Source organism: Curtobacterium sp. ISL-83 (genome assembly GCF_018613895.1).
GTDB lineage: Bacteria > Actinomycetota > Actinomycetes > Actinomycetales > Microbacteriaceae > Curtobacterium.
Map to the genome: position 1 here is coordinate 1 of NZ_JAGGPH010000004.1, position 57,671 is coordinate 57,671.

At 70.5% G+C, this 57,671-nt stretch carries 52 protein-coding genes (1 of these 52 running past the window's edge); 27 read left to right on the plus strand and 25 right to left on the minus strand.

Annotated features, from left to right (window positions below):
• Nucleotides 1-792, plus strand: a 792-nt coding sequence (locus J7E22_RS03115; RefSeq protein WP_214978809.1) for a hypothetical protein, incomplete at its 5' end; no start/stop codon positions are given.
• On the opposite strand, the gene J7E22_RS18380 is transcribed toward J7E22_RS03115, so the two are convergent.
• A complete protein-coding gene (locus tag J7E22_RS18380; RefSeq protein ID WP_374193250.1) occupies nt 723-1,301 on the minus strand; it encodes a helicase associated domain-containing protein in 579 nt (192 codons plus the stop codon). The genes J7E22_RS03115 and J7E22_RS18380 overlap by 70 nt on opposite strands.
• A 501-nt stretch (nt 1,302-1,802) precedes the next feature.
• Here J7E22_RS18380 and J7E22_RS03120 point away from each other — a divergent pair.
• The 7 genes from J7E22_RS03120 (at nt 1,803) to J7E22_RS03150 (ending at nt 10,367) form a co-directional block, all read left to right on the plus strand.
• On the plus strand, nt 1,803-2,609 hold the full coding sequence (locus J7E22_RS03120) for a TnsA-like heteromeric transposase endonuclease subunit (RefSeq protein WP_214978812.1): 807 nt from the start codon (nt 1,803-1,805) through the stop codon (nt 2,607-2,609).
• Nucleotides 2,609-4,507: a DDE-type integrase/transposase/recombinase gene (locus J7E22_RS03125; protein ID WP_214978814.1), complete on the plus strand. Its 1,899-nt coding sequence runs from the start codon at nt 2,609-2,611 to the stop codon at nt 4,505-4,507. The genes J7E22_RS03120 and J7E22_RS03125 overlap by 1 nt, the downstream gene beginning before the upstream one ends.
• 13 nt (nt 4,508-4,520) lie before the next feature.
• Nucleotides 4,521-5,618: a TniB family NTP-binding protein gene (locus tag J7E22_RS03130; RefSeq protein WP_214978816.1), complete on the plus strand. Its 1,098-nt coding sequence runs from the start codon at nt 4,521-4,523 to the stop codon at nt 5,616-5,618.
• Nucleotides 5,615-7,594: a zinc-ribbon domain-containing protein gene (locus J7E22_RS18090; RefSeq protein WP_214978818.1), complete on the plus strand. Its 1,980-nt coding sequence runs from the start codon at nt 5,615-5,617 to the stop codon at nt 7,592-7,594. The genes J7E22_RS03130 and J7E22_RS18090 overlap by 4 nt, the downstream gene beginning before the upstream one ends.
• A gap of 27 nt (nt 7,595-7,621) precedes the next feature.
• Entirely contained in the window at nt 7,622-8,716 is a 1,095-nt protein-coding gene (locus J7E22_RS03140; RefSeq protein ID WP_214978820.1) for a hypothetical protein, read from the plus strand.
• Nucleotides 8,717-8,757: 41 nt separating this feature from the next.
• The gene (locus J7E22_RS03145) at nt 8,758-9,819 is read left to right on the plus strand and encodes a PIN domain-containing protein (protein WP_214978822.1); all 1,062 of its coding nucleotides are present in this window, start codon (nt 8,758-8,760) and stop codon (nt 9,817-9,819) included.
• Nucleotides 9,820-10,001: 182 nt separating this feature from the next.
• A complete protein-coding gene (locus J7E22_RS03150; RefSeq protein WP_214978824.1) occupies nt 10,002-10,367 on the plus strand; it encodes an ATP-dependent DNA ligase in 366 nt (121 codons plus the stop codon).
• 360 nt (nt 10,368-10,727) lie between these two features.
• On the opposite strand, the gene J7E22_RS03155 is transcribed toward J7E22_RS03150, so the two are convergent.
• From J7E22_RS03155 to J7E22_RS03165, 3 genes are all read right to left on the minus strand, one after another.
• Nucleotides 10,728-11,246 carry a hypothetical protein gene (locus J7E22_RS03155; RefSeq protein WP_214978826.1) on the minus strand — a complete coding sequence of 173 codons (519 nt, stop codon included), beginning with the start codon at nt 11,244-11,246 and terminating at the stop codon, nt 10,728-10,730.
• Nucleotides 11,247-11,359: 113 nt separating this feature from the next.
• Complete coding sequence (locus J7E22_RS03160; RefSeq protein ID WP_308159129.1) at nt 11,360-12,172, minus strand: fructosamine kinase family protein; 813 nt, start codon at nt 12,170-12,172, stop codon at nt 11,360-11,362.
• A gap of 34 nt (nt 12,173-12,206) precedes the next feature.
• Nucleotides 12,207-13,055 (minus strand): LysR family transcriptional regulator, encoded by an 849-nt coding sequence (locus J7E22_RS03165; protein WP_214978828.1) that lies wholly within the window; start codon nt 13,053-13,055, stop codon nt 12,207-12,209.
• A 71-nt stretch (nt 13,056-13,126) separates the two neighbouring features.
• Here J7E22_RS03165 and J7E22_RS03170 point away from each other — a divergent pair, with 71 nt between their 5' ends.
• Complete coding sequence (locus tag J7E22_RS03170) at nt 13,127-14,095, plus strand: DMT family transporter (protein ID WP_214978830.1); 969 nt, start codon at nt 13,127-13,129, stop codon at nt 14,093-14,095.
• On the opposite strand, the gene J7E22_RS03175 is transcribed toward J7E22_RS03170, so the two are convergent.
• Both J7E22_RS03175 and J7E22_RS03180 read right to left on the minus strand, forming a co-directional pair.
• A complete protein-coding gene (locus J7E22_RS03175) occupies nt 13,997-15,355 on the minus strand; it encodes an MFS transporter (protein ID WP_214978832.1) in 1,359 nt (452 codons plus the stop codon). The two genes, J7E22_RS03170 and J7E22_RS03175, sit on opposite strands and share 99 nt — an antisense overlap.
• A gap of 228 nt (nt 15,356-15,583) precedes the next feature.
• Nucleotides 15,584-16,156 (minus strand): TetR/AcrR family transcriptional regulator, encoded by a 573-nt coding sequence (locus J7E22_RS03180; protein ID WP_214978833.1) that lies wholly within the window; start codon nt 16,154-16,156, stop codon nt 15,584-15,586.
• A gap of 95 nt (nt 16,157-16,251) precedes the next feature.
• On the opposite strand from J7E22_RS03180, the gene J7E22_RS03185 reads away from it, so the two are divergent.
• Nucleotides 16,252-17,160 (plus strand): SDR family oxidoreductase, encoded by a 909-nt coding sequence (locus J7E22_RS03185; RefSeq protein WP_214978835.1) that lies wholly within the window; start codon nt 16,252-16,254, stop codon nt 17,158-17,160.
• Nucleotides 17,161-17,227: 67 nt separating this feature from the next.
• On the opposite strand, the gene J7E22_RS03190 is transcribed toward J7E22_RS03185, so the two are convergent.
• The 3 genes from J7E22_RS03190 to J7E22_RS03200 form a co-directional block, all read right to left on the minus strand.
• The gene (locus tag J7E22_RS03190) at nt 17,228-18,559 is read right to left on the minus strand and encodes an NAD(P)/FAD-dependent oxidoreductase (protein ID WP_308159130.1); all 1,332 of its coding nucleotides are present in this window, start codon (nt 18,557-18,559) and stop codon (nt 17,228-17,230) included.
• 64 nt (nt 18,560-18,623) lie between these two features.
• Nucleotides 18,624-19,172, minus strand: coding sequence for a dihydrofolate reductase family protein (locus J7E22_RS03195; protein ID WP_214978837.1), 549 nt, complete (start codon nt 19,170-19,172; stop codon nt 18,624-18,626).
• 39 nt (nt 19,173-19,211) lie between these two features.
• A complete protein-coding gene (locus J7E22_RS03200; RefSeq protein WP_214978839.1) occupies nt 19,212-19,769 on the minus strand; it encodes a hypothetical protein in 558 nt (185 codons plus the stop codon).
• A gap of 190 nt (nt 19,770-19,959) precedes the next feature.
• On the opposite strand from J7E22_RS03200, the gene J7E22_RS03205 reads away from it, so the two are divergent.
• Both J7E22_RS03205 and J7E22_RS03210 read left to right on the plus strand, forming a co-directional pair.
• Nucleotides 19,960-20,733, plus strand: a complete 774-nt coding sequence (locus J7E22_RS03205) for an alpha/beta fold hydrolase (RefSeq protein WP_214978841.1) — start codon at nt 19,960-19,962, stop codon at nt 20,731-20,733.
• Complete coding sequence (locus J7E22_RS03210) at nt 20,730-21,458, plus strand: alpha/beta hydrolase (protein ID WP_308159131.1); 729 nt, start codon at nt 20,730-20,732, stop codon at nt 21,456-21,458. Before J7E22_RS03205 ends, J7E22_RS03210 begins: the two co-directional genes overlap by 4 nt.
• An 83-nt stretch (nt 21,459-21,541) precedes the next feature.
• Here J7E22_RS03210 and J7E22_RS03215 read toward each other — a convergent pair whose 3' ends face one another.
• The 5 genes from J7E22_RS03215 to J7E22_RS03235 form a co-directional block, all read right to left on the minus strand.
• Nucleotides 21,542-22,549, minus strand: a complete 1,008-nt coding sequence (locus J7E22_RS03215; protein WP_214978843.1) for a LacI family DNA-binding transcriptional regulator — start codon at nt 22,547-22,549, stop codon at nt 21,542-21,544.
• A gap of 43 nt (nt 22,550-22,592) precedes the next feature.
• The gene (locus J7E22_RS03220; RefSeq protein WP_214978845.1) at nt 22,593-24,665 is read right to left on the minus strand and encodes an acyltransferase family protein; all 2,073 of its coding nucleotides are present in this window, start codon (nt 24,663-24,665) and stop codon (nt 22,593-22,595) included.
• 252 nt (nt 24,666-24,917) lie between these two features.
• Complete coding sequence (locus tag J7E22_RS03225) at nt 24,918-25,922, minus strand: Gfo/Idh/MocA family protein (protein WP_251008679.1); 1,005 nt, start codon at nt 25,920-25,922, stop codon at nt 24,918-24,920.
• Between the two features lie 11 nt (nt 25,923-25,933).
• Nucleotides 25,934-26,956 (minus strand): Gfo/Idh/MocA family protein, encoded by a 1,023-nt coding sequence (locus J7E22_RS03230; RefSeq protein WP_214978849.1) that lies wholly within the window; start codon nt 26,954-26,956, stop codon nt 25,934-25,936.
• 126 nt (nt 26,957-27,082) lie between these two features.
• Complete coding sequence (locus tag J7E22_RS03235; protein WP_214978850.1) at nt 27,083-27,604, minus strand: GNAT family N-acetyltransferase; 522 nt, start codon at nt 27,602-27,604, stop codon at nt 27,083-27,085.
• A 41-nt stretch (nt 27,605-27,645) separates the two neighbouring features.
• Between J7E22_RS03235 and J7E22_RS03240 the strand changes: the two genes are divergently transcribed.
• Nucleotides 27,646-28,185 carry a YbaK/EbsC family protein gene (locus J7E22_RS03240; protein WP_214978852.1) on the plus strand — a complete coding sequence of 180 codons (540 nt, stop codon included), beginning with the start codon at nt 27,646-27,648 and terminating at the stop codon, nt 28,183-28,185.
• Between the two features lie 7 nt (nt 28,186-28,192).
• On the opposite strand, the gene J7E22_RS03245 is transcribed toward J7E22_RS03240, so the two are convergent.
• The 7 genes from J7E22_RS03245 to J7E22_RS03275 form a co-directional block, all read right to left on the minus strand.
• The gene (locus J7E22_RS03245) at nt 28,193-28,561 is read right to left on the minus strand and encodes a VOC family protein (RefSeq protein ID WP_214978854.1); all 369 of its coding nucleotides are present in this window, start codon (nt 28,559-28,561) and stop codon (nt 28,193-28,195) included.
• An 18-nt stretch (nt 28,562-28,579) separates the two neighbouring features.
• The gene (hrpA, locus tag J7E22_RS03250) at nt 28,580-32,443 is read right to left on the minus strand and encodes an ATP-dependent RNA helicase HrpA (RefSeq protein WP_214978856.1); all 3,864 of its coding nucleotides are present in this window, start codon (nt 32,441-32,443) and stop codon (nt 28,580-28,582) included.
• A gap of 72 nt (nt 32,444-32,515) precedes the next feature.
• Nucleotides 32,516-34,468, minus strand: a complete 1,953-nt coding sequence (locus J7E22_RS03255) for a thioredoxin domain-containing protein (RefSeq protein ID WP_214978858.1) — start codon at nt 34,466-34,468, stop codon at nt 32,516-32,518.
• Nucleotides 34,465-35,016, minus strand: coding sequence for an ATPase (locus J7E22_RS03260; protein WP_214978860.1), 552 nt, complete (start codon nt 35,014-35,016; stop codon nt 34,465-34,467). Before J7E22_RS03260 ends, J7E22_RS03255 begins: the two co-directional genes overlap by 4 nt.
• A 1-nt stretch (nt 35,017) precedes the next feature.
• Nucleotides 35,018-36,085 (minus strand): NAD(P)-dependent oxidoreductase, encoded by a 1,068-nt coding sequence (locus tag J7E22_RS03265; RefSeq protein ID WP_214978862.1) that lies wholly within the window; start codon nt 36,083-36,085, stop codon nt 35,018-35,020.
• 143 nt (nt 36,086-36,228) lie between these two features.
• Nucleotides 36,229-37,092: a sulfurtransferase gene (locus J7E22_RS03270; protein ID WP_214978863.1), complete on the minus strand. Its 864-nt coding sequence runs from the start codon at nt 37,090-37,092 to the stop codon at nt 36,229-36,231.
• Nucleotides 37,093-37,756: 664 nt separating this feature from the next.
• Complete coding sequence (locus tag J7E22_RS03275) at nt 37,757-39,295, minus strand: MFS transporter (protein WP_214978865.1); 1,539 nt, start codon at nt 39,293-39,295, stop codon at nt 37,757-37,759.
• Nucleotides 39,296-39,460: 165 nt separating this feature from the next.
• On the opposite strand from J7E22_RS03275, the gene J7E22_RS03280 reads away from it, so the two are divergent.
• Nucleotides 39,461-40,120, plus strand: coding sequence for a TetR/AcrR family transcriptional regulator (locus J7E22_RS03280; protein ID WP_214978867.1), 660 nt, complete (start codon nt 39,461-39,463; stop codon nt 40,118-40,120).
• A 168-nt stretch (nt 40,121-40,288) separates the two neighbouring features.
• Here J7E22_RS03280 and J7E22_RS03285 read toward each other — a convergent pair whose 3' ends face one another.
• On the minus strand, nt 40,289-41,920 hold the full coding sequence (locus J7E22_RS03285; protein WP_214978869.1) for a dolichyl-phosphate-mannose--protein mannosyltransferase: 1,632 nt from the start codon (nt 41,918-41,920) through the stop codon (nt 40,289-40,291).
• Nucleotides 41,921-41,973: 53 nt separating this feature from the next.
• Here J7E22_RS03285 and rsmI point away from each other — a divergent pair, with 53 nt between their 5' ends.
• From rsmI to rsmA, 4 genes are all read left to right on the plus strand, one after another.
• Nucleotides 41,974-42,795 carry a 16S rRNA (cytidine(1402)-2'-O)-methyltransferase gene (gene rsmI / locus J7E22_RS03290; RefSeq protein WP_214978871.1) on the plus strand — a complete coding sequence of 274 codons (822 nt, stop codon included), beginning with the start codon at nt 41,974-41,976 and terminating at the stop codon, nt 42,793-42,795.
• A 111-nt stretch (nt 42,796-42,906) separates the two neighbouring features.
• Entirely contained in the window at nt 42,907-44,484 is a 1,578-nt protein-coding gene (metG, locus tag J7E22_RS03295) for a methionine--tRNA ligase (protein WP_214978873.1), read from the plus strand.
• Entirely contained in the window at nt 44,481-45,413 is a 933-nt protein-coding gene (locus J7E22_RS03300) for a TatD family hydrolase (protein ID WP_214978875.1), read from the plus strand. Before metG ends, J7E22_RS03300 begins: the two co-directional genes overlap by 4 nt.
• A 2-nt stretch (nt 45,414-45,415) precedes the next feature.
• Nucleotides 45,416-46,264 (plus strand): 16S rRNA (adenine(1518)-N(6)/adenine(1519)-N(6))-dimethyltransferase RsmA, encoded by an 849-nt coding sequence (rsmA, locus tag J7E22_RS03305; RefSeq protein ID WP_214978877.1) that lies wholly within the window; start codon nt 45,416-45,418, stop codon nt 46,262-46,264.
• Here rsmA and J7E22_RS03310 read toward each other — a convergent pair.
• Nucleotides 46,212-47,171 carry a pentapeptide repeat-containing protein gene (locus J7E22_RS03310; RefSeq protein WP_214978879.1) on the minus strand — a complete coding sequence of 320 codons (960 nt, stop codon included), beginning with the start codon at nt 47,169-47,171 and terminating at the stop codon, nt 46,212-46,214. The two genes, rsmA and J7E22_RS03310, sit on opposite strands and share 53 nt — an antisense overlap.
• Before the next feature lie 431 nt (nt 47,172-47,602).
• On the opposite strand from J7E22_RS03310, the gene J7E22_RS03315 reads away from it, so the two are divergent.
• Nucleotides 47,603-48,196, plus strand: a complete 594-nt coding sequence (locus tag J7E22_RS03315) for a hypothetical protein (protein WP_214978881.1) — start codon at nt 47,603-47,605, stop codon at nt 48,194-48,196.
• A 57-nt stretch (nt 48,197-48,253) separates the two neighbouring features.
• A complete protein-coding gene (locus J7E22_RS03320; protein ID WP_214978883.1) occupies nt 48,254-48,715 on the plus strand; it encodes a hypothetical protein in 462 nt (153 codons plus the stop codon).
• A 65-nt stretch (nt 48,716-48,780) separates the two neighbouring features.
• Here J7E22_RS03320 and J7E22_RS03325 read toward each other — a convergent pair whose 3' ends face one another.
• Entirely contained in the window at nt 48,781-49,524 is a 744-nt protein-coding gene (locus J7E22_RS03325) for an SDR family oxidoreductase (protein ID WP_214978885.1), read from the minus strand.
• Nucleotides 49,525-49,626: 102 nt separating this feature from the next.
• Between J7E22_RS03325 and J7E22_RS03330 the strand changes: the two genes are divergently transcribed.
• The 4 genes from J7E22_RS03330 (at nt 49,627) to J7E22_RS03345 (ending at nt 53,707) form a co-directional block, all read left to right on the plus strand.
• Complete coding sequence (locus J7E22_RS03330) at nt 49,627-50,475, plus strand: helix-turn-helix transcriptional regulator (protein WP_214978887.1); 849 nt, start codon at nt 49,627-49,629, stop codon at nt 50,473-50,475.
• 52 nt (nt 50,476-50,527) lie between these two features.
• The gene (locus tag J7E22_RS03335) at nt 50,528-51,586 is read left to right on the plus strand and encodes an alpha-L-glutamate ligase (protein ID WP_308159132.1); all 1,059 of its coding nucleotides are present in this window, start codon (nt 50,528-50,530) and stop codon (nt 51,584-51,586) included.
• Between the two features lie 89 nt (nt 51,587-51,675).
• Nucleotides 51,676-52,710, plus strand: coding sequence for an LLM class flavin-dependent oxidoreductase (locus tag J7E22_RS03340; RefSeq protein ID WP_214978889.1), 1,035 nt, complete (start codon nt 51,676-51,678; stop codon nt 52,708-52,710).
• A 64-nt stretch (nt 52,711-52,774) separates the two neighbouring features.
• Nucleotides 52,775-53,707: a 4-(cytidine 5'-diphospho)-2-C-methyl-D-erythritol kinase gene (locus J7E22_RS03345; RefSeq protein ID WP_214978891.1), complete on the plus strand. Its 933-nt coding sequence runs from the start codon at nt 52,775-52,777 to the stop codon at nt 53,705-53,707.
• A gap of 69 nt (nt 53,708-53,776) precedes the next feature.
• Here J7E22_RS03345 and J7E22_RS03350 read toward each other — a convergent pair whose 3' ends face one another.
• A complete protein-coding gene (locus J7E22_RS03350) occupies nt 53,777-55,507 on the minus strand; it encodes a glycosyltransferase family 39 protein (protein ID WP_214978893.1) in 1,731 nt (576 codons plus the stop codon).
• Nucleotides 55,508-55,627: 120 nt separating this feature from the next.
• Between J7E22_RS03350 and J7E22_RS03355 the strand changes: the two genes are divergently transcribed.
• The 3 genes in view from J7E22_RS03355 to modA are tightly spaced (each overlapping or abutting the next) and all read left to right on the plus strand, a layout consistent with a single transcriptional unit that may run on beyond the window.
• Entirely contained in the window at nt 55,628-56,038 is a 411-nt protein-coding gene (locus J7E22_RS03355) for a molybdopterin-binding protein (RefSeq protein ID WP_214978895.1), read from the plus strand.
• Nucleotides 56,035-57,090 carry a HesA/MoeB/ThiF family protein gene (locus J7E22_RS03360; protein WP_214978897.1) on the plus strand — a complete coding sequence of 352 codons (1,056 nt, stop codon included), beginning with the start codon at nt 56,035-56,037 and terminating at the stop codon, nt 57,088-57,090. Before J7E22_RS03355 ends, J7E22_RS03360 begins: the two co-directional genes overlap by 4 nt.
• A protein-coding gene (gene modA, locus J7E22_RS03365) for a molybdate ABC transporter substrate-binding protein (RefSeq protein WP_214978899.1) crosses the window boundary here: on the plus strand, nt 57,090-57,671 show its 5' portion. 249 nt of this gene lie beyond the right edge of the window; the window shows 582 of its 831 coding nt (coding positions 1-582); it begins with the start codon at nt 57,090-57,092; its stop codon lies beyond the right edge, outside the window. Before J7E22_RS03360 ends, modA begins: the two co-directional genes overlap by 1 nt.

Below are 57,671 nucleotides of genomic sequence, written 5' to 3' on the forward strand. Positions count from 1 at the left end.
CCAATTAGGAGACACGCCCTAGGTGACTGGATGTGGCACGACGCGCCGGCGCTGCTGTCGCCGGGTCGCGGGCGCGCTTGCTATCTCCTCGCGCGTCCGCCGCTCGGGGACGAGCCGCCAGATGCGGTCTACCTCACTGCCTCGCCCAGGGTGGTGTCGGATTATCGGGTCAGCGACGGGCGCTTGCGATCGTTCGAACAGGCCGTAGAGATTTTCGGCGATCGATGGGCGGGGTCCCCGGAGACCGACGTGCGTGGGACGACGACGACTTCGTCACTGCTTCGACGCGCGTCGATGACCGTCCAGCGTTCGGTTGCAGTCACAGTCGCGCCCACCTCCCGACACGTGATGGACGCGATAGAGCGACTTGGCAGCGTGAAGCAGTTCACTCAGCACATTGCTTTGCTCATGCCCGCGGAGCAGCTGTTGCTTCCGCACGCGGACCAGCTTGAGGAGTCGATCGTCGAGCGCGGTTGTATACAACTCACGGACTACTTGGACGACTGGGAAGCGGTGAGCGAGACGGAGCTCCTCGAGAACGAAGAGGCTCCGAGTCGCCGGGCGTGGCTCGTGGAGGTGCTCGCGCGAGGCCTGGAAGCTGGGACCGCTCGCCGGCTTGCTCCGTTCCGCAAGCGTCAGACGAAGGCGGAGCGGCGGGACTTCGTTGAATGGCTTGCTTCGGCTGTTCCGGGAGCCGTGAAGCCGTCCGAGCTGGAAGAAGTTCAGAGGACGCGGAACGTTGCTCCGCGCAATGCGCGAAGTCGTTCCGGTTGGAGGCCTCGTGATCGATGAGCTGCGCGCTGTTCTGCCGCCCATCTTCCTAGTGAGGCTTCCAGGTGGTCGTCGGCACGTCGATGCGGGGCGCGGTCGTGTGTGGCCCAGAAGTCCTGGTACTGGTGCAGGCGCTCGGTCCAGCGGTCTCGCTGCGGTGACCACCGAAATCCGGGCACGCCCTCCAGCCTGAGCTCTTGGTAGCGGCAGTGCGCTGCCCGCACAGCGGGGCGGCGCTGGTAGCTGAGCCGATCCACGAGACACTGCTCCTGAGTATGGGGTCGTGGCGACCGCGCCGCAGGAATCGGCATCCTTCCGTGGCGGCAGACGAAGTCGTCCAGTCCGTGAGCGAACTCGATCCAGTTCCGGATGCTCTGGGCGATTCCGGGCTCGGCGTCGCCGACGTCCGCCAGGTAGTACTCCAACCCACGGCGCTCATCGAGGCTGAGGGACCCAATCGGTTGGGTGCGGAGCGCCTCGTACTCAACGTGAAGTGCGCGGACTGCCTCGAATGGATGTGCGGCCGACATATCGGCTCCTTCCGGAGCCGTACCTCGGCTCCGGAGGCGCTATGCGCGGACGCTCGCGGTTCCGCGTGATCGTTGCGACACGCCGTTGCAAGAACCTCAGCGAAGTCGCCGTTCCCCCAGTACTGGGTTCATCACGAATCGGTAACTCCGTGACAGACCAACGTCCGCTGTCCCTAGTTCGAGGGGTTTTTCCGTCCCGTTCGCCGCGGACACCTCAATCGCGAGTTCGCCCTCGGCTTCAGCGCCGAAACGAGGAACCAGGGGTGCCGAGTTGTTCGTATGGTGGTTCGCGCGCCGGGACTCGGAACGAGTTCGGCGCCTGACTTCCCGTCCAGCGGCTCAACCAGCCGTCCGCCATCGCGCCGTGCCTTGCGTTCACATGAACGGCTACTTGGCGTGCCCAGCCCAGGAGTGAGAGATGAATCCACGCCGCCGAAACGAGCAGCCTTGCCAGGTGACGCGCGACTTCGTTCGCGCGACCGAATGGACGGCGTTCGCAGGATGAGTCAGGCCTTCAACTACTACGGACTCCGACCGAATGGAGGCGAAGCTCGCACCGGTGCGCCGTCGAAGGAGCTGAAGGCGAAAGCACGCACTTCTGGGCGTACCTGGGTGATGTGGCGCATCGGTGACGAGGAGTTCGACGCGCCCGCGACTTCGGAGATCCTTGAACTCGGGTTGTTCCATACGCGACGAGTTCGCACGCCCAGGCGCCGGCCCGACGAGCCATTCCTCACCGGGTTTTACTGGTTTAGCTCCACGGGCGAGCACGTTTGGTTCAACAGCCAGCTCGAGGCAGACGTTCTACGTCGTTTTGACCAGGCAGGCGATATCGTCGCTGTCGCTGCGCAGCCCGCCACGCTCGTGTTCCCTGATGGAAAGCATTGGCACGTGCTCGACTACCTGGTCCTCGACGATCGAGGGCGCCAGCGCGTTCTCGATGTGAAGTACGAGTCCAAGCTCGGCGACCCAGAGGTCCAGCTGCAGTTTTCCCTCACCGCCGAGGTGTGCGCGGCAATCGGCTGGGGATACGAGATTCACACGGAGCTTCCCGACCTCCTGCACCGCAATCAGCGCTTCATCATGCAGTGCAACAAGCCCTGGGATATGCCACCACGGGAGCGTGAGCTCGAGCTCGCCTCCGCTGCCGCAAACCCACTGACCGTCCTCGAGGCCGCGATGGTCCTTTGCCCCGCGGACATTGCTCTCGGGCGCACCTACTTCTACAACCTTGTCTGGCGCAACGAATGGGCCGTTGATCTGACCCAGCCCCTGAGCGACATCTCCGCCGTCTGGAAGATCCGCTGATGACCCGAGCAATCGACCTGACAAAGCCGATTCAGCTCGACGATGGCGAGTACCGGCTGGTGCAGCGCACGTCAAGCATGATGACCCTCATCAGATCTGCTGATCGCGAGGTCATCACCATGCCGTTGGGGGAGGTATCGCGTCGAGCGGCAGACGTGTCGACCACTCTCCTTGCGCTCCCTCAAAAACTCGATCTGCTGAGCCCTGCAGACCGGAAGGCAGTGCACGAACGGAACACCGAGATCGAAGAGGTGCTGTTTGGCATGCGGCCGGGCCGTAAGAAGCAGAACCCGTTGTACGACCTCGCCAAGACCACCGAGACGCAGCGGGTCGAATCGAAGGCGAATGAGCTCGACGTGAGTGCGCGAACAATGTGGCGCTGGGTAGCGCGCTACAGGGAGGATCCCGAGACGGGAGCGGCCGATCTTCGAGCTTTCCGTCAGTTCGGGCGGACCGAGAAGCTGACGGCTGACCTACGTGGTGCCTTCGCGAAGGTGCTCAACGAGTACCCCAAGAAGCAGACCGTTCGGAAGAGCGTCCTCGTCGGGTGGGTCAAGGACGAATATCTGAGGACCTGCGGCGAAGCACCGCCCGCATTGTCCCGGACTACGTGGAACAAGTATCTCGACATCATGAGCGGTCGGGTCGACGTGACGAAGCCGGCCAAGCGGCGACAGACCGATGACAGGCGACCGGACAAGCCATACCGGCCCCGCATCACGAGTCGCTCGGGTGAGCTGATCGAGATGGACACGACCAAGCTTGACGTAGACTGCCTCATGCCGAGCGGCAACCGCGGACGCATCGCTATTGCCGCCGCCATCGACGTCCACAATTCAAGTTGCCGCGCCATCTCGTTTGCGTCAATCGCGACGCGTTCAGTCGACCAGATCAGTCTGCTGGTACAGATGACGACGCAACCGGCAGACAGGCCGGGGCTGGCCGCGCATCGCGAGCGGTTGCAGGGGATGTACCCGGAACATCGGCTCCTTACCGGCGAGGAGTACGAGCGTAAGGTGCTGAACCGACCTTTTGTCTACCCGAGCCAGATCACGGTCGACAACGGATCGGACTTCTCGAGCGCTCCATTCCTCGCTGCAGCCCGACGAGCTCGGATCAGCGTCGTCTTCGCGCCCCCCGGGTCGCCGGCGAAGAAACCGCACATCGAACGCTTCAACCTCGAGATAGCGAAGTTCGCGCAGACTCTTCCCGGAAGTGTCGGCAACAGCGTGGCGAACCGCGGTGCCGAAACCCCAATGTCCGAGCTGCTCAGCTACGACATGGTCATGGCACTCGTCAGCGACTGGGCGTTCGGAACATACAACACGACGCCCGGCAACAAGCTCCATCATGATGCGTTCCCTGGGCTCGAACTCTCACCGAACGACATGCTCGAGCTGGACAGCTCGATCACGAGGACGGACCTGCTGCGGGTGCCAGTCCAGGGCGACGACTACCTCCGGGCGCTCCCGATCGACGACCGAATCCTCCAGCCCGACGGGATCCACTTCAAGAACCTCACCTACTGGTCGGACGACCTGCACCCGCTCCTCGACCTGCCAGAGCTCACTCCAGGGCTTGGAGCGCGTCGTATCCAGTTCCACTATGACGGCGACGTCCACGAGTTCATCTGGGCGATTGCACCTGATGGGTCATTGATCGAATGCGAGCCAACGGGCGTGACGCAACGGCGGACACGGCCGCACGAGCCAGAACGAGACGTAGCGCTCCGTCGCCTCTCCGACCGCGTCGCCGTCGAGATGGTGAGCGGCTTAGTTTCGGGCACGCCAGCGAAGCCGTACGTCGCTGCTGCCGTGCGGAAAGACCCGTACGCCGCACCGGTCGAGGAGCCGACGCAGTCGCGTGGTGCCTTCGATCCCAACCAGAGTCCGTTCTAGGAGGCGATTTCCGATGTACTTGTTCCGCCGTGACGCCGGTGTGCGTCAACGACTGACCCGCTTCGACCACCTTGAGGAGGTCCTGAGCAATCCAGTCCGGAGGCCTTCGCCGGCGACCCCTGCTGCTCTCGGCAACATGGATCAGATCACGAGGGCCGCGTACGACCTCGAACGGATACGCTTTCTGTCCGGCGGCGTACTCGTGAGCACCGCAGATATCGACCGAGCGCGCAAGGACCTCGCGTTGTCCATGGGGATCAACTCGGCCGCTCTTGGCATCCAATCTGGTCTTCTCGTCACCGGGGACGCTGGCGCGGGCAAGTCCACGCTGTGCCTGACGCTGATGCGTTCGATCTGGGCGGCATACACCGAAGACGGCAGCCGACCCAGCGCGGAAGGCGTGGTGCCTATCGCCTACGTTGTCACACCGCCGCACGCGACGGGCAAGCAGCTCTTGGAAGCGATCCTGAAGTTTTACGGACTGCGCGCGGTCGCAAGCGAAACGCAAGTGAAGATGGCCGAACGTGTTGTCGACGTGATGACAAACGCCGGTACTGAGATGGTCGTCTTCGACGAGATCCACCGTTTGAAGGGGCGCTCGGCGAACCTCGGCGACTCGGTCGATGTCCTTCGCGACCTCATGCTCGACGCTCCTCCCACATTCGTGCTCGCGGGAATCCGACTCGACGAAAACGCCTTCCTCGCTGGCGCCGGCGGCGACCAGGTGGAGGTGCGTTTCTCCATGACGTCCTTGCAGCGCTTCGGCTACGACGAGGCGGCCGAGCGCGATGAGTGGGCATCGCTCATCCGAGACATCGAATCCGAGCTGCCGCTGCGTGACCACAAGCGCGGAGCGCTGCAGAAGCACGCCGGAGAGCTGCACCGCCGCACCAACGGTTCGTTCGCCGCCCTGACACGCCTCATCCGGCTCGCGGCAATCGAAGCAATCATGAGCCCCCGTGTCGAACGTGAAGCAGTCACGCTTGACCTCCTTGCTGCGCAAGCGTCCGACCGTGCCAGCGACAGAGCTGCTGACCGCCTCCGCAAGTCCAAAGACCGCTTCGGGCTCCGGAGCATCCTCGACGACTTTGACCAAGAAGACGCCGCGTGACGCTTACGAACATTGCACCGCTCCCACTCCGCGTCCGGCCGCGAGGCCGGGAGACGCCCGAGAGCTACAGCAGACGGCTGCTCGAACGGCACGGTGAACGCGACGCACACCGACGGGCGCGCATACGCGATGTCCGAGAATCAATCTCGGGGGACCTGCCAGATGAAGAGCTCTGGTTCGACCACATCCTGCCGCGGCTCGCACGACGAGACTTGAGCTGCCTGCAGCGGGCCGCCTCGGTTCGGGGGCGCCACCCCGACGGCTCGTCGTGCGAGTCGTGTCCGGACGTTCTCACGGAACAGTGGATGTGCACGGCATGTGCGAAAGGGGCGTCCATCGCCCAGTATCCACACTTCCGGTCGCCGGTCTGTCGCCGTCACCGGCGCTGGGTGGGACTCTTCGGCGACGTGTCACAGCAGCACGCCGTTGACGAGTCGACTATGAAGGCCGCGCGACGGTTGCAGCGCTTGAAGCGCGACGGACGTGTCGACGCGCGGTTCTACCGGATCGTCGTCTCCGCGTTGACCACCGGAACGGGAACCACCACGGACGGACACCTCGAGGCGGCCCGGTTCGTCGACGCCGTCAACCTCATGGCGATGCTGACCCGCATGACTACACTTCCCGCGCTGTTCGACCCAAGCGCGACGCACACGCGACGCTTCGAGCAGCTCGGGGCGCTGGTCCGAGCCACCGTGCCCGACGCCTCGAACGAGGCAGTTCGGATTCTTTGGCTCTACTTGCTCCCAACCGCAGCGCGCCTCCGCGCGAGGCTCCGCGGCGAGACACCAGACGACCGATTCGCGCACGACTTCCCCCTGACCGACAACGTGCTGTCGCGCTTCCAGGACTGGTTCGGGGTTCCAGGGGGCTTCGCGGAGTATTTGCTCGCCTCTGGGGACACGATCCAGTCCGCTTTCGATGTAGGCATCGAGCAAGATCGCCGGAAAAGCGAACCCCCCGAAACGCTCGTCCTCCAAGCGTTCTGCGCTCGAGGCCATGCGGTGAACTACGGGATGTCGACTAGGCCGCGACGGAAAGCGCCGCGCTGCACGAGCTGTCAGCCGAAGCTTCCCAAGCCAGGTGTCAACGATGTCGCTTCGAAGTACCCAGACCTCGCGCATGCGATCGACCTGTCCCGCAACGCGGGACTCACTGCCTTCGATATCAACATCGGCTCCTCCAACACGTACGTGTGGATCTGCCGGAACGGTCACCCGTTCGAAGCAACGGCAGCGAGCGTGACAGGCACCGATGTGGGCTGCAGATTCTGCAAAGGAAAGGCAGTGCTCGCCGGCTACAACGACCTCCACACGACACACCCGGAACTCGCCGCCGAATGGGACGCCGCGAACAGCCTCAAGATTTCCCAAGTGGGATCTGGCGACCGCGCGATGGGGTACTGGATGTGCCCTGAAGGTCATCACGAAGTGGACGAAGCACGAGACCGCGTCGCGCGAGGCGGGTGTGGGACGTGCGAACGGGCGAGCCTCCTTGCCGCATCGAAGAGCCTCGTACAGACCCACCCGCTTTTAGCTGAACACTGGGACCGCGGATCAAACGGCCGTCGCGCTCCCGAGGATTTCACCGCAGAAGACCGCGTTGCGGTGTGGTGGTTGTGCGAGAACGGTCACGGCGTCAAGGAGCGGATCGACTTCCGAGCAAGACGCAACGCCTGCAGCAAGTGTGTCGCTCGCACCGTCTTCCCCGGAGTTAACGACGTGGCTACCACGCACCCGGCACTCGCCACGGAGTGGCATCCCTGGAAGAACACGAACGCCGGACCCGAACACTCGGTAGCGGACGCGACGCCTTTTCATTGGCGGTGCAGAGTCGCGCGACACGAGATCCAGCAGACCGTCTCCGAGCGCGAACGCGCCGGGGGATGCCCAATATGTCCGGTCGCGGATCGGCTACCGGGGATCGCCACGACCTCCACGGAGGGGCTGGTGGCCGAAGGACCCCTGGCCGTTTGATGTCGCCGGCCGCCGAGATCATGAAAGATGCCACACCTCCACTCGGACATCTCGCCGTTGCCGGCCCGACGGCGAGACATCAGTATCGCGATCCTCGTCGTCGGCGTCGCAGCTCTCTACTTGGTCGGACTCATCGTCGGGCTGACGCATCGCAATGAGGCGGTGCCCTGGGCGTCTTTGGGTCAAATCGGCTCTGCCATCAGCGCGGATGCATCAGAGGCGGCGGAACGGTTCGCGGGATGGGCGATCGCCCTCTTCGGCGCGAGCCTCGGAGGGCAAGTCCTCCTGCAGGCCGACACCCCAAGAGCCACTCTGCGGCGCGTCATTGGCGCTCTCGGCATCGTGCTCGCCATCGCCGCTTTCCTACTGGCGTCACTCACCGCTATCGGGATCAGTCAGACGAGCGCCGCCGTGTCCGCTCTCCCGTCAGTCCTCGCGGGCGGCGCAGTTACGTGGGTCCTCGGCGTCGAATGTGGCCGCTTCGTCGTACCGGACTTCGACCGTCAGCGAGCGACGACGGTCGACGCTCTGACACACATCAACGCGAAGCTCGATCGTCTCCCGCGCCCAGCCCGTACATTGCACGGCGCATACGGGACGCTTGCCGGCTGGTCCATCCTGGTCGCTCTCATCGCGCCCGTTGCTGTCGTCCGCTCGTCGGCGGTCGATTCAGGCATCGTCTTCGCGCTCGAAGCAGTCTTCCTCTTCGCGAGCCTCTCCATGTTGACGCAGCTCACAGCATCGACGATGACAGAGCCGTCGAGAGGGCGCCGAATATTGTCGCGGGGCTTTTGGTTCGCTGTCTACACCGTGCTGATTCTGTTCTCGTCGGCAGTTGCAATCCTGGTCGCGCCGGAAGCGCCCGTCGCGATTCTCGTGGCCACGACAGTCGAATTGCTGCTTCCGATCGGCTTCCTTTCATTGGCACGAGGGGTTCCTCAGCCGCTCATCGACATGTCGCTCGGCGGCGCTCTCGGGCGTGTTGCGATGCGCGATCTTGAGCGGGCACGTGAGTCAGCGCAGCGGCGCCTTGTCGAGCTGGACGAGATCCTCCAGAGACAGGGCGGGAGACGGCACATGAACGACAAGATCGCGGACGCGATCGCGGCACTCCGCAGCTGACCTGTCCCTTCGCTGGTTGGCGGAGTCGCTACGGTGCACTCATGAAGACGGTACTTCTCGACACGACGGAACTTCGCCGCGACTGGACGCTCACCGGGCTCGCGATGCGACTGCTCAGCCATGCCCGCTGGCAGAACCTTCTCGAGGTCAAGGTCCCGATCGTCTGCCTTGAGGAACTGTCCGCGCATCATGCGCGTCAGGTGGCCGAGGCGAACGAGCTACTCAGCAGGTCGTCGACCATGTTTCGGAGGCTGGGGCTTACGCCGCCCGAGCCTCCAACCATTCAGGACTACCGGGCGTACGCGGAGGAACGACTCGAGGACAAGCTTGGATTCGACCTGCTTCCGCTGCCAGAGGTGTCCCACGTCGACCTCGTTCGTCGAGCGGTCGCGCGGATCCCACCGTTCGACCAGAAAGGGAGCGGCTATCGCGACTCATTGGTCTGGGCCAACGCGGTAGCGCTGGCTCGACAAGGACGTGAGGTCATCCTCGTCACGGCAGACCGGATCTTCCAAGCAGAAGGAGGAGAGCTCCCTGCCGCGCTCGCCGCCGATCTACTTGCGGTAGAAGGAACGGTGACTGTCGTCGACGACCTGACCAGATGGTTGCTGGCCAGCTTGCCGTGGAAAGCAACGAAGATCGCGGCAGCTGTCGCGCAAGCTCAGGACAATGAGTTCAGGCACCTACTCGACTCTGGTGCTGTGCAGGACGGGATGGAGCCGACAGCCGAGCAGTGTGGGTTCGACCGTGCCCCGTACTCCTTTCGAGTTGACGACATCGAGTGGGCGTACGAGTTCGACCGTGTCGGGCCGAGTCGAACCGCGCCGAAGGCCGACCTCGTCGAGTACGACATGCGCGCACACGTGTCCTTCACTGTCTGGTTACCCGAGGGTTCGTACGTTGAAGAGGGCTGGACTGCGATGCGACTCGGCGACCGCCTCGCCGTTGACGGGGAGCTCGAGATGATCGCTCGAGTCGCGTTGTTCTTCGAACATGACATGGGGATGCAGATCGACGACTTGGACTGGCGGCGGAGCGATGGAGGAAGACCAGGACCGGGCGTCATGGCTTCTCAGCAGGATCCGATTCCGTTCGATCTCTGATTTGTCAAGAAGCTGACAAGTTCAACTGGACGCTCGGCTGATCCGACTCGCTCGAGTCTCCAGCGATCATCAGTGACAACTTCGGCTGGACACTGACAGGCACGCTGATTGCTCGACACCCGCGGGCACCATCTCGGGGAACAGGGGAACCCGTGCGCAGTCGTCGCGGAGTAGAAGGACCCATGGGACAGCTCATCTACGGCGGCGAGGTACTCGACCTTCGGATCGACGACCGAGCGCTCACACACCTGCAGATCGTCATCGTGAACATGCTCCGGCGCGACCACCGGTTCGTGTTCTCGTGGAAGGACCCCGTCACTCGCGGGGACGGACGCAGCTCGATCTGGCTGCACCCGAACGCCAACTTGCACTTCGACTTCGACGGCAGTCGGGCGCCCTCGATCAACAGGACGTGGCTCGAGCAGCTGTACGCCTCGGCCCTGTCGGGGTCCGGGCTCGTCCTGACGCCGGAGCCCCCCGACACGAGCACCGGGGCCGACTCACAGTGGTCGTCCGCGGTGTCGCCGGGGAGTGACCTCGACAGCTAGCAGACCGGCACACGGGGGTCAACGGGTTCCAGCTCCGAGGTCCGCGGAGTACGGTTCGATCATCGTGGTCGATGAGCCCTGCTCAGGGTGTGGGTGCTGATCGGACGCGGTGGGGGCCGCGGCCAGCAGCGAACGCCGGATCAGGGTGTTCGTCGACCGGTTCGTCGCCTCCCGTCGCCGCCCCGGCGTGGATTCGGGTTCCGCACCGGGGCGGCGATCACGGACTCCGAGATCAGGCGCACCCGACCGTGCGGGTGCGCGGTCACGCGGGGGTGGTATGTTGAACATGCTCGTTGCGCTGAGCCTCGAGAAGTGGACCCGAGACCCATCCGGACGGTTGGGCGCTCGGGTCTCGCGCTTTCAGGCCTCGACGACGACCAGACCAGCGCTGCATCGACGCCGCCAGTCGCCGCCTTTCGCCCACGCCCAACCGATTGCGTCCGGCATCGCCAACAGCGGCTCTCGTGTTGCGGTCTCGTGGCGGTGGGTGACCCGCACGTCGTCGGGAACGGAGCGCAGCACCTCGACCAGTCGCTGTCGGTCGTGGCGGAGGAGCGTCTCGTCGAGTTCGAAGCAGACCTCTGTGCGCACACCCGGCTGGATGCTGCGCACGAGGGCCCGGATGCAGTCGGCGCGACGTGCGAGGTCGGTGCGGCCGTCCTTTCGAGCACGGAGCACGGTCACTCCGCTGGGGAGTGGGCGTACGGTCGACAGGATCAGTCGTCTCCGGGAATCGCTCTCCTTCCGCATGTGCAGGCGAGACTGGCCCGGCAGTATCAGCTGCCGAAGTGATCGTCGCGCCGGTCCGGTGGCCCCGCTGTTCAGCGTGACCGCTACCAGCAGGTAGTCGCGGACCTTCGATTCGTCCACGAACACCACGCGTCCATCACTCGCCGGAACCGCCATCGCCGCCTCTCCACGACGTCCAACACTACATATCGGATGCGTGTCGACGCGCCAGCAGTCGATGGGTGCGCACCCAGCGTGATCGCTCAGGCGTACCGCCGCGCCGCCCGCAGTGCCGCGTCCGTGTAGGACCCGCCGAACAACAGGACGTGCAGCAGCAGCGGTGCGAGCTGGTGCAGGGCGACGCGGTCCTGCCACCCGTCGGCCAGCGGGAACTCCGCGTCGTACGCGGCCAGGACGGTCTCGAGCCGGGGCAGACCGAAGAGCCCGAGGAGCGCCAGGTCCGTCTCTGAATGACCGCCGTGCGGGTTCGCGTCGATGAGCACCGCGCCGGTGGGTTCCGCGTGGTCGGCGGGCCAGAGCACGTTCCCCGCCCAGAGGTCGCCGTGCAACCGAGCTGGCCGGTCCCCGACCAGTGCTGGCTGCGGCGACCCGAGCGTGCCGTCCTGCACCCGGTCCGCGACCCGGTCGAACACGGCAGCCTGCGTGCGGTCCAGCCCGCCGGCGTCCACGATCCGGCGCACGTAGTCGCGGATCCGGTACTCGGCGAAGAACTCGCCCCAGGACTCCGGCGCGTCCTCCGCCGCCACGAACGCGGTGCGGGAGCGCCCCATCCGGAGCGGACCGTCGACGGGGAACCCCGGCGCGGGGGCGCCCCAGTGCCTGGCCCCCGCGGCGTGCGTGTGGGCGAGGGACCGGCCGAACCGTTCGGCCTGCACCGCCGTGGGGGAGCGGTCGTCGATGCGCTCGAGGTCGAGCACCGTCGGGCTCGGACGCCCGAGCACGCGGACAATCCTGGTGCCACCGGAGGACTCGGCCTCGGCGAGCCATGCCAGTCCGGCTGCCTCGGCTGCGGCCTCCTGCGCGTTGGCGAAGGTCTTCACGTGGGTGTCGGACACCAGGCCATCCTGCCGGTCCACCGCCGTCGTGGGCTCAGACCGCGTCGACGAGCGCCCGCACCAGCGGGTGCCACGGCCGGGACATCGGACCGCTCAGCACCAGCGTCCGCGGCAACCGCGTCGCCATCGGGACCATCACCAGGCCCGGCGGCAGCATCACCCGGCCGAGCGTCGGGACGATCGACACCCCCTCGCCGCGCTCGATCATCCCGAACATCGTGCTCATCTCGCGCACCCGGTGGGCGTACCGGTACGGGGCTCCCGCGAGTTCGTGCAGGCGCTGGATCTGGTGCTCGCACCCGCCGCCGCCGGCCACCAGGCCGTCGTCGTGCAGGTCGTCGAGGGTGAGTGCCTCGGAACCGGCCAGCGGGTGGTCACGCCGGACCACCGCGGCCATCTCGTCACGGGCGACCACCACGCTGCCGGGCGGCGCGGGGGACGGGTCGACCAGGATCGCCGCGTCGACGGTCCCCCCCTCGAGCCACTCCGGCATCTCGTCGTCGTCGCCCTCGTAGACCTGCACGTCGACGTCCGGCAGGGTGACCGCCCACACGTCTCGGAGGCGGGGGAGCAGGCCCTGGCACACCGTCGGGACGGCCGCGAGGCGCAGGGTGCCGCGCGCCGTGGCGGGCCGGACCACGGCCTCCAGGGCGTCGACCGAGGCGAGCACGCTGCGGGCGTGGGCCAGCATGCGGTCGCCGAGCGGTGTCGGCGCGGCCGTGCCCCCACGGCGGAGGACGGTGCCGCCGACCTCGCGCTCGAGTCCCGCGACGGCGTGCGAGACGGCGGACTGCCCGACGCCGATCGCCGCGGCGGCGGCCGTGAACGACCCGTGGTCGACGGTCGCGACGAGCGCCCGGAGCTGGGCGACGGTGATGTTCATGCGGACTCCTCATGCGGACATGAGGGCAATGCGTTTGCCTCATGTCAGCGGCGCGGTCGACACTAGCCCACGTGAACGCCCTCGTGTACGTGCTCCTCGCGCTGGTCTGGGGATCGAGCTTCCTCTTCATCAAGGTCGGACTCGACGGGTTGTCCGCGCAGCAGGTCGCCACCGTGCGGACCGTGCTCGGTGCGCTGACGCTCATCGCGTTCCTGCTCGCGAGCCGACGCCGGTGGCCCCGGTCGATCCGGCTGTGGGGGCACCTGCTCGTCGTCGCGGTGTTCCTGAACGCCGTCCCGGCGTCGCTCGTGGCCTGGGCGGAGCAGACCGTGCCGTCGGGCCTCGCGAGCATCTACAACGCCACCACGCCGATCACGACCATGATCGCGCTGCCGCTGCTCCTCCCCGCGGAGCGGCTGCGCGGCCGGCAGCTCGGCGGGGTCGTCCTGGGCATCGTCGGCGTCGTCGTGCTCGTCGGCCCGTGGGGGCTCATCGGCGACCCGGCGGTCCTGGCGACGGTGCCCGGGCAGATCGCGCTGCTCGGGATGACCGCCTGCTACGGCTTCGGTCTGGCGTACCTGCGCCGGTTCCTGGCCGGCAGCGGGCTCGACGCCCCGACGCTCGCCGCGGTGCAGCTCACCCTGGCCGCCGTCCTGCTGCTGCTCGTCGCGCCGTTCACCGCGGCGCAGCCCGTACACCTGACCGGCGGGATCATCGCCGCGATGGTCGTGCTCGGCTGCCTCGGCACCGGGTTCGCGTACGTCTGGAACACGCGGCTGCTGCAGGCGTGGGGCGCCGCCCGCGCCTCGACCGTCACCTACCTGACGCCCGTCGTCGGGGTCGTGCTCGGCGTCCTGGTGCTCGGCGAGCGCGTGCGGTGGAACGAGCCCGTCGGGGGCGTGGTGATCCTGGTCGGGATCGCGCTCGCCTCCGGGCTGCTCTCACCGGACCGCCGGCACCCGCAGGTCGTGCTGCCGGAGCGGAGCGGTACTGGTGTCGTGGAGCCCGCGCCCCGTGGTCTCGGGCGCCATGATCTGTGACAGCACACCGCCGACCACGCAGATCGCAGCGGCGATCAGCATGCACGCCCCGATCCCGATCGTGGTGATGCCGACCGGCAGCAGGAACGTGCCGGCGGCAGCGCCGATCCGGCTGCACGCGGCGGCGAAGCCGACACCCGTCGACCGGACCTCGGTGGGCAGGACCTCGATCGGGTAGACGGCGGTCAGGTTGCCCTGCACGGCGTTCATGAACGAGAACACCGCGAAGCACAGGACGATGACGATCCCGGGTGCCGAGCCCCAGAAGCCCACGACCGCGAGTGCGACCGCCATGATCCAGAACGGCGGGATGAGCTGCCGACGTCGGCCGAGGCGCTCGATCGTCAGCATGCCGACGAACGCGCCGATCGCGGCCATCGCGTTGACGGTGATCGTGCCCACGGCGGGGTCGTGCAGCTGCAGGGACTTCAGGACGGTCGGCGCGAAGGTGAAGATCGCGAAGTACGGTGCGACGTTGCACGCCCAGAACATCGAGATGAAGGCCAGCCGCTGGCGGTTGTCCTTCGAGAACAGCACGCGGTACCCGCCGCTGCGCTGCTCCTCGGCGGTGTACTCCTCGTCGCGGAAGTACGCGTCGCCGCCCAGGTGGGCGGTGACGATCGCCCGTGCCTCCTCGGTCCGGCCGCGGGAGAGCAGCCACCGGGGCGATTCGGGGAACCCGATGCGGGCGATGGCCGTGACGACGGCGGGCAGGGCGCTCGTGACGAGGACCCAGCGCCAGCTGAGACCGAACGCGTCGATCATCACGTAGGCCGCGACCACGGCGAGCAGGTACCCGCCGTACCAGCAGACGAGCAGGCCGGAGAGCCGCCTGCCACGGTCCTTCGCGGGCGCGAACTCGGCGAGCATCGCGGCGCCGATGGAGTACTCGGCTCCGATCGCGATCCCGAGCAGCACCCGCACCACGAACAGCTGCCAGCCGTCCGCCACGAACGCTTGCAGCAGGCCGAGGACGATGAAGGCGAGGACGTCGATCGTGAACACGCGCTTGCGCCCGAACCGGTCCGTCAGCAGGCCGGCGAGCGGGGCACCGATGAAGATGCCGATCAGCGAACTCGCGCCGATGAGCCCGGCGAGCACGGGGCTGAGCCCCAGCGCGACGGTGATCGCCGGCAGGGCGACGCTGATGACCCCGAGGTCGAAGCCGTCGAGCCCCTCGCCCCAGGCGCAGGCGAAGGTCATGCGTCGCAGGAACCCCGTGCGTCCGGCTGGGGTGGTCGTGGTGCTTCGGTCGGCCATGGTCGCTCCTCGTGCGCCGCCCACCGTGGTGGCGCGCAGTGGACCGTAGGCGCGTGCTGTGCCGGGGCGGCACAGGTTGCGCGCACAGCGGTCATCCCGTGGTCGGGGAGGCGCTCGGCCTCCGGTCCGTCGCGACCGACGAGCGGGACGGGAGGCACGGTGCGGCCCCGCCGACGGACCTGCGCGGGGCGCGTGCGCCGGGGGCCCCTCCGCCGGCCCGACGGCCGCTCACCGAGCGGGGCGCACCAGGTTCGTCAGGGCGTCCAGCCGCTCGTGCACGATCGTGGCGAACGGCCGTGCCTCGCCGTCTGCGATCCACTGCGCGAAGGACAGGTGGAAGACCGTCACCGTGGTCTCGGCGGCCATGGTCGCGGCGGGCTCGGCGACGCCCCGGTCGCGGAGGGCGTCGGCCAACCGGACCTTGAGTGCGGCGAGCTTGCCGAGTTCGCGTTCGGCCAGGGCGGCGTTCGTGCTGATGATCGTCTGTCGGGTCCGGGACCACGGACGGTGGTCCTCGGGGAAGAACCCGCTCGCCGAGTCGAGCGCCCGCGTGACGAGGTCGAACGGCGGGGTGTCGGCGGGAGCCTGCTCGATGGGATCGACGAACACGGCCACGAAGTCGACCTGGCCGGCGAACAGGACTTCGCGCTTGTCGGTGAAGTGCCGGAAGAAGGTGCGCTCGGTGACCGCGGCCGCTGCGGCGATCTGCGCCACGGTGGTGTCGTCGTACCCCTGGGTGCGGAAGAGCTCCAAGGCCGTCGCCTGCAGTCGTTCACGCGTCCCGGGTTGCCACCTCGCCATCGTCGTAGTCTACTGATGACAGCGACTGACATGGAGTGCTACCGTGATGTCAGTTCATGACATCAGTGTCGTGGGCACCTGCGAAAGGACCTTCCATGCACGTGTTCGTCACCGGAGCCTCCGGTTGGATCGGCTCCGCCACCGTCGACGACCTGCTCGCCGCCGGTCACACCGTCACCGGGCTCGCCCGGTCCGACGCCTCCGCCCGAGCGCTCGAGGCGAAGGGCGTGACCGTCCTGCGCGGTGACCTCGACGACCTCGACGCGATCCGGCGCGGTGCTGCCGAGGCCGACGGCGTCGTGAACCTCGCCAACAAGCACGACTGGTCCGACCCCGCGGCCTCGAACCGCGCCGAGCGTGCGTCCATCGAGACCATCGCCGAGGCGCTCGCCGGCACCGACCGGCCGTTCGTGTTCTCCTCCGGTGTCGCTGCCCTGGCGCCCGGTCGTCCCGCGCAGGAGACCGACCCCTCGCGTGCCGTCGGACCGGACAGCCCACGCGGTGGCGGGGAGAACCGGGCGTTCGAGTTCGTGGACCAGGGCGTCCGGGCGATCGCTGCCCGCTTCAGCCCGACGACGCACGGGACGGGTGACCACGGGTTCATCGCCGCGATCGTCGCCGCGGCTCGGACGCGCGGGGTGTCCGGCTACGTCGGCGACGGCGCGAACGAGTGGGCCGCGGTGCACGTCTCGGACGCCGCGCGGCTGGTCCGGCTCGGTCTCGAGGGTGCCCCGGCTGGCACCCGCATGCACGCGGTTGCCGAGTCCGGCATCCCGACGCGGGCCATCGCCGAGGCGATCGGGGACGCGCTCGGTGTGCCCACGACCTCGATCGACCCGTCCGACGCCGTGGAGCACTTCGGCTTCATCGGGCAGTTCTTCGGGATGGACATGTCCGCGACGTCCGAGGCCACGCGCGCCCTGCTCGGCTGGGAGCCCACCGGCCCGACCCTGCTCGAGGACATCGCCGCCGGCGCCTACGCCACGGCGGACCGGGTGCTGTAGTCGCGACCCACGACGGACGGGAGGCACGGTGCGGACCCGCACCGTGCCTCCCGTCCGACGGTCCCCGCTACTCGACCTTCTGCATCTGCCACGGCTCCGGCTCGCGGTCGCCGTTCGGCCGCACGGGCCGGACGTCGCCCACGATCGGGATCGACCGCTTCCGCATGAACCACACGTACCGCACGAAGAAGTGCGTCAGCGTCGACATCCGGTTGCCGTTGCCGAGCAGGCTCGTGATGTGCACGAACACCCAGGCCAGCCAGGCGACCGGCCCGACCATCGTGATGCCACCACGCAGCTGCGCGACCGCGGCGTTCGTGCCGATCGTCGCCATCGTGCCCTTGTCGAAGTACTTGAAGCGTTCGGTCGGCTTGCCCTCGAGCACGCGCTTGACCTGCCGCGCGACGTGCTTGCCGCCCTGCAGCGCCGGCTGCGCGAGCTGGGCGAGGGCGTCGTCCTGCGCCGCGATGTCACCGGCCGAGAAGATGCGCTCGGCACCCTTCACGCTCAGGTCGTCGTTGACCTGGATGCGCCCGCCGGAGGTCTGCGGCAGCCCCCAGCCGGAGACCTCCTTGTGCGCCGTCACACCGGTCGCCCAGATGACCTGCGACGCCGGGATGACCTCGCCGTCCGAGGTCACGACGCAGTCCGGCCGGACCTCGGCGACACCGGTGTTCAGTCGGAGCACGACCCCGCGCTTCCGGAGGACCTTCGCCGCGTACCGGCGGAGGCGCGGCGCGAACGGCTTGAGGAGCTCGCCGCTGCGGTGCACGAGCGTGATGGAGATGTTGCCGCGCTCGATCTCCGGGTAGGCACCGACGAGCGCCTGGTCGCGGAGTTCGGCGAGCGCCCCGGCCATCTCGACGCCGGTCGCACCGCCACCGACGATGACGACACGGATCTCGTCTGGTCCCTGCTTCGCGGCCGCTTCTTCGAGCCGCGTGAAGAGCTCGTCGCGGATCCGGAGCGCCTGCGAGCGCGAGTACATGGAGTACGCGTACTCGTAGGCCCCGGGCGTCCCGAAGTAGCTGGTGTTCACGCCGTTGGCGAGGATCAGGTAGTCGTAGTGCAGGTGCTCGCCGTCGGACATCTCGGCCACGCGTTCGTCGGGCCGGATGCCGGTCAGCAGGCCGTGCCGGAAGTCGGCGTTCGCCTGCTTCGCGCGGAGGCTGCGGAGGAAGTACGTCACGTCCCCGGCATTCAGCCCGCCGGTCGCCACCTGGTACATGAGGGGTTGGAACATGTTGTAGACGTGCCGGTCGACCAACGTGACGCGGACGTCGGCGTCGGCGAGCTCCCGCATGGCCGCGATGCCGGCGAATCCACCGCCGACGATGACGACGTGCGGGCGGGTGTCCTGCGGCATGGTGAACTCCGGGGTTGTGCGGTCGACGGCCACCCACGAGGGTACGCCGATCACGGGGTCGGTCAGTGCACCGGTCTGGAGGCGCGGATCGCCTCCGTCAGGCGGCGAACGGCGCGTACGTGGTCAGCACGTTGCCCTTGCTCGTCACGGTGCTCTCCACCAGCCGCAGCCGCGTCGGGGGGTCCGTCGGCTCGAACAGCTTCCGACCGGCGCCCGCGACCGCCGGGTGGACCATGAGCTGCAGCTCGTCGAGGAGTCCCGCGAACAACAGGTGTCGGACGACGCTGATGCTCCCGGTCACGGCGATGTCCGCGCCGTCACGCTCGCGGAGCTCCCGGACGAAGTCGTCGAGGTCGCCGGGCACCCGCGTGGTGTTCTCCCACGACAGGTCGTCGCCGAGCGTCGTGGAGGCCACGTACTTCTCGATCGGGTTGATCCACTGCGCGAACGGGTCCTCGGGGTGCGCGGGCCACCACTCGGCCCACTCGAGGTAGCTGTTCTTGCCGAGCAGGACCGTGTCGGTGCGGGCCATCCACGTCGTCATGCCCGAGCCGAGCTCCGCGTCGAAGCTGTCGTACTGGAACCGGTACGGGTCCTGCACGACGCCGTCGACCGAGATGAACAGACCCGAGGTGACCTTGCGCATGGTCGGAGCATAGGACCGCGAGGGCCGTGTGGGCCAGGGTCAGCTGTTCGACGAGTCGTTGCTGCTGTCGCCCGTCCCGGTACTGCTGCCGGTCCCGGTGCTGCCGCCCGTCCCGGTCCCGCCCTGCGTTCCCGTGCCGGTCCCGCCCTGGATTCCCGTTCCGCCGCCGCCCTGGGTCCCCGTCCCGCCCTGCGTGCCGGTGCCGGGGTGGGGCCGGTTCCCGCCGCCCGGGAACTGCCCGATGCCGCCCCGCGGGAACTGCGACGTCTGCTGGTGGCCGCCGATCGAGTACCCCACGGCGAACCCCACGCCCCCGCCCACCAGGAGTGCCGCGAGACCGATCGCCACCGCGACGATGGGCCAGAACCACGGCGGCTTCGGGCCACCCGGACCGCGGCCGGTCTGTGGGGCCGAGCCGTACCAGCGGCTCGGGCCGTCGGCTTCGAACCGAGGCGCGTACGCCCCGGGCGGGACCGCGGATCCAGTCGTCCGGTCGCCTCCGTCGCCGAGCGTCGAGGTCGGCGACGGGGCGGCACCCCACCCGGCCGGGGTTCCGGGGTACGGCGTGACGGGGTTCGGAGGGGTGGTCTCACTCATGCCACGAGTGCACCCCCGCGGCCTGTGGGCCCCCGATGACCAACCTGCTGTCTCGCTGCGAAGCGCATCCGATGGTGCGAGGTTGATGGCCCCGTGCTCGTCGACAACCCCGCACCCGGCGATCAACCTCGCACCGGACGCATCGAGCCCGCCCCACGACCGTGCAGCACACCGCGCGTAGCCTCGGTCCGTGCGCGCGCTGGTGGAGACGATCCGGATCGATGGCCTCCCGGTGCGGTTGCGCACCCTCGCTCCCGCGGGTCGGGTCCGGGACACGCTCGCCCCCACCGTCGTCCTCGTGCACGGCATCGGGATGTCGCACCTGTCCTTCACCCGGACCCAGCGCGCACTCGCCCGGACCCACCGCACCATCACGGTCGACCTGCCCGGCTTCGGCGGACTCCCCGCCGCGGGTCGCCGGTTGTCCGTGGAGGAGCTCGCCCGGGTGGTCGTCGGTGCCCTGCGCGCCAAGGGCATCGTGGACTGCGTCCTGGTCGGGCAGTCGATGGGCACGCAGGTCGTGACAGAGGCGGCGCTCCGGCAGCCGGACCTCGTCGCAGCCGTCGTGCTCATCGGGCCCGTCACGAACGACCGTCGCCCGACGCTCGTGCAGCAGGCCGTCGACCTGATGCGTGACATGGTGGTCGAGGGGCCGCGGATGAACGCGATCGTCCTGTTCGACTACGCGCGGAGCTTCCGCCAGTACGTGCACGAGCTCCGGCCGATGGTCCGGTACCCGACCCGCCAGGCCGTCGCACGGCTGCAGGTCCCGGTCCTCGTCGTCCGCGGCACGCTCGACCCCATCGCGCGCCCCGACTGGGCGCGGCGGCTCGTCGCCGCGGCCGCCCGCGGAGCGCTCGTCGAGCTCCCCGGCGCCCACCACGTCCAGGAGCACAGCCCGGTCGCGTTCGCCGAGGTCGTCGACGAGTTCCGTCGGGTGGAGACGCTGGAGCGGCTGCAGTGACCGACCCGACCACCCCACCGACCGCGCCCGCGCGGACGGCGCAGGTCGTGCCTCCCGACCGTGTCCCGCTGCTCCGTCGGGGCTGGTGGGCCGCGCTCGACTGGGCCTACGCGACCCGCTGGCAGATCCGGAGCCTCGGACCGACCACGGCGGACGACTACCGGAGCGGGGACGGGCAGCCCGTCGTCGTGATCCCCGGCGTCTACGAGACCTGGCACTTCATGCGGCCCCTGATGGACGCCCTGCACGACCGCGGCCACCCGGTCCACGTCCTGCCCGTGCTGCGGCACAACGTGCGGCCGGTGCCGCTCTCCGCCGAGGAGGTCATGGCCGTGCTCGTCGAGCACGACCTGCGGAACGTGCTCGTGCTCGCGCACAGCAAGGGCGGTCTCATCGGGAAGTACGCGATGGCCCGGCTCGACCCCGACGGCCGGATCGACCGAATGGTGGCGGTGTCGACGCCGTTCGCCGGTTCCGCCTACGCGGTGCTCGCGCCCGTCGCACACCTGCGGGTGTTCCGCGCGGCGGACCCCGTGCTCGCCGCGCTCGGCCGGGACCTCGACGTGAACGCGCGGATCACCTCGGTGTACGGGGTCTTCGACACGCTGATCCCCGGGGGGAGCGCGCTCCCCGGGGCGACCAACGTGCGGTTGCCCGTCGGCGGTCACTTCCGGATCCTGGGCGACCCCCGGACGAAGACGGCGGTGCTCGAAGCAGCGGGCTGAGCCCAGCGCCGGGCTGCGCTGCTTCGGTGGCATGGCATGCCGTGCCGTGCCGTGCCGTGCTGTGCTCTGCCGTGGCCGCGCTGTCAGCGGCGGCTGACGCTCTCGCGTTCGACGATCCGGTGCGGGATGACGACCGTCTCCGGAGCCGCCTGCCGGTCCTCGATGCGCCGGGTCAGCAGGTCGAGCGCAGCGGTCGCGAACGCCCGCCGGTCGAACGACACCGTGGTGAGCGCGGGGATCGCGTACGCGGCCCCGTCGACGTCGTCGAACCCGATCACGCTGACCTGCTCGGGCACCCGCACGCCGCGTGCCGCGAGCACGTGCAGGACCCCGAAGGCGATCGAGTCCGTGAAGGCGATGACGGCGTCGGGCAGCGGGTGCTCGTCGAGCCAGGCGGCGAAGGCGGTCGCGGCGGCGCTCGTGGACCACGACGACAGCGGGACCCGGAGCGCGGGGTCCGCAGCGATCCCCTCCGCGGCGAGGGCGGCCCGGTGTCCCCGCTCCCGCAGTTCGCTCGTCGCGGTGGGGTCGGTCGCGCGGGCAGCACCGACGACGGCGATCCGGCGGTGCCCCCGTGCGAGCAGGTACGCCGTGACCTGCTCCCCTGCGGCGCTGCTGTCGACGTGGACCTGGTCGACGTGCTCCGGTTCGACCTCGCCGATCACCACGGTCGGCGGGAGCCCCTCGGTGGAGGCGAGCACGCTGGCGCTCAGCGTCACCGGGTTGAGGATGAGTCCGTCGACCAGGTGCGCCCGCGCACGGGAGACCAGTTCGCGTTCCCGCTCCGGATCGCTGGCGGTCTGGTCGAGTTGCACGACCCAGCCGCGCTCACGGGCGAGCTCGACGAACCACTGCGCGAGCTCGGCGGAGTATGCGCTCGCGATCGCCGGCAGGGTCAGCGCGATCGCGCCCGAGCGGCCGTTCCGCAGGCCCCGGGCCGACAGGTTCGGGACGTAGTCGAGGTCGGCCAGGGCGCGTTCGACGCGTTCGCGGGTCTCGGGGCGCACGGCGACCCCGCCGTTGATGACGTTGGAGACGGTCTTCGGGGACACCCCGGCGAGGGTGGCCACGTCCCGCACGGTCGCGCGCACCCGTCGAGCGTATCGCCGGACGCTCAGGTGGTCGGGGCCGGGATCACCGGGCGGTCGCGGCCGTGACGGCCCGGCGGACCTGCGGTTCGATGAACGGCGCCATCGACCGGGAGTAGGTGCGCGTGACGTGCTGGACCTGCCGGTAGACGAGGACTCCGCCGATGACCGAGGGGCAGGTCCCGTCGGCGCAGAACAGCGACGAGGCGTCGATGAGCTGCACGTGCGGCGTCGTCCGAGCCGCGCGCGCGACCGGGTCGGCGAGCAGGGCCTTCGCCTGCTGGACGTCGCAGGCGGACCCGGTACCGTTCTGCGCCACGCAGCTCGGTGCGTCCGCGAGGCCGCCGATCGCGGGGTCCGGGTTGTCCCGCAGCGCGATCACGTCCGAACCGGCCTGTTGCAGCTGCGTCCACGCCTCGGCGTAGCCCCGCGCGGAGTCGTCCCGCACCTTGTCGGTCAGGTCGGAGGCGGTGCGCACCATCCCGTGCGGCCACGGCGTCCGCGACATGGCCGCGACGAACACCGCGTCGTAGTGCTCCTGCTGCAACGCGGTGAGGGCGGACGCCTTCCACGTGTCGCACGATGCGGCGATGTGGGCCGCGGTGAGGGGGCAGCCGGAGTGCAGGTACGTCGTCAGGCTCCAGTGGTGCTGCTTCGCGATGACCGCCAGCGCCGGGACCCAGTTCGCGGCGTGCGAGTCGCCCGCGATCGCCAGTCGGACGGTCCCGTTCGGGTCGCCCGCCTGACAGGTCTTCACGGTGACGTCGCTGCCGAGCACCTGGCAGCCGGCGCCCTCCTGGTCGGCGAAGTCGTCGACCGCGACCTGGACGGCGGACGGGGTGATGTCCTGGGCGTCGACGGGCTTGCAGTCGGCCCCCGGTTGCATCGCGGCGGCGCCGAAGCACGGCTTCCCGATCGAGGCCGTCGTGGTCGTCGCCGCAGCGGCCTGCTCCTGCGTCACGGACCACGACATCGAGCCGGCCGGCACCGCGATGACCAGGACGCCGGCCAGCCCGAGGATGAGGACGCCGCGGTACCGACGTCGGGGCGCACGGAGCCGGACGCCCGCGAACGCGATGAGCGGGACCTCGACCAGACGCCGGGTGAGGTGCGCGAGCCCGAGGGAGATGAGGAGCACGAGCAGCTTCGCCCAGAGGGGCGTCTCGGCGCCGACGCGCAGGCCGATCACGAACGGCATCACGATCAGCAGGGGCCAGTGCCAGAGGTACAGCGAGTACGACACGTCGCCCAGCCACTGCACCCACCGCAGGCGGAACACGGCGGCCGGGCCCCACGGCACACGGGGCATGCCCCCGGCGATCATCAGCGCGGTGCCGGTGACCGGGAGCAGGGCGGTGGCGCTCGGGAAGGGCGTCGAGGCGTCGAACGTCAGGAGGGTCACCACGATGAGCGCCAGCCCGGTCCAGCTGACCACGGCGGCGACGGCGTCCGGCAGCGAGACCCGCCGCATGAGCAGCCAGAGGAGCCCGCCCGCGGCGAACTCCCACGCGCGGGTGGTGGTGATGAAGTACGCGGCCGGGGACCCGGTCAGCCAGATCGAGTTCGTGAGCGACAGCACGAACACGACACCCAGTGCGACGGCGAGCGCCGGGTCCAGCGACCGTCCGTTCCGCCGCCGGCGGCCGTAGCGCAGACGGGCACCGAGCCAGAGCACGAGGGGCCACACGGCGTAGAACTGCTCTTCCGTGGACAGTGACCAGAAGTGCTGCACGATGCTGGCGTCGCTCGCGAGCGCGGAGTAGTCCACGGCGTTCCCCGCCAGCGCCCAGTTCTCGACGTAGAGCGCACTCGCGACGATCTGGTCGCCGAAGTCCTTCCACAGCGTGCGCGGGACGAACAGCGCGGTGAGCAGCACCGTGGTGGCGAGGACGAGCAGCGATGCGGGCAGGAGTCGCCAGGCTCGGCGGGCGTAGAAGGCGCCGAAGCTGAACCCGCCGACGGCGAGCGGCTTCGCGATGTGGGAGGTGATCAGGAACCCGGAGATGACGAAGAAGACGTCGACCCCGACGAACCCACCGCTGAGTGCGTGCGGGAACAGGTGGTAGAGCACGACCGAGGCGATCGCGACGGCACGGACGGCCTGGATCTCGAGCCGCATCCCCTTGGCCGGAGCTGCTGGTGCAGCGTGCCCGGCTCGCCGTCGCGCCCGGTGTCGAGGGGGCGCAACGTCGGTCGTACGGCGCGTTGACGCGACGCTCATGTTCCCCCTGCTGCAGTCCGCGTGCCTCCGAAGGCACCCCGGTAATCTACATGCTTTGACAGGATGTCAGTTACTCGACCGGCACCGCGTGTCGCCGGGGACTCCCGGTGGCCGCAGCAGGGGCGGAGGAACCCGCGTGCGCGACGGGGGTCAGACGCGAGCGACCACCTCGGTGCGTCCGCTCCGGAGGGAGGCCTGCGCCGCCAGCACGATCGCGAGGGTCCGCAGCCCCACGTCGACGTCCGGCTGCGGCTGCGTGCCGGCCCGCACCGCGCCCAGGAACGTCCGGAGCATCGCGCCGTCGTGGTCCGCGCCGTACCGAAGCTCGATCGGCCGCCCGTCGACCGCGTCGAGGCCTCGGGCAGCGGCGCCGAAGAAGTCGACGGACACCGTCCCGCCCGTGCCCGCGACGTCGAGGGTCAGGCCGCCCCAGGTGGGCGCCGTTTCCGGGCGGCTCCACGAGCAGTCGATCGCGGCGACCATCCCCGAGTCGTAGGTGATGGTCACGAGCCCCGCGGTCTCGGCGCGCGCCCGGTCGGCGTGCAGGAGGCGGTTCGCCACGGCGGTGACGGTGGTCGCGCTCGCACCCGTGAGCGCGTCGAGCAGGTCGGCGACGTGCACGACGTGGTCGACGACCGCGCCGCCACCGCTCAGGGCCGGGTCCGTGAACCAGTTCCGCGTGGTGGGCAGCATCCCGTTGTTCGCGCCCCGCGCGGAGAACACGCTCCCGAGCGCGCCGGAGTCGTGCGTGGCACGCAGCCGCTCGAACGCCGAGGCGAAGCGGACGGGGAAGGCCATCATGAGCGCGACCCCGGCGCGGTCGACCGCGTCGCGCATGGCGAGGCCGTCCTCCCACGTGGTGGCGAGTGGCTTCTCGCAGAGCACGTGTGCGCCCGCGGCCGCCGCGCGCTCGACGAGCTCGCGGTGCCGGGCGTTCTCACTCGTGACGATGACGGCATCGGGTCCCCACGCCAGGAGCTCGTCGTACGAGTCGGCGTAGCGGACCCCGAGCGCGGTGGCGAGGTCAGCGCCGCGGAGTTCCGCGACCGTCGGTCCGGTCGAGCGACCGTCGGGGTCCGATCCGCGCACCTCGACGTCCGGCATCGCCGCGAGCGTCGACAGGTACCCGACCGCGTGCGTGTGGGCGAAGGACATCACCCCGATCCTCATCGCGACACGTCCACCGGCTGGCCGGACTCGAGCGATGCCAGGGCGGCGTTCGCGAGCCGGACGGCCATCGCACCGTCCTCGGCCGTCACACGCGGGGGCGGACCGCCGGCGAACGCGGTGAGGAAGTCCGCAAGCTCCATCGCGTACGGGTCCTCCGCCGGGTCGACCGGCGGCAGGAAGCCGTCGACCGCGGTGGGACGCGCGAGGTCACTCCGGGTGTCGTCCTCGGCCAGGGAGGAGTGCGCCAACGTCCCTCGGGTCCCGGTGACCGAGTACTCGGTCGAGAACGCCAGGTGCGCGGGACCCCACAGCCCGACGACGTGGCTGATCGCTCCGGACGCGTGCGTGAGCAGCACGTGCGCTGCCTCGACGGGCTGGTCGGCATCGCCGGTGCGGACCGAGACCGCGGAGACGCGGACGACCTCGCCCGCGACCCACCGCGCGACGTCGATGTCGTGGATCATCTGGTCCATGACGATCCCGCCGGACTGCTCGCGGTCGGCGAACCAGGGCACGCGGGTCGGGAACGCTCCGGCTCGCGAGAACCGCAGGACCGCCAGGTCGCCCAGGAGGCCCGTGGTCACCGCCTCCTTGAGGCGCACGTACGCGGGGAACCAGCGCACGACGTGCGCCGGGTAGAGCTGCAGGCCCGCCGCGGCGGCGCGGGCGACGAGGTCCGTCGCGTCCGCGTCGGTGCGGGCGAGCGGCTTCTCGGAGACGACGTGCTTGCCGGCTGCCAGGGCGGCCCGGACGACCCCGGCGTGGGCGGGGGTCGGCACGACCACGTCGACCACGTCGACGCGCGCGAGCAGGTCGTCGAGGGTGTCGGCCACGGTGATCGTGCTGCCCGCTGCGGCCGCGGCGTCCGCGAACGCTCCGGCGAGCGCAGGTGCCCCGGCGGCCGAGTGCACGAGGACGTCCCCGAGCCGGAGCAGACCCGGCAGGTGCGCGACGGCGATGCCACCGGCACCGACGAGTCCGATCCGGGGGCGGGCGGGCTGGGGCGACTGCGACGTCATGCTGCTCAGCCTAGGAGACCGACCGGTCACGTCGGGGTCTGCGCAGCCCCCGGTCTCCCGGATCTCGCCCGGCGGTTCCGGTTCACCACCCGCGGATGCCGCGAACCAGGACTGCCACCGCCCGGATCAGTCGTGCCGATCGGTCCCGGACCGCACCAGGCGGAGCTCGCGCACGCCGTCGTCGACCTGGACCGCGCCGTCGGGCACGAACCCGTGCTTCCGGTAGAAGGCCTGCGCACGGGGGTTCGGATCGGCGACCCAGAGCGTCGCCGACTCGTGCGGGGCGACCACGGCGGCGAGCAGGTCGTTGCCCGTGCCGGAGCCGTGGTGCTCGTCGAGCAGGTACAACACGTACAGCTGCACCTCGGCATGGTGCTCGATCGCTGGCCCGGCCATCGCGATGCCGACGAGCTCGGCTGTGTCGCCGACCGCGGCCTCCGCGACCGCGATGCGGTTCAGCGCGAACCGGTCTTCGGTGAGCACTGCGGTCCAGAACGCCTCCCGCCGGGCGATGAACCCCGGGTCGTCGAGGACCTCGTCCCGCATCACACCGCGGTAGGTCCGCCGCCACGACTCGACGTGCACCCGTGCCATCGCCTCCGCGTCGGACGGCGTCGCCCGTCGGATCCTGGCTGCCCCTTGCGTCATGGCTCCAGGGTGTCGCAGTGGCTCGTCCCTAGGGTGGAGCCATGCCGACGCTCGAGCGAGTCCCTGCCCTGGTCGCCACCGGATTCCTCGCGATCCCCGTCGCGCAGGCGTTGGTCGCCCTGCCGAGCGCCCTGCTGAACCGGATCGAAGCCGCACCGATCGACGCCGACCTCGCGGACACGGCCGCGTTCTCGGAGGCGTACGGCTTCCCGCTCGACGGCGGCGCCAACTGCATCATCGTGTTGGGGAAGCGCGGCGACGAGGTCCGCTTCGCCGCGTGCGTGGTCCTCGCCTCGACGAAGCTCGACGTGAACCGCGTGGTGAAGAAGCTCCTCGACGTCCGGAAGGCGAGTTTTGCGCCGATGGACCAGGCCGTGGAGCTGACCGGTATGGAGTACGGCGGGATCACCCCGATCGGGCTGCCGGCATCGTGGCCCGTCTACGTCGACGCCCGCGTGCTGGACGCGCCCGACGTCGTCATCGGTGCCGGACTCCGCGGCGCGAAGGTGTTCCTGCCGGGTGCGGTCCTCGCCGGGCTCCCGGGCGTCACCGTCGTCGAGGGCCTGGCGACCGCCGACTGAACCGCCCTCAGTCCGTCGGGCGGACCAGGCAGAACGGGTGCCCCGCCGGGTCGAGGTACACGCGGAAGGTGGGGGTCTCGGACCCGGTCGCAGTCGCCCCGATCGCGAGCACAGCGGTCTCGCCGGCGTCGAGGTCCTCGACCTTCACGTCGAGGTGGACCTGCTGCGGGACCCGCTGCCCCGGCCACTCCGGCGCCCGGTAGTCGTCGACCCGTTGGAAGGCCAGCAACGGACGGTGCCCGGCGACGGGGAGGACCACTTCGGCCCAGTCCTCGTCGAACTGGACGATCTCACCGCCGACGAGCTCGGCGTAGAAGCGTGCGAGTGCCCGGGTGTCCGAGCAGTCCAGGACGATGCCTTCGAGGGTGCCGATCATGGCCACACCGTAGCCCGGTCAGCGCGCGGCGGTCAGGGCCTTCGTGATGCGCTGCAGCGACACCGTCTCGGCGGTCCCGAGTTCCTGCGCGAACAGGCTCAGGCGGAACTCCTCGAGCATCCACCGCGCGTGCACGAGCTCGGGGTGGGCACCGACGGCGGGCGGGAAGGTGCCGCCGGCGTCGACGTAGCGATCCGTGGCGACGGTGACCTCACGCATCCAGGTCGCATCACGCCCCGGGTTCTGCAGCAGCTTCTGCACGCGGGCCTCCACGCCCTGCAGGTACACGCGGATCCGCCGGAGCCGGTCGAGCCCGGTGACGGACACGAAGCCGGGGAAGACCAGCCGCTCCACCTGCTGCCGCATGTCGGACAGCGCACCGAGCAGCGACATCGAGTTCGCCTGCTTGAGGGCACGGTCGGCGGCGCGCTGTGCGGTGAGGACGGCGGCGACCTCGGACACCGCCGTGAACATGGTGTCCACGACCGTGGCCGACACGTCGTCGCGGACGGCCTCGAACGCGGCCTTCGTGAAGACGAGGCCGGACGGGTGCGACCGACGGATGCCGGCGTCGACGACCGCGGCGAGGACGTCGTCGAACAGCGCGTTCGTCGACGGGTAGGGGCTGGCGGCGAGCGCGAGCTTCTCCTGCCCGGTCAGGTGCGCCTGGATGTACGACACCGGGGACGGCACCGCGTGCATGACGAGCCGACGGACGCCGGCGGGCATCCGCAGGGCACGGTCGGTCGGCGTCGCGAGCAGTTCGACACCGACGGTCGCCTTCGGTCCGTCGCCCTCCTCGACCAGGGCCGGGTAGGCGCGGATCACCCCGCCGGCCTGCTTGGTGTCGAGCACCTCGGGCAGGTCCTCGGACGGCCACGCCGTCAGGCCGGACCGCTCGACCTGGCGACCGGAACCAGAACCGGAACCGGCGTCGGCGACGCGAGCCGCGCCTCCAGGCCGACCGCGCCCACCCTGCTGGATGGCCTTCGCGACGCTCTCCTGCGTGCGGTCCTTCAGTTTGGTCTGCAGCGCGGACAGGTCCTTGCCGGTCTCGACCCGTCGACCGCGTTCGTCGACGACCGCCCAGGTCGGGAGGAGGTGCGCCGGGACGCGGGACAGGTCGAAGTCGGACTCCGCGACCGGCACGTACGTCATCCGCTGGATGGTCTTCGCCAGGGTCGCGCGGAAGGACTCGGTCGGTTCCGTCGGCGCGTCATCCGGCAGTTCGGCGACGATCTTCTCGGCCCAGTCCGCCGCGGGCACGACGTTCCGTCGGATGTGCTTCGGCAGTGCTTTGATGAGCGCGGTGACGAGCTCCTTGCGCAAGCCGCGGACCTGCCAGTCGAAGCCTTCTTCTCGCATGCGGGGGAGCAGGGCGAGGGGGACCTGGACGCTGACGCCGTCGTCCTGGGCACCCGGTTCGAAGCGGTACTTGATGGCGAGCCGCTGGTCGCCGCTCCGCCACTGGGTCGGGTACTCGACGTCGTCCTCCGCCGCCGACGCGGCGGATTCGTCCAGGAGGTCCGCCCTGCGCATCGTGAGCAGGTCCGGTTGGTCGCGGCGCGTGGTCCGCCACCACCCCTCGAAGTCGCGGGTCGTGGCGATGTCGGCGGGGATCCGAGCGTCGTAGAACTCGTAGACGTTCTCGTCGTCGAGCAGGATGTCGCGTCGGCGGGTGCGCTCCTCGAGCTGCTCGAGTTCCTTCCGCAACCGGCGGTTGTCGCGGTCGAACGCCTGCTGCGCGTCCCACTCGCCCTCCACCAGGGCGTGCCGGATGAAGAGCTCGCGGGAGTGCTCGGGGTCGATCCGGACGTACTGCACCCGACGGCGCTGCACGATCGGCACGCCGAACAGGGTGACCCGTTCGTACGCGACGGCCGCGCCCTGCTTCTTCTCCCAGTGCGGTTCGCCGTAGGTGCGCTTCAGCAGGTCGCCGGCGAGCGGTTCAACCCAGGCGGGGTCGATGCGGCCGACCGTCCGGGCGAACAGACGACTGGTCTCGACGAGCTCGGCGGCCATCACGGCGTCCGGCTGCTTCTTCGCGAGCACACTGCCCGGGAACAGCACGAACCGGGTGTTCCGCGAGCCGAGGTAGTCGCGCTTCTCACGGTCCCGCAGCCCGATCTGGCTGAGGAGCCCGGCGAGCAGCGCCCGGTGCACGGCGTCCGGGTCGTCGGTGCGGGACTGCCCGACGCGGACGTCGACCTGCTTCGCGGCGCGCGAGAGCTGCCGGTACAGGTCCTGCCACTCGCGGATGCGCAGGTAGTTGAGGAACTCGGCCTTGCACAGGCGGCGGAACGCGCTCGAGGACAGTTCCTCCTGCTTGTCCTCGATGTAGTTCCAGAGACCGAGCAGGGTCAGGAAGTCGCTGGTCGGGTCGGCGAACCGGGCGTGCAGCTGGTCGGCGTGCGCCCGGTGCTCCAGGGGACGCTCGCGCGGGTCCTGGATGCTCAGGGCGCTGACGATCGCGACGACCTCGCGCCCGACGCCCTGGCGACCGGCCTCGAGCACCATCCGGCCGAGCCGCGGGTCGATCGGCAGGCGGGTGAGCTGCTTGCCGGCTCGGGTGATGCGCCCGTCGCCGTCCACCGCCCGGAGTTCGCGGAGCAGGTCAAGGCCGTCCTTGACGCCACGGGAGTCCGGCGGCTGCAGGAACGGGAACGACTCGATGTCGCCGAACCCGAGCGAGATCATCTGCAGGATCACCGCGGCGAGGTTCGTGCGGAGGATCTCGGGATCGGTGTACTCGGGTCGACGCTCGAAGTCCTCTTCGGAGTACAGCCGGATCGCGATGCCGGCGCTCGTGCGTCCCGCGCGGCCGGATCGCTGGTTGGCGCTCGCCTGCGAGATCGCCTCGATCGGCAGTCGCTGCACCTTCGCCCGCGGGGAGTACCGCGAGATGCGGGCCGTGCCGGTGTCGATGACGTACTTGATGCCGGGCACCGTGAGCGAGGTCTCGGCGACGTTCGTGGCGAGCACCACCCGGCGTCGGACGCCCGGGGTGCTGCTGCGCTGGAACACCCGGTGCTGGTCGGCGGCGGACAGGCGACCGTACAGGGGCAGGACCTCGGTGCCCGGGTAGTGGCGGCCCTCGATGGCGTCCTGGGCGTCGCGGATCTCGTTCTCGCCGGACAGGAACACCAGGACGTCGCCCTTGTCCTCGCGCGCGAGTTCGTCGAGGGCGTCGGTGATGCCCTGCAGGGTGTCGCGGTCGTCGGCTGCGTTCCCGCTGTCACCCGTGCGCGAGTCGGACTCGTCGTCGTCCGGGTCGTCGGTGTCCTCGGCCACGAGCGGGCGGTACCGGATCTCGACCGGGTACGTCCGGCCGGAGACCTCGATGATCGGGGCACCGCCGAAGTGCTGCGAGAAGGACTCCGGGTCGATCGTCGCGCTCGTGATGATGAGCTTCAGGTCTGGTCGACGGGGGAGGAGTCGCTTCAGGTACCCGAGCAGGAAGTCGATCGTGAGGGACCGCTCGTGCGCCTCGTCGATGATGATCGTGTCGTAGCGCTTGAGGTCGCGGTCGAAGTGGATCTCGTTCAGCAGGATGCCGTCGGTCATCAGCTTGATGCGGGTGTTCGACGACACCTTGTCGGTGAACCGCACCTGGTAGCCGACCAGGTCACCGAGTTCGCTGCCGAGCTCCTCGGACACGCGCTCGGCGATCGTCCGTGCGGCGATGCGTCGGGGCTGCGTGTGCCCGATGGACTCGCGGCCGAGGTCCAGGCAGATCTTCGGCAGCTGCGTCGTCTTGCCGGACCCGGTCGCCCCGGCGACGATCACGACCTGGTTGTCCCGGATGGCAGCCGCGATGTCGTCCCGCCGCTGCGAGACCGGCAGTTCGGGCGGGTACGTGATGACGGTCGGCGTGGTCGACATGAGCATTCCAGGATACCGCCCCGCGAGGGGCTCGGTGGAGCAGGCGGCCGTGCGACGCCCACGGGTGCGGGGCTACGCCCGGAGGTGTGCCGTCAGGTCCGCCGGGGAACGCGCGGGCAGGGCGCAGACGTGGTCGTGGCAGACGTAGGCGGCGGGGTCGAGGGCCGAGCGGGACTCGAGCAACGAGAAGCCGGCGTCGGCCCACGCGTCGGCCTGAGACGGCGTCACCGTGACGACGATGGTGCCGGGGCGGCGAGCGGCGGCCGCGATCGAGCGCATCGCCGTGCCGGAATCGGCGCCGGCACCGGCCGGCCCGCCCGTTCCCGCCGATCCGCCGGTTCTCGCCGATCCGCCCGTTCCCGCCGGTCCTCGCGATCCGGCCACCACCACGATCTCGCGCGACGGCCGTTGCAGCGCCAGCGCCACCCCGAGCGCGTCGGCGTGCCCGAGCGGTCGTTCGGTGCCCGTCGTCGCGCGGTCGGCCACGAGCCGGACTGCGGCGTCACGGTAGCTCCGCTCCCCGGTCAGTTGTGCGAGCAGTGCTGCTGCGTTCGCCAGCGCCACGGTGCCAGAGCGCACCGCGGTCTGCGGCTGCTCACCGGTCGCCGTCCCCGCTGCCGCCAGGACCGGGTCGACGTCGAACCGCTCCGCCAGGCCGTCGTCGACGAGGGAGCGGGCCACCACGGCCGTCCCGACGTCGCCGGTCACCAGCGCGAGTTCGAGGAGGCCCTCCGCCAGCAGACCGACGTCCTCCACGGTCGCCGGTGCCGAGGACACCCCACGTGGCGTGCTCGAGCGGACCACCACGTGACCGTCGCGGACGTGCGCGGCCAGCACCGCGTCGGCTGCTGCCTGCGCGAGCGTGATCATCTCGGGGTCGTCGTACCGGGCGCCGGCGATCGCAAGGCCGCGGATCGCCAGGCCGTTCCACCCGGTCAGCACCTGGTCGTCGAGGGGCGGCGGCTCGAGTTGCGCGCGCTCGGACGCGGGGCGTCGGTACCACTCGCCCTCCACCCGGCGGCCGTCGATGGTGGACTCGCTGTCCTGCGCGGCGACGAACGCACCGTCCGGTCGGCGCAACGTGTCGCGGAGGAAGTCCGCGATGCCCCGGGCCTGGGCAGCGCCGGTGACCGCCAGGAGCCCCGCGTTGTCGTAGAGCATCCGCTCGTAGTGCGGGACGGTCCAGTCACGACGGGTCGCGTACCGGAAGACGCCGCCGTCCGGGTCGGTCAGTTCGGAGCGGGCGATGGCGTCGAGGCTGCGGTCGAGGAGTCCGCGGGCGGTTCCGGCGGCGCCGGCGTCATCGCCGTCGCCGGCGTCGCCGTCTGCGTCGGCTGCGGCGTCCGCCAGGAACTCGAGCAGCGGGGTGCTCGGGAACTTCGGGGCGCCCCCGAACCCGCCGTACGTCGTGTCCTCGGCCGCGGCGAGCTGGCCGACCACCGCGGTGATCGCCGCGACGGACGGGAGGCCCGGCCCGGCTCCGACACCGGCGTCACCACCGCGGCTGGTCGCGTCCGCCTCGGCACCCTGCCGGATCGCCGTCGCGATGGCACTCGCGTTCGCGTGCACCTCGTGCCGTCGATCCCGCCAGGCGTCGAGGACCGCGGCGGTGATCTGCCGGAAGGACGGCACCTGCTCGACCGGCGTCGGCGGGAAGTACGTGCCCGCGAAGAAGACCTGCGCGTCGGGCGTCAGGAACGCGGTGAGCGGCCACCCGAGCTGCTGCGTGAACGCACTCGCGGCCGCCATCGCGCTCGCGTCGACGTCGGGGCGTTCCTCGCGGTCGACCTTCACGGCCACGAAGTCCTGCCGCAGCAGCGCGCCGATCTCCGGGTCCGAGAAGGTCTCGCGGGCCATCACGTGGCACCAGTGGCACGTCGCGTAGCCGATCGACACCAGGACGGGCACGTCGCGCTCGCGTGCCTCGGCGAACGCCTCCGGTCCCCACTCGCGCCAGTCCACCGGGTTGCCCGCGTGCTGCCGCAGGTAGGGGCTGACCGCGGTGCCGAGTCGGTTGTCGCTCATGGCTCCAGCGTGCCCTCCGGACCGAGCCAACCCGTCAGGAACGCGAGCCGACGGGCGACCTGCTCCGGGGTGAGGTCGTCGGTGTCCACCCGCGTGACGGTGTCCGTGGTGGCCGTGTCGAGCCTCCCGGCCGTCCGCGTGCTGTGCGCGAGCTGGTCCTGCGGGACCGTGCCGCCCACGCGTCGGCCCAGCCGCGACGCGGTGACGTCGTCACCGGCGCGGAGCAGGACGGCGGTGACCACGGGGCCGTCACCCATCGCTGCTGCGAGGGTCTCCTGCTGCAGCACCGACACGGTGTTCGTGTACACGAGCCGGTGGTGGCCGAGCTCCCGGTACGCGGTCCACATCGCGCGCAGGTTGCGTTCCGCCAGCCGGGCTTCCGGGTGCTCGACGTGCGGCGCGGGGTGCGCGAGGTCCAGCAGGTCGCCCTCGATCACGGCGTGCCGGACGTCGGCGGCCGCCAGGAGGTCGTGCAACGCCTCGGCCGCGGTCGACTTGCCGACACCGGACCGTCCGCCGATGAGCAGGACCTCGGACCGGGGCGGCACGTCAGTCCTGGCCGAGGGACAGGAGCACCAGGGTGGCGTCCTCGGGGCCGTAGTCGAACATGCGCTCCCAGAACGGGTCCTCCGCCCACGGGACGTCGCCGTCCGCGGGGACCTGGTTCGCCGTCTCCATCAGCCAGTCGAGCTCCGGCACGACGGCCGTCTCGAAGCGTGGGGGCTGCCAACCGAGCGAGCGGGCGGCCGTGGTGTCCAGGACGAACGGAGTCGGGGACGACCACGGGGTGAGGCCGGCGAAGGCTGGGGCGTTCTCGTCGAGCAGGACCTCGTCGAAGGTGTGCCCGAGGTGTCCCGCGATCGTGCGGACGATCTCGAGGACGGACGGCGCGGTGTCGTCGGCGACGTTGAGGATCCGGCGGTCCGGCGCATCGGCGACCAGCCGGACGAGCGAGCCGATGCCGCTGGCCGCCGTGGTGTGGTCGACACCGCGGCCGCGGTCGGCCAGCAGGATGCGCTCCCGGCCGTCGAGGACCCGTCGCACGACGAACCACTCCCGGGGCCGACCGATGCCCGGGCCGTGGACCTTTGACGGGCGGAGCACCGTGACGGGAGCGCCGTGGTCCAGCAGAATCTGCTCGGCGGCCACCTTCGCGGCGCCGTACCCTTCGCGGGTCGTGGGGTCGACGTCCGCCGCGGGGATCGTCGGTTGTCCTTCGGTGACCGCGCCGCCGAACACGGGCTTCTCCGTCGAGTTCGCGTGCCGGCCCTGCTCGTCGACGTAGACGGCCTTCGACGACACGAAGACCGTCGACCCGACGTCGTCCAGGAACGGCCGGAGCTGCAGGGCGTCGTCGCGGGTCAGCCCCACGGTGTCCACGAGCAGGTCGGCGCCGGGGCGGAGGAGGTCGCGCAGCACCGTGGTGTCGCGGCGGTCGCCCGGGGCGAACGTCGCGCCGGCGGCGGTCAGGGCGTCGGCCGTGGGGCTGCCGTGCCGTGCGACGACTTCGACCTGCCAGTCGTCACCGCCGCGGCCGGAGGCGTCGAGGAGTTCACGGGCGACAGCCGAGCCGATGCCGCCGGTGCCGCCGAGGATGACTGCGCGCCTGGTGCTCATGGGGCAACGGTAGTGCGGTCGGGTGGTGCCGGGCGCTGTGTTGTCGTGCGGTGTCCGCGGCTTTTCAGTCGGTGGTGCCGGACGCTGGCGGTCGGGCGGTGTCCGGCGCTGCGTGCCGGGTGCTCTGCCTGCCCGGCGGTCGCCTACGAGGCGATGGCCTCGGGCTCGTTCCGCCACCAGTCGACCAGGGAGCCGTCGTACACCTGCACCCGGTCGTGCCCCAGCACCGTCAGGGCGAGCGCGTCCACGCACGCGGCGCTGCCGACGCCGCAGTACGTGACGATCTCGGGGGCGTCGAAGACCGGCGCGAAGACCTCGGCCAGCGCGGGCCGTCGCAGGATCGTGTTCGTCTGGGGGTCGATGACGGTGTCGATCGAGATCGGTGTGCTGCCCGGGACCACGGGCGGGTGGTCGGAACCGAGGACTGCGGCGGGCGCCGCGAGCACCAGGGTCGCCGGTTCGACGCCGGAGACGGCTCGGGCGACGCGCTCGCGGTCCGCCCAGAGCGCACGCTCTTCACCGGCGAGGAACGTGTCGTCGCCCTCGCTCCGCTTCGGACGGGACCGCAGCGCGCCGACGCGGACCGGTCGGCCTTCGTCCCGCCACTTGGTGAACCCGCCGTCGAGCACCGCCACGTCGTCGAAGCCGAACGCTCGGAAGATCCACCACAGCCGGGCCGCCCACTCGCCGAGGCTGTCGTCGTAGACCACCACGGTCGAGGAGTTCGTCACGCCGAGCTCCCGCGCGGCTGCTTCCAGTCGTTCGGCGGACGGCCGGGTGAGGGGCAGGTCGGCTTCGGGCGCGGACAGCGCGTGCACGAGGTCGGCGTAGCGGGCACCGGGCACGTGGCCTCGCTGCTCGTAGGAGTCCTCCGCCGAGGCCCAGGTCGTCGTCGTCCCGGTCCCCGTGGCGTGCACGGACGCGTCGAGCACGACGAGCTCGTCAGCACCGAGGTGGTCTGCGAGCCACTGCGTCGACACGAGCGGCGAGGTCAGGACGGGGGACATGGTGCTCACGGTAACCGGGACCCCTGACGGGCAACAGACAAACCGACACACGGAGCAACGGTCGGCGATTGCCGAGCGACGTCGCGGTCGTCGTCCGACACCGGGCTCGTCGCGCGGCAGCGGCTCAGGACGGCGCGGGTGCCGGGGCGGGGCTGGCGGCGCGGGCACGTGCCGACGTTCCGCGCGGACCGGACGACGTGCTGCCTTTGGCCGGGGTCGGCCCGGTGTCGAGCGGCACCGCGGCCGTCGTGCGACAGCGGGCGTGTCGCGCGGCAGCCGGGGCGCTGGCTGGCGCGCGGAGCGTCCCTGCGTCCGGGCGGGTGCACGGTTCGACGTCGCACGAGTCGTTCGACGCGTGGGTTGTCGCACGATGCGCGCGCATGGGATGCGTGTGCGTGCTTCGACGTTGCACGTGTCGTTCGACGCGTCCGTTGTCGCACGATGCGTGCGCATGGGATGCGTGTGCATGCTGCGACGTTCCGCGTGTCGTTCGCGGCGTGGATTGTCGCTCGAGGCGCCGAGCGAGCCGCCGTCCGGGCACGCGGCACGCGGCACGCGGCACGCAGATGCGCAGCTCCGCGGCACGCACGCACGCACCACGCACCCACCACGCGCGAACGACCCGCCCGGCGAGAGCCGGACGGGTCGTCGTGGTGCGGGATGGTCAGTGCGCGGCGGTCGGGACGCTCCCCGTGGCGTCGGCGCCGGCGCGGGCGAGGCGCTCGAGCCGGACCGACTGGCGGTTGATCAGCAGCCCGCCGGCCAGCGCCACCAGGACGAGCACGCCCGCCGAGATCGCGAAGGCGGTGTGGTAGCCGTCGAGGACCGCCTGCGCCTGCTGGAGCTTCGTCGGAGGAGCCGACAGCCCGGAGAGGCTGTTCGAGACGACGTTGGCGAAGATCGTCGACAGGAGCGCGGTACCGATGGAACCGCCGATCTGCTGCATCGTGTTCACCGTCGCCGAGGCGACACCCGCGTCCGCTCGAGCAACACCGGTCGTCGCCGTGTTCATGGCCGACGAGAAGATCGTGCCCATGCCGAGACCGATCACGATCAGCGCAGGCAGGACGGTCGTGGCGTAGGTGGTGTCCAGGCCGGTGCGGAGCAGCAGGAGGAGCCCCGTCGCGGCGACGAGCCCGCCGGCGAAGATCAGCACCTTCGGCCCGACGCGCGGCAGCAGACGGCCACCGATCTGGGTCGCGGAGATCATGATCGACAGCGGCATCGGCAGGAACGCCAGTCCGGTCTGCATCGCGCTGAACCCGAGGGTCTGCTCGAGGTAGTACGTCAGGAACAGGAAGATGCCGAACATGCCGATCGCGACGAGGCCGATCGCGATGAACGAGCCGCCGCGGTCACGGTCGAGGACGACCCGGAGCGGGAGCAGCGGGTGGGCGACGCGCGTCTCGATGAGGATGAACGCGGCGATCAGCACGACACCGCCCGCGAGCATGGCGATGGTGAGGGGAGCGTCCCAGCCGTTGGTCTCGGCGTTGGAGAAGCCGTAGACGATGCCGACCAGGCCAGCGGTGATCGTGATGACACCGGCGACGTCGATGCGGGGCCGCTCGACCTTCGGCGGCTTCGCCATGAAGATCAGCGCACCGATGACACCGAGGATCGCGAACACGACGTTCACGTAGAGGCACCAGCGCCAGGATGCGTACTCGGTGAGGATGCCGCCGAGCAGGAGCCCGATCGCCGCGCCGGAACCAGCGATCGATCCGAAGATCCCGAATGCGCGACCGCGTTCCTTCGGGTCACGGAAGGTTGTGGTCAGCATGCCGAGGGCCGACGGCGCCAACAGTGCGCCGAACGCGCCCTGCAGTGCGCGCGCCGCGACCAGCAGGCCGAACGAGTCGGCGAGGCCACCCAGTACCGACGCGACCGCGAAGCCGACGAGGCCGATGATGAAGGTGTTCTTCCGCCCGAACAGGTCACCGAGGCGACCGCCGAGCAGGAGGAGCGAACCGAACGCCAGCGAGTAGGCGGTGACGATCCACTGGCGCTGGTCGGTGCCGAACCCGAGGTCCGTCTGGGCCGACGGGAGCGCGATGTTCACGATGGTGGCATCGAGCACCACCATCAGCTGGGCGAGTGCGATGACCGCCAGGGCGATCCAGCGGTGGTTCGCCTTCGGGGGAGTGCCCGGAGTCGTGGGTGCTGTCCCGGTAGGGGCCGGCACGGTCTGTTCTGCCGTCACGGCAGCCTCCTTCGAAAAGGTTGGAGGGGAGGTGAAGCGCGCGCCGTCGGGCGCTTCGAGGAGGGGGGTGTGAAGCGGATGCGGTGCATCCGCTTGTAGGCAGTGTAGACCGAAACGGACGACGCACATCCACTTATTCCCAGAATGTTCAACTAGGTTCGGGGTGTGAGCACCACCGATCAGGGTCCGGAGTTCGAGCGCCCCCTCCGCGCCGATGCCGCGCGCAACCGTGAACTGATCCTGCAGACCGCCCGCAAGTGCTTCGCCGAGCGGGGCATCACCGTGACGCTGAACGACATCGCCCACGAAGCCGGGGTCGGCGTCGGGACCGTCTACCGGCGGTTCGCGGACAAGGACTCCCTGATCGAGGCGCTCCTGGCGACGAAGTTCGAGGCGATGAACGCCGCCGCTGCCCGCGCCGCCGACGAAGCCGACCCACGCGAGGCCCTCCGGGTCTACCTGATGGGCGTGTTCGAGTTCCGCGCTCGGGATCGTGCGCTCGCCGACGCCATCGTCCGCGCCGGGAAGGCGCGCCCGTCGATCGTCCACGAGCGTGACCGACTCGAGCTGCAGGTGACCGAGATCATCCGGCGTGCCAGCGAGGCCGGGGTGGTCCGCGCCGGGTTCAGCTACCGCGACCTGCCCATGCTCACGACGATGCTCGGTGCGGTGGCGGATGCCACCCGCGACACCGACAAGGACGCCTGGCGCCGGTACGCGCACGTCCTCATCGACGGCGTGATCCCGCCGGTCGACACCGACGCCATGATCGGCACGCCGCTCGGACGCGAAGCGCTCGAACGCGCCATGCAACCAGCGTCCTGACCGACCCGAGCGGACCGGCCGACCCGAGCGGACCGGCCGACCCGAGCGGACCGGCCGACCCGAGCGGACCGGCCGACCCGAGCGGACCGACCACCCGAGCGAACCGACCACCCGCAGTGGCGACACGACCGCCGGAGGCGGGCCGCGCCTCCAGGCCGACGCCGTGGATTAGAGCCAGCTGGGCAGCCAGTAGTGCGACCGGATGAAGTCCCACGGCATCTGCATCGCCGTCCACATCGGGTACCAGTACACCGAGGCGAGCACCACCACGCCGAGGTACACCCCGACCCACAGCACCGCACGCGTCCTGCGCGACCGTTCGTCGCGCGGGGAACCGAGCACCAAGCCGATCGCCGCGGCCAACGCCATCACCATGAAGGGCTCGAAGGCGATCGTGTAGAACTGGAACACCGTGCGGTCGACGTACATCAGCCACGGCAGGTAGCCCGCCGCGACGCCGAGCAGCACGAAGCCGTACTCCCACTGCCGCCGGGTGATCCAGAGCACGAGCAGCACCACGGTCGCGATGACCGCCGCGTACCAGATGAACGGGTTCGCGATGCCGGTGATGGCCTCGCCGCAGCGGCTCGCCGCGCAGCCGTCCTGTCCGGCGTTCTGGCCCGCGTAGAACATCGATGTCGGCCGCTGCATCACGAGCCACAGCAGCGGGTTCGCCTGGTACGAGTGCGGCGTGTGCAACCCGATGTTGAACGCGTAGATCTCGGACTGGTAGTGCCACCAGTTCTGCAGGCTGTCCGGCACCCACGACAGCACGCCGGTCCACCGCTGACCGCCGGAGCCCAACCAGTTCCGGTCCCAGCCGCCCCTCGACAGGAACCAGCCGGTCCACGACGCCAGGTAGGTCGCCGCGGCGATCGGCACGGTGAGCAGGAACGTGACGGGGGCCTGTTGCAGCCAGGCGCTCGACGACCAGAACGCCACCCCCGCACGGCGACGGAGCATCGTGTCGCTGAGCACCGAGTACACCGCGAAGAACGCCAGGAAGAACATCCCGGACCACTTCGTGGCCGACGCCAACCCGAGCGCCAGCCCCATCGCGAGGAGCCACGGCCGCCACCAGAAGACCGGCCCCCAGAGGGTGTCCCGGCCCTGCTCGGCGCGGCGGAGGACCCAGGCGTCCATCCGACGGGCGGACCACCGGCGGTCGAGCAGCAGCGCACCGAAGCCGAGGACGACGAAGAACGTCAGGATGCCGTCGAGCAGGGTGACCCGCGACATCACGATCGCCTGCCCGTCGACGGCGAGCAGGAACCCCGCCAGGGTCCCGATGAGCGTCGAGCGGAAGAGCGACCGGGCGATCACCGCGGTCAGGAACACGGTGGCGATGCCGAGCACGGCGACCGTGATGCGCCAGCCGAACGAGTCCCCGGGCCCGAACAGCAGCATGCCGAGCCCGATCAGGTACTTGCCGAGGGGCGGGTGCGCGACGAACTCGGCGGCGCTCGTGAAGACGTCGGTCTGCCCGCTGGCGAACCGGTCGTCCGTCTTCGGCAGGGACGTGTCGTTCGGGTTCGGTGGCCAGGTGCCCTCGTACCCGAGGTGCACGATCGACCAGCCGTCCTTGACGTAGTACGTCTCGTCGAACACGAGCGAGTGCGGGTTCCCGAGGTTCACGAGCCGCAGCACGGCGGCCAGCAGCGTGACCGCGAGCGGACCCGTCCAGCGCCACACCGCGAGCCGGATCCCCGTCGACAGGACACGCGCCCACCAGTCGTCGAGACGGGAGCCGACCGGCACCTCTGGCACGGCCGTGCGGTCGTCGGTCAGCTCGCTGGTCATCGGGAGCATCCTACGGATCGGCCGTATGCGTCCGCTGCGACCACAATGGGTGGGTGATCGTCCTCGCAGCAACCCCCATCGGCAACCTCGGTGACGCCTCGCGCCGCTTGGTCGAGACCCTGTCCAACGCCACCGTCGTCGCGGCGGAGGACACCAGGACCGCCGTGCACCTGATGCGCGCCCTCGGGATCGAGAACCGGCCGCGGCTCATCGCCCTCCACGAACACAACGAACGGGCGAAGGCCGCGGAGGTCGTCGAGCTCGCTCGAGAGGCCGACGTCGTCGTGCTCACCGACGCCGGGATGCCCGCCATCAGCGATCCGGGATTCCCGCTCGTCGAGGCCGCGGCCGCGGCGGGTGTGACGGTCACCGCGATCCCCGGGCCGTCGGCGGTCCTGACGGCGCTCGCCGTGTCCGGACTCCCCACGGACCGCTTCACGTTCGAGGGGTTCCCGACCCGGAAGGGCGGGGAACGTCGACGGGCGTTCCAGTCGCTTGCCGGTGAACAACGCACGATGGTGTTCTTCGAGTCGCCGCACCGGCTGGCCGACACGCTCGCCGACATGGCCGTCGGGTTCGGAGGGGACCGGCGGGCCGCGGTCTGCCGGGAGCTCACGAAGCTCTACGAAGAGGTCCGCCGTGGCTCGCTCGACGAGCTCGTCACGTGGGCGTCCGAGGGGGTGCGCGGCGAGATCTGCGTCGTGGTCGCCGGGGCGTCCGCGCCGACCGAGGAGGCATCGCTCGACGACGGCATCCGGCTCGTGCTCGAGCGGGTGGCCGCGGGCATGCGGATGAAGGAGGCCGCGGCAGCGGTCGCGGACGCGACCGGCCTGTCGAAGCGCGACCTGTACGAAGGCGCGCTCGCGGCGCGCTGACCACCGCACTGGAGGCACGGGGCGGGCCCGCCACGCGCCTCCAGTCGGGTTCTCCACAGGTGGCGCGCGGGGCGCGTCATCCGGTCCGGCCCCGCCCGTAGGATGGTCCGCATGTCCGACGGGTCCTCGTTCAGCATCACCACGCCGATCTTCTACGTGAACGACGTGCCGCACATCGGGCACGCCTACACCGAGGTCGCCGCGGACGTCCTCGCGCGCTGGCACCGGCAGCGCGGTGACGACACCTGGCTGCTGACCGGCACGGACGAGCACGGGCAGAAGATCCTGCGCACCGCCTCCGCGAACGACGTCACGCCGAAGGAATGGGCCGACCGACTCGTCACCGATGCGTGGAAGCCGCTGCTCGACACCGTGGACATCGCGAACGACGACTTCATCCGCACGACCGATGAACGGCACGAGCGTGGCGTGACGGCGTTCCTGCAGAAGCTCTACGACGACGGGTACATCTACGCCGGCGAGTTCGAGGGCTTCTACTGCGTGGGCTGCGAAGAGTACAAGCAGCCGGGCGACCTGGTGCCCGGGACCGGTGCGTACGAGGGGGAGCAGGTCTGTGCGATCCACTCCATCCCGGTCGAGGTCCTGTCCGAGCGCAACTACTTCTTCCGGATGTCCGACTTCGAGCAGCCGTTGCTCGACCTCTACGAGTCGAACCCCGAGTTCATCCAGCCCGAGAGCGTCCGGAACGAGATCATCTCGTTCGTCAAGCAGGGGCTCCGCGACCTGTCGATCTCACGGTCGAGCTTCGACTGGGGCATCACGATCCCGTGGGACAGCGACCACGTGCTGTACGTGTGGTTCGACGCGCTCCTCAACTACGTCACGGCGCTCGGGTACGGCTCGGATGACGACGAAGCATTCCAGCGCCTCTGGCCGAGCGTCCACATCGTCGGCAAGGACATCGCCCGCTTCCACGCCGTGATCTGGCCGGCGATGCTCATGGCGGCGGGGCTCCCCGTGCCGAAGCGCGTGTTCGGGCACGGGTGGCTGCTCGTCGGCGGCGAGAAGATGTCGAAGTCGAAGCTCACCGGCATCGCGCCGTCGGAGATCACCGACACCTTCGGCTCGGACGCGTTCCGGTACTACTTCCTGCGTGCCATCACCTTCGGGCAGGACGGCAACTTCAGCTGGGAGGACATCTCGGCGCGGTACCAGTCCGACCTCGCGAACGGGTTCGGCAACCTGGCGTCCCGCATCGTCGCGATGCTGCAGCGGTACTTCGACGGCGCCGTGCCGTCGCGCGGGTCGCTGACCGCGTCCGACGAAGCCGTCGACGCGCTCGCCGTCTCCGTCACTGAGCGCGCCGACGCAGCGATTGCCGCCTTCGCCCCGCACGAGGCGATCGCCGCCGTCTGGGAGCTCGTCGACGCGCTGAACGGGTACATCACGGAGCAGCAGCCGTGGGTCCTCGCGAAGGACGACGCACAGCGCGAGCGGCTCGGGACCGTCCTGGCGACGGCGCTCCGGGGCCTCGGCACCGTGGCCGTCCTGACCTCCCCGGTGATGCCCAAGGCGACCGAGAAGCTCTGGGCCTCGATCGGCGCCGGTGGTTCGATCGCGGAACAGCGGGTCGACCGCGCGTGGGAGTGGCAGGGTGCGACCTCGGTCGTGCCGCTCGAGAGCGGGCTCTTCCCGCGCATCGAGCAGGCCGAGCAGGGCGCAGCGTGACCGACTCCGGAGCTGACGCCCACGTCCGGTCGCGGAACGGCGACGGCGGCCAGAAGCGGGACCTGACCTACCCGCCGCTGCCCCAGGCGCTCGTCGTCGGCGTGTACGACAACCACACGCACCTCGAGATCGCCGACGGCGTGGGCGACGGCGGCAACGGCCCCCTCGATTACCGCGAGCACCTCGGCCGTGCGTCGAGCGTGGGTGTGCGCGGTGTCGTGCAGGTCGGGACCGACCTCGCCACCTCGCAGTGGTCCGCGCAGATCGCCGCCCGCGAGCCCCGCGTGCTGGCTGCCGTGGCGCTGCACCCGAACGAGGCCCCTGAGCTCGACGCGAAGGGCTTGCTCGACGAGCACCTGGCGGGGATCGCGGAGCTCGCCGCCCTGCCCCGCGTGCGGGCGATCGGCGAGACCGGGCTCGACTTCTTCCGCACCGGCGAAGACGGTCGTGACGCCCAGATCCGCTCCTTCGAGGAGCACATCCGCATCGCGAAGGAGCACGACCTCGCGCTGACGATCCACGACCGTGACGCACACGACGCCGTGGTCGAGGTCCTCGACCGCGTCGGGGCTCCCGAGAAGACGGTGTTCCACTGCTTCTCCGGCGGTCCGGACCTCGCGCGCCTGTGCGCCGAGCGGGGCTGGTACATGTCCTTCGCCGGGACCGTCACGTTCAAGAACGCCGAGCCGCTGCGCCAAGCCCTCGCGGTGGCGCCCCGGCACCTGCTCATGGTCGAGACGGACGCCCCGTTCCTGACGCCGGCACCCTTCCGAGGTCGTCCGAACGCGCCGTACCTGATCCCCGTGACGCTCCGGTCGATGGCCGAGACGCTCGGCACCGACGTCTCGATGCTCGCCGCGCAGATCGCGTCGAACACCGAGCTGGTCTACGGGGCGTGGGACGCCGAACCCGTCACGGTGGACCAGTAGTCGTGGGGGCGCTCCTCGGTCCGGCGGAGATCCGGGACCTCGCGGCGAAGCTCGACGTCACCCCGACCAAGAAGCTCGGACAGAACTTCGTGCACGACGCCAACACGGTGCGGCGCATCGTGGCGTCCGGACGGGTCGACGCGTCGTCCAAGGTGCTCGAGATCGGGCCAGGGCTCGGGTCGCTCACCCTCGGACTCACCGAGACGGGTGCGTCGGTCACGGCGGTGGAGATCGACGGTCGCCTCGCCGCGCAGCTGCCCGCCACGGTCACTGCGCTCCAACCGTCGGCGCAGCTCCGGGTCGTGCACCAGGACGCGCTGACGGTGGCGGCGTCCGACCTGCCGGAAGCGCCCACACACGTCGTCGCGAACCTGCCCTACAACGTGTCCGTGCCGGTCCTGCTGCACCTGCTCGCGACGTTCCCGTCGATCGAGCGGGCGCTCGTGATGGTGCAGGCCGAGGTCGGCTACCGCATCGCGGCGGGCCCGGGCAGCAAGGTCTACGGGGCGCCGAGCGTCAAGGCCGCCTGGTACGGGTCGTGGAGCACGGCCGGTCAGGTGAGTCGGCAGGTGTTCTGGCCCGTCCCGAACGTCGACAGTGTGCTCGTGGGGTTCGACCGCGCCGACCCGCCGGGCGATGAGACGCTCCGCGCACAGGTGTTCACCCTGGTCGACGGCGCGTTCCAGCAGCGACGGAAGATGCTCCGCCAGAGCCTCTCCGGTGTGCTCGGCGGGAGCGCCAGGGCGTCGGAGATCCTCGAAGCAGCGGGCATCGACCCCACCGCGCGTGGTGAGGCGATCAGCGTCGACGACTTCGTGCGCCTCGCCCGGACGGTCCTCGCCGCGTCCTGACGTCCGCGCCGGACGTGTCGGTCGGGGCCTCAGCTCGTGTCGGTGATGCGGTCCAGTGGCTCGGCCGGGTGAAGCCATCGGGGAGCAGCGTCGCATCGTCTCCGCGCGCGGCGTTCACCTGCATCTGCGTGAGGAACAGGGCACCGCGCAGGTCCGCTCCGCGCAGATCGGCGTCCCGCAGGTCCGCGCCGAGCAGGTCGCACCGGTCGAGCACGGCTCCACGCAGGTCCGCCGCGAGCAGCAGGCTCCCGCGCAGCGTCACGCCACGCAGGTCGGCCCCCGCCAGGCGCGCGCCGACGAGGTCCGAACCGGCACGGTCGTGCTGCTGGTCCTGGCGCCCTCCCCGGGCGATCTCGCTCGCGCGGAGCAGGAGCGGCCGCGCGGTGTCGTACTCGGCGTCCACGTCGAGCACAGCGAGTTCCGCGGGTGTCCCGTCGCTCAGCGTGTGGACCCGTTCGAACGCCGAGGACCACGACGCAGGATCGAGCCCCTCGGTTTCGACCATGGTGACCGCTTCGTCCAGGTACCGGAGCAGGTCGTGGAGGCGTCGCACCACGGGGAAGGTCGCGAACATCGCGATCCGGGTCTCGTCGTCATCGCGCCAGGACCGACCCGCGAACGTCTGCTGCGACACCTTCTGCCCGGCGCCCGCGCAGTCGAACACGGTGCAGCCCTTCCACCCGCGGTCGCGGAGGTGCGGGTGGATGCGGCACCCGTCGGTCGTGTCGAGGTTCGTGCACGGGTCGCCGGCGGACTTGTCGACGGGGAAGTCCGCGGACCGGGTGAACGCGAGGGCGACGCAGCAGAGGCCGAAGCAGTTGGCGCAGTCGGCTCCGAGGTCCGCTCGGCGCCCGAGGCGGACACGGGTCCGGGTCGTCGTCGCCGAAGGGTGCTCCTGGTTCGCCACGGTTCCAATCCTCCCGCATCGAGCCAGCACGGCAGCCTCCCGGTCCCCGGACGTGCACGGTCCTCGGCGGTTGTGAAATACACAATGTTTGTGACACGAGGACCACCAGCCCTAGCCTCCCAACAGGAACACGAGCACGAGGAGGCGTCATGACCCCACACGGACCGGACAGCCCCGAACGGAGCGACGGCCGCGCCGACTTCGGCAGCACACGAACAGGAGGCCGAACGATAACGATCGGGTGGATGGAGGGGGGAGCCCGGCAGCGGCAGCTCGTCCACACGAGCGAGCTGACCGAGTTCATCGCTGGGCTCCCTCGCCCAGAAGGGAGCAGTGAGGAACGACAGGCTCGTCTCCGCCGGACGTTGCGCTCGGTGCGCGGCACCCGCCCGGTCTCGCCGCCTTCCCTGTCCAACGGAGCGCGCTGAGCCGTGTGGCGCCGCAGTGAGCCGGAGGACTTCGACGAGTTCGGCGTGCTGAGCTTCGACGAGTGCTTCGGCGGGTTCGAGCGGGTGGTCATCGACACGAGTTTCGTGCGTCGTGCGTTCGACTCCGGGGCTGATGGCCACCCGGAAGCTGCGGCGTTCCTGCAACATCTCGACCTCACGGACTCTGACGTCTTCTTCAACGCACTGCTTGAACTCGACCTCCTGGACATCGACCGTAGGTCGGACGGCGTCGCAGGGGTGAGCGGCCTCGACGGACCGCGAACTCCCCGGGTCGGGTCATTCCTGACGGCCTGGAACAGCGTCCTCCGGACGACCAGTGCTCATTGGGTCGGCATCGACGCCCTGCTCGATGACGTTCCGGGACTCGTGGAGAGCTTCGGGATCACGTCGTCTGCCGCTCTCGTCGTCGCCACCGCGGGTGCTGTCGAAGCTGACGCCCTGGTCACGGCGGACCCGACCTTCGCGGTGGTCGACAAGGAGTTGTTGCGTCTGTGCGTCGGTGCTCCCGAGGCTCCGATCGTTCGCCGTGTCCGCGCGCGCGGCGACGGTGGCCGCTCGCCCTCAGCGCTCCCGTGAATCGTCGTGTCTGCACCATCGGCCTTCGGAGCGCAGCGGACCAGTAACCTGGTCGCCGTGTCCGCCCGACCCTCCCGCGCCAGTTCGGTGATCACCGGGGCGTTCGTGCTCGCGGGGGTCGTCGTTCTCGGACTCGCGCTCCGCGGGGTCGTCCAGCAGCCGGAGTCGGACACGGCCTGGGTGGCGCTGCTCCTCGGAGCGTGCCTCATCACGTGGGGGGTACGGTTCGTGAGGCTCCCGCCGGACGACGACGAGGGAAGGACCCCCGAGTCCGTTCTGCACGAGGGCAGCGCCGTCGCTCCGAAGACGGCCCGACCCCTCGCCCTCCTGACGGTCGTGCTCGCCGCGTCCGGGTCGTACGTCGTCGTCCGGTGGTTCGGACAGTCGGTCCCCGCCGCTGTCACCACGAGCCTGGCGTTCGTGGCGTGGCGGATCGTGAACTGGACCGTTGACCGAGCGGTTCGACGCCGTACGGACCGAGACGACGGCAGCGCCGGAGCCGCTCCCTCCGAGGGCTGACGAGGGAGCAGCGAGCAGCGAGCGCGGCGACGGAATCCGTCCTCGCCCCGAGCGCCCCCCGACGCTCAGTGCCCCCGCGACGCCAGCGCCTCGATCAGCTGCTGCTGCGTCCCGTCGCGCTCCGACCACCGGAGCGGCAGCACGTTCTGCACCAGGATCTCCGGCCCCGAACCCGACGCGAGCAGGGACACGACCTCGCTCAGGAAGTCGTCGAGCGGCATCCCACCGAAGTCCACGCCGGCGCCCATCAGATCCGTGGCGACGGCCGGCGGCACGAGCTCCAGCACCGAGACCGGCGACCCGGCGAGCTGCTGCCGGAGCGACTGCGTGTACGAGTGCACGGCGGCCTTCGTCGCGCTGTAGGTGGGGGTGGCGGCGAGCGGCGTGTAGGCGAGGCCGGACGACACGGTGATGATCGTCGACGCGGGCCGGGTCAGCAGGTGTGGCAGGAACGCGTCGATCAGTCGGATGGTCCCGAGCAGGTTGGTGGTGACGGTGTCGACCGCGTCCGCCTGGTGGACCGCCGACCGCAGGTCCTCGGCGCGCATGATGCCGGACATGGTGATCACGGCGTCGAGCGACGGGTGCGCTGCGAGGACGGTCGATGCGGCGGCCGAGATCGAGTCGGGGTCGGCGACGTCGATGGCGACGGTGTCGAAACCGTGCTCGGCGTGGAGCGAGGCGAGCAGGGATTCGCGGCGTCCACCGATGACGACGGTGCTGCCCGCGTCCTGCAGGCGTCGTGCGAGGCCCAGGCCGATGCCGGAGGTCGCGCCGGGGATGAAGACGGTGGCGTTGGTGATGTCCATGTCCTCCACGATCGTGCGTGCGTCGGGGTGCAACCAGAGCGCGGACATCGGGGGACCGCCGATCCCTGGCACGGCCGTCGCGTGCGGGCCATGATCGGGACCATGGACCGCACTGCGCTCGCCGACTTCCTCCGCCGTCGACGCGAACTCCTCCGCCCGGAGGACGTGGGGCTGGGCGTCGGTCCGCGTCGGCGCACCCCCGGCCTCCGGCGTGAAGAGGTGGCGGCACTCGCCGGCATGTCAGCCGACTACTACACGCGCCTCGAGCAGCAGCGCGGACCGCAACCGTCCGAGCAGATGATCGCGGCGATCGCGCGGGCACTCCGCCTGTCCCTGGACGAACGCGACCACCTGTTCCGGTTGTCGGGGCACAACGCGCCGATCCGCGCCCGCCGCACCGACCACGTCGAACCGGCGATCCTGCGCGTGCTCGACCGACTCGAGGACACCCCCGCGATCGTGGTGAACGACCTGGGGGAGACCCTGGTCGAGAACCGCCTCGGCGCCGCGCTGCTCGGCAGCACCGTCGACCTGCCCGGCAACGAGCGGTACCAACCGTGGCGGTGGTTCATGACCGCGGACGAGCGGGCGAAGTACGCGCCGGAACAGCACGACCGGCTCGCCCGGGCGCAGGTGGCCTCGCTCCGTGCGGCGGTGGGCGCTGCCGGGCCGACCGACCGCCGCGCGGCCGAGTTGATCGCCGACCTCGAGCGGCACAGCGAGGAGTTCCGAGCGCTGTGGGCGCTGCACGAGGTGTCGAGCCGGTGGGAGGACCACAAGACGTTCGTGCACCCGGAGCTCGGGCGCATCACGGTCGACTGCCAGGTCCTCCACACCGAGAACCACGCGCAGGCGCTCCTGCTCTTCACGGCACCCCCCGGCACCGAGGACGCCCAGAAGCTCGAGCTGCTCGGCGTCGTCGGTACGCAGCAGTTCCAGCGGACGGAGTAGCACCGCGTCACACACTTGGGCGCGTGCGGTATACCGTGCCTAGGCTGGTCCGGTGAGCACTCCCCGCGTGTACGTCATCCACGAGAACCCCGAGTGGTTCCCGCCGCTCGCCGCCGCGTTCGAGGCCGAGGGCGTCCCCGTCGAGGAGGTCCTCCTGACCGAGGGCCAGATCGACCTCGGTGCCGAGCCGGCGCCGGGGGTCTACTGGTCGCGCATGTCCGCGAGCTCCCACACGCGTGGACACGAGCACAGCAAGGAGTACACGCGTGCCCTCCTCGGGTGGCTCGAGCGGGCCGGTCGCACGGTCGTGAACGGCAGCCACGTTCTCGAGCTCGAGGTCTCGAAGGTCGCCCAGCACGGGCTGCTCCGCGATGCCGGGTTCGACGTCCCGCGGACCACCGCGGTCTTCGGCACGGCCACGCTCAAGGACGCCGCGCGGACCTTCACCGACGGCGAGGACATCCCGTTCATCACGAAGCACAACCAGGGCGGCAAGGGGCTGGGCGTCCGTCGGTTCGACTCGCTCGCCGAGTTCGACGCGTACGTCGACTCCCCGGAGTTCGAGGCGCCGGTCGACGGCATCACGCTGCTGCAGGAGTTCCTGACGGCCCGCGAGCCCTTCATCACCCGCGTCGAGTTCGTCGGCGGGGAGTTCGTCTACGCCGTCCGGGTCGACACGAGCGCCGGCAGCTTCGAGCTCTGCCCGGCCGACGCCTGCGAGGTCCCCGCACCCGGCAGCCAGTCGATCGCCGGCGCGGTCTGCGAGGTCCCCGGAACCGGGACGCCGTCCGCCTTCTCGGTCCGCACCGAGGTCACGGCGGAGCACCCGCTGGTGCAGCAGCTCCGGACGTTCCTCGCCGACCAGGGCATCCAGATCGCGGGCGTCGAGTTCATGGAGACGACCGACGGCCGGACGGTCGTCTACGACATCAACACGAACACGAACTACAACCCCGCCGTCGAGGAGATCGCCCCGGCATCCGGACCGCGCGCCATCGCGCGCTTCACCGGCGCGCTCCTCGCAGCCGAGTACGGCACCGAGCACGGCAGCGAGCACGGCACGCAGCAGCGCACGGCGAACGCACCCGCGTACGCGGCCGCGACGGCCTGAGACAGCACCGCCCACCGGCCTGGAGGCGCGGCTCGCGACGCGACCACCGCCTCCAGCCCGTCACTCCCCACCACCCAAGGAACCTCCCCGTGCGATTCGGATACTGGACCCCGCTCTTCGGCGGCTGGCTGCGCAACGTCGAGAACGAGCACATGCCGGTCACCTTCGACTACGTCAAGCGACTGGCGCAGCGTGCCGAGCGGATCGGGTTCGACCTGACGCTCGTGCCGGAGCTCAACCTCAACGACATCAAGGGGACGGCGGCGCCGAGCCTCGAGGCGTGGGCGCTCGCGGCTGCGATCGCGGCGACGACGGAGCGCCTCGAGATCATGGCGGCGATGCGTCCGGGGTACCACCTGCCCGCGGTGACGGCGAAGCAGGCCGCGACGATCGACGACATCTCCGGCGGTCGCTTCACGTTCAACGTGGTGAGCGCCTGGTGGGCCGAGGAGGCCAGGCAGTACGGCGGCATCTTCTCGGAGCACGACGACCGCTACAAGCGCACGGCGGAGTTCGTCGAGATCCTCAAGGGGCTGTGGCGGGAGACACCGTACTCGTTCCACGGCGAGTACTACGACCTCGAGAACACGCACCTCGAGCCGAAGCCGCGCGTCACGCCGCGCATCTACGCCGGCGGCGAGAGCGAGGCCGGGAAGGCGAGCATCACGCACTACGCGGATGCGTACGTCACCCATGGCGGGACGGTCGAGGAGCTCCGGACGAAGATCGCGGAGATGCGCCGTCGCCGCGACGAGGCCGGGCTGCCGCCGTTCGAGGCCTTCGGCATGGCCGCCTACGCCATCGTGCGCGAGACCGAGCAGGAGGCGCAGGCCGAGTTGGCGCGCATCACCGACGTGCAGCACGGCACGGCCTACGAGTCCTACCAGGACTTCATCTCGAAGTCGCAGCTCGAGCACGTGCCGTCGCTCGAGGACTACTCGGTGTCGAACCGCGGCCTGCGCCCCGGGTTCGTCGGGACGCCGGAGCAGGTCGCCGCCCGCATCCGCGAGTTCGAGGACGCCGGGGTCGACACGCTGCTGCTGCAGTTCTCGCCGCAACTCGAGGAGATGGAACGGTTCGGCGAGCAGGTCATCCCGCTCGTGCGCGCGTCGGTGTCGGTCTGACGTGGAGTGCGTCCTGGTGACCGGCGTCGACCTGACGGTCGCGGCGTCGGGATAGGTTGGGCGCATGACCTCGCTGGCGGCACCCACGCGCGTGCGGACGCGCGCTCCCGGCAAGATCAACGTCTACCTGTCGGTCGGTGCGCTGCAGCCGGACGGGTACCACGACGTCGCGACGGCGTACCAGGCCGTCTCCCTGTACGAGGACGTCACGGCGGAGCCCGCCGACGGCTTCTCGGTGCGGTTCACGGGGCCGATCGACGCGAGCGGGGTGCCGGTCGACGAGTCGAACCTCGCCATCCGGGCAGCACGGCTCGTCGCGGACGCGGCCGGGTACCGAGGTGGCGTCCGGCTCACGATCGACAAGCAGGTGCCGGTCGCCGGGGGCATGGGTGGCGGGTCGGCCGACGCCGCCGCGACGCTGCTCGCCGTCGACACGCTCTGGGGGACCGCACTCGGTCGTGAAGAACTCCTCCGGCTGGCCGCGCAGCTCGGTGCCGACGTCCCGTTCGCGTTCGCGGGTGGCACGGCGGTCGGGACGGGCCGCGGCGACGAGCTGAGTCCCGCGCTGGCGAAGGGCGAGTTCCACTGGGTGCTCGCCCTGAGCGACCACGGCCTGTCCACGCCGGCGGTGTACCGTGCCCTCGACGAGCACCGGGAGCGCTACCGCGCCGACATCGCACCGGCGCCGACGACCCCGGTGGTGGAGTCGAACGTGCTGCAGGCGCTCCGGGCCGGTGACCCGGACCTGCTCGCCGACTGCCTGTACAACGACCTGCAAGCGCCCGCGATGCGACTGCAGCCGGCGCTCGCCACGACGCTCGAGGTCGGTGAGAAGGCCGGGGCCCTCGCGGGGCTGGTGTCCGGCTCCGGGCCCACGGTCGCGTTCCTGGTCGCGGACCGGGACAGCGCGCTCGAGGTGCAGGTGGAACTCAGCGCGGCCGGACTGGTCGCCCTGCGGGCCACCGGGCCGGTGCACGGCGCGCGCGTCGTGCACTGACCTCGGGGTCGGTGACGTCGAGTCGGTGCCGTCTGGATCGCTGCCGGGGTGGCTGGTCGTGCCGACCGGTCAGCGCCGGACGTACTCGCTGACCACGACGTGGCCGGTCGTCCAGCGGCCCGACCGGGTGAAGCCGTGCTCGGCCAGGGTCGCGGCCGTCTGCGGTTCGATGTTCCCCGTCGCCGACGTCCCACCGACGAAGAACACCGTGTCGATGTCGGCGAGGCGCGCCGGGATCGTCGACCTGACGTCCCCCGGCTTGTCCCAGAGCACTCCGTGGTCCGTCGCGACCGTCCGGACGCTCAGATCGGTCATCCCGAGGAACGCGGTGGGGTAGGCGATGCGGATGATGTCCGCCGTGGCGATCTGGTGCTTCCAGACGCTCCCGAACACGACGCCCTCGTCCGCCTGCGCCGGGTTCGCCGCGCGCGCCGCCGCGACGATCGAGGCTGCCTCGGCCCACGTGCTGTCCTGCTTGGACTGTGGCGTCTTCACGTACGCGGCGGTCGGGACCGACCCCAGGAGCACGACCGCGACCGCGACCGCGAGCAGTGCCCGACGGCTGAGCAGGGTGAGCGCGAGCGCCATCAGGAGCGCGACGAACGGCATGCTCAGGCTCGCGTACTTCGGCGAGTACAGGTGCTTCCCGAGCGCGGTGGCGAGCAGCAGCGCGCCGGTCGGGACCACCACGAGGGGCAGGGCGACGCGGACGGCCTGCGCCCGGAAGAGCGCGCGGACCGTCGGCGCAGCCCGGTGCGCCTGCACGAGCGCCGTCACGGTCCCGAGCGCCATGAGCGTCCACGCGACGGCGGCGTACGTCCGGATCCCGCCGAACCAGGCCGCGTCGAACACCTGCTGGACGACGCGCGGTTCGATGCCGGGGATCCAGCTCACCTGCTTCGACTGTGCCGCGACCTCGAGCACGAAGGGCGTGAGCACGACGGCGGCGATGCCGACCGCGACCGCCCAGCGGACCACGGCGCTCCGGGGCACGAGGGACGGTCGCGGTGTGCCGCTGCGCGGGGAGGTCCGAGCGCCGGCACGCTGCGCGAGCAGGGTCCAGCCGAGCGTCACCGCGTGCGCGACGACGGCGAGCGACAGGTACACGTTGAAGGTGACGGACACCAGCGCGAGGAGCCCGTAGGCGATCCACCACGGCAGGCTCCGGCCAGCGCCAGCGCCAGCGCGAGCGCGAGCGCCAAAGCCAGCGCCAGCGCGGGCCCCGGCGGCGGCGCCAGTGCCGGTGCCGGAGCGTGTCCGGCTCACCGCGGTGAGGCCGACGAGCGTCAGCCCGACCGCCAGCGTCGTGATGGTGGCGTAGGGCCGGCCCTCGGACCCGGCCCACTGCACGCGCGGGATGGCCAGGAAGACCAGACCGGCGGTGATGCCGAGCCGCCGCCCGCCGAGTCGGCGGCCGAGGGCGACGACGAGTCCCGCCGCGAGGCCGATGGCCAGGGCGCTCGGGAAGCGCAGGGTGAAGGGCGTGTACCCGACGAGCCAGAACCACACGTGCATGAGCGCGTAGTACAAGCCGTGCACGGCGTCGACGTTGTGGAGCTCCGCCCACAACTGCCCCCACGACCGTTGCGCGCTGGTGACCGTCGCTGCCTCGTCGTACCAGAGCGACGGCACCCAGCCGAACGCAGCGGAGACGAGGACACCGAGGGCGCCGATCGTGAGCTCCGGCGTCCGGACGACCGCGAGCCCGACGCTCGAGGACAGCGAGCGCGCCCTGGCGCGCACCGAGGAGCGGCCCGCGCGGGTCGGGACGCCGAAGCTGCCGGTGCCGGGAGTGCTCACGCCGTGGACGCTAGCGGGACCGGCTGGGCGCGTGCCGCGGTCGACTGACGGATCCGCTGAGAGTCCCGTCGGACGAGGGACGGACCGGAGGAAGCCGGGGGCAGGCTATCGTCGAGGACCATGACGAAGCTCCGGATCCGCGACGCTGCGCGGTACCTCGGCGTGAGTGACGACACGGTCCGCCGGCTCATCGAGCACGGGACGTTCTCGCGCATCTCGGACGACTCCGGCCGCTCGGTCGTCGACGGTCGGGAACTCGCCGTGCACGCGAAGGCCAGGGGAGAGCAGCTCGGGGATCCGTCCGGCGTCCGGAGCTCGGCGCGGAACCGGTTCGTCGGGATCGTCACCGACCTGGTCGTCGACGGCGTGATGGCCCAGGTCGAGCTGCAGTGCGGCCCGCACCGCGTGGTGTCGCTCATGAGCGCAGAAGCCGTCCGGGACCTCGGCCTCGAACTCGGGTCGGTCGCCGTGGCGTCGGTGAAGGCGACGATGGTCACCGTGGAGACCCCGGCCCCGTCGGAGGAACGATGAACACCACAGACCGCCGCCCCCTGCTGTCCCGCACTGCGGCGCTGCCCGACGCCGGGGACCGCGCCGTCCGGGCGCTCGCCGGCGCCCGGGTGCTCGTCGTGGGTGCCGGTGGCCTCGGCGCACCGGTCCTGACCTACCTGGCGGGCAGCGGACTGGGCCGGATCACGATCGTCGACCACGACACGGTCGACGCGTCGAACCTCGCCAGGCAGACCCTGTTCGCTGCGGCGGACGTCGGGCGCCCGAAGGCCACCGTCGCCGCCGAGCGGGTGCGGGGCGTCGACCCGGCGCTCGAGGTCGTCGCCCTCGACGAGTCCTTCCGTGCCGAGATGGTCGCCGGACACGACGTGGTGGTGGACGCGGCCGACAGCGTGGCGGTGACCCGTGCCGTCTCGGACGCCTGCGCCGCGGAGCGCGTGCCGTTCGTGTGGGGGACGGTGCTCGGGTACGACGGACAGGTCTCCGTCTTCCACGACGCCGCGCCGACGCCGGTGGACTTCCACGACCTGCACCCCGACGTGTTCCCGGACGAGGGGTCCTGCGCGCTCGACGGCGTCCTGCCCGCACTCTGCGGCGCTGTCGGGTCGGTGATGGCGGCGCAGGTGACCGCACTCGTGGCCGGACTCGGGGAGCCGCTGCTCGGCCGGGTCCTGACGGTCGACGCCCGGCGCTGGCGGTGGACCGAGAGTCCGGTCCGCCGGGGTCCGGCCTCGCACCGGCCCGCACCGGGAGCGGCAGCGGACGAGGTGCGCTGGATCGCGCCCGCTGCGCTCGCCGAGCGACTCGCGGCCGGCCCGGTGACCCTGGTCGACGTCCGCACCGACGCCGAACGCGCGGACGGGGTCATCGCGGGGTCGCTGGTCCCCGCCGACCTGCCCGCGGACGCCGCCGGTGACGTCGTCGTGGTCTGCGCCCGCGGGCCCCGTGCCGTCGCCTGGGCGCGGACGGCCGGCCCCCGAGCCCTCGTGCTCGACGGCGGCATCACCGCCTGGCTCGGCGAGGGGCGACCGGTCGTGGACGAATCCGCGGATGCGGGTACGATCGTGATGTGATGACGCGATTGCGGTTCCCCGTGGCGATTCTGGCCGGGCTCGCCGCGGCTGCCCTCCTCGCCGGCTGTGCGGCGACGGGACCGGACACCGCCGGCGCGCGTGCGACCGGCTCGGGTTCCGACGGAGCCAGCGCGACCGGCACGACCACGGCTCCCGCCGGGTCCATCACCGTGTTCGCCGCCGCGTCGCTCCAGCGCACGTTCACCGAACTCGGCAAGCGCTACGAGCAGACGCACCCCGGCACGACCATCACGTTCTCGTTCGCGGGGTCGAGCGACCTCGCGACCCAGATCCGGAACGGTGCCCCGGCCGACGTCTTCGCCGCTGCCGACGAGACCACCATGCAGGGTCTCGTGGGGTCCGACGTGGCCGCGGGGGCACCGCGGGATTTTGCATCGAACGTTCTCGAGATCGCGGTCGCCCCGGGCAACCCGGAGCACATCGCGACCCTCGCGGACCTGACCCGTCCGGGCCTCCAGGTCGTGACGTGCGCCGCGCCGGTGCCGTGCGGCGCGGCGACCGGGCGGGTCGAACGGATCGCCGGCGTCGACCTCCGCCCGGTCAGCGAGGAGCAGTCCGTC

Coding starts and splice junctions, on each gene's coding strand:
- J7E22_RS03225 (WP_251008679.1), bottom strand. CDS start 25,922: ATGTCCTTCGCCCACACGCACGCGGTCGGGTACCTGTCGACGCTCGCG.
- J7E22_RS03265 (WP_214978862.1), bottom strand. CDS start 36,085: ATGAGCACCAGGCGCGCAGTCATCCTCGGCGGCACCGGCGGCATCGGC.
- J7E22_RS03220 (WP_214978845.1), bottom strand. CDS start 24,665: ATGCGGCTCGAGATCCAGGCCGTCCGTGCCGTCGCGATCGCCTCGGTC.
- J7E22_RS03235 (WP_214978850.1), bottom strand. CDS start 27,604: ATGACGCAAGGGGCAGCCAGGATCCGACGGGCGACGCCGTCCGACGCG.
- J7E22_RS03145 (WP_214978822.1), top strand. CDS start 8,758: ATGAAGACGGTACTTCTCGACACGACGGAACTTCGCCGCGACTGGACG.
- J7E22_RS03125 (WP_214978814.1), top strand. CDS start 2,609: ATGACCCGAGCAATCGACCTGACAAAGCCGATTCAGCTCGACGATGGC.
- J7E22_RS03255 (WP_214978858.1), bottom strand. CDS start 34,468: ATGAGCGACAACCGACTCGGCACCGCGGTCAGCCCCTACCTGCGGCAG.
- J7E22_RS03345 (WP_214978891.1), top strand. CDS start 52,775: ATGACCTCGCTGGCGGCACCCACGCGCGTGCGGACGCGCGCTCCCGGC.
- J7E22_RS03180 (WP_214978833.1), bottom strand. CDS start 16,156: ATGGCGAGGTGGCAACCCGGGACGCGTGAACGACTGCAGGCGACGGCC.
- J7E22_RS03200 (WP_214978839.1), bottom strand. CDS start 19,769: ATGAGTGAGACCACCCCTCCGAACCCCGTCACGCCGTACCCCGGAACC.
- J7E22_RS03185 (WP_214978835.1), top strand. CDS start 16,252: ATGCACGTGTTCGTCACCGGAGCCTCCGGTTGGATCGGCTCCGCCACC.
- J7E22_RS03285 (WP_214978869.1), bottom strand. CDS start 41,920: ATGACCAGCGAGCTGACCGACGACCGCACGGCCGTGCCAGAGGTGCCG.
- metG (WP_214978873.1), top strand. CDS start 42,907: ATGTCCGACGGGTCCTCGTTCAGCATCACCACGCCGATCTTCTACGTG.
- J7E22_RS03355 (WP_214978895.1), top strand. CDS start 55,628: ATGACGAAGCTCCGGATCCGCGACGCTGCGCGGTACCTCGGCGTGAGT.
- J7E22_RS03175 (WP_214978832.1), bottom strand. CDS start 15,355: ATGGCCGACCGAAGCACCACGACCACCCCAGCCGGACGCACGGGGTTC.
- J7E22_RS03120 (WP_214978812.1), top strand. CDS start 1,803: ATGAGTCAGGCCTTCAACTACTACGGACTCCGACCGAATGGAGGCGAA.
- J7E22_RS03195 (WP_214978837.1), bottom strand. CDS start 19,172: ATGCGCAAGGTCACCTCGGGTCTGTTCATCTCGGTCGACGGCGTCGTG.
- J7E22_RS03330 (WP_214978887.1), top strand. CDS start 49,627: ATGGACCGCACTGCGCTCGCCGACTTCCTCCGCCGTCGACGCGAACTC.
- J7E22_RS03165 (WP_214978828.1), bottom strand. CDS start 13,055: ATGAACATCACCGTCGCCCAGCTCCGGGCGCTCGTCGCGACCGTCGAC.
- J7E22_RS03140 (WP_214978820.1), top strand. CDS start 7,622: ATGCCACACCTCCACTCGGACATCTCGCCGTTGCCGGCCCGACGGCGA.
- J7E22_RS03360 (WP_214978897.1), top strand. CDS start 56,035: ATGAACACCACAGACCGCCGCCCCCTGCTGTCCCGCACTGCGGCGCTG.
- J7E22_RS03245 (WP_214978854.1), bottom strand. CDS start 28,561: ATGATCGGCACCCTCGAAGGCATCGTCCTGGACTGCTCGGACACCCGG.
- J7E22_RS18380 (WP_374193250.1), bottom strand. CDS start 1,301: ATGTCGGCCGCACATCCATTCGAGGCAGTCCGCGCACTTCACGTTGAG.
- J7E22_RS03130 (WP_214978816.1), top strand. CDS start 4,521: ATGTACTTGTTCCGCCGTGACGCCGGTGTGCGTCAACGACTGACCCGC.
- hrpA (WP_214978856.1), bottom strand. CDS start 32,443: ATGTCGACCACGCCGACCGTCATCACGTACCCGCCCGAACTGCCGGTC.
- J7E22_RS03230 (WP_214978849.1), bottom strand. CDS start 26,956: ATGACGTCGCAGTCGCCCCAGCCCGCCCGCCCCCGGATCGGACTCGTC.
- J7E22_RS03270 (WP_214978863.1), bottom strand. CDS start 37,092: ATGTCCCCCGTCCTGACCTCGCCGCTCGTGTCGACGCAGTGGCTCGCA.
- J7E22_RS03150 (WP_214978824.1), top strand. CDS start 10,002: ATGGGACAGCTCATCTACGGCGGCGAGGTACTCGACCTTCGGATCGAC.
- J7E22_RS03325 (WP_214978885.1), bottom strand. CDS start 49,524: ATGGACATCACCAACGCCACCGTCTTCATCCCCGGCGCGACCTCCGGC.
- J7E22_RS03240 (WP_214978852.1), top strand. CDS start 27,646: ATGCCGACGCTCGAGCGAGTCCCTGCCCTGGTCGCCACCGGATTCCTC.